The organism is Mycobacterium sp. 852002-51057_SCH5723018 (assembly GCF_001667035.1).
Lineage (GTDB): Bacteria > Actinomycetota > Actinomycetes > Mycobacteriales > Mycobacteriaceae > Mycobacterium.
Genome location: NZ_LZIR01000030.1, coordinates 1 through 54,542, shown reverse-complemented (window position 1 = coordinate 54,542; position 54,542 = coordinate 1). Strand labels below are relative to the sequence as shown.

Sequence of the window (54,542 nt, the reverse complement as noted above, 5' to 3'; positions counted from 1 at the left end):
GACACCGCCTAAGACGTGGCGGGATATGCTTCCCACCTGAAAGCCGCTCCGCAACGATGCGGGACGCGAAGGGGCCAAAAAGAGCAGCGGGGCAACGGGGCTGGAACGCCCGGTCAGCCTAGCTTGTCGAGGCGTAGTGGCATCGCGATATCAAGCCACTGGTTCTGCCCGCAGGCACCACTCGGGCCGACCGTCTTGTCCTTTCCGGCCAAGGTCGGCGCGCCGAGTGTAAATTCACCATTCTCGTTCACCGGATAGAAATAGAATGTCTGCTGCCCCGTGAACGCGGTACCGTCGGCGCACCGCTCCCAGTTCGGCACATCGCGCTTTACGTACCACATGATGCTGTCAAGCATATATAGCGGCGCGGTCCATCCCTGGTCGCTCGTCACCGTGCCGTGGCATTCCTGAAATGTGACGCATGACGAGCTGATGGTCCATGTTTGGGTGACCGTGGCCTCGCCGTTGAACTGATCGTTGGTCTTGGCGTAATCGCCGATGGACGTGGCGCGATATGTCCCGTTGATGGCCACATCTTCCTTGGTTTTAGCCTGGGCTGTGGATGCCGTGCCCAAACTGCCGAATACGGTGGCAGCCACCAGCGTTGCGATGTGGAGTGTTCCAACTGAACGCATCAGGTGCTCCTCGACGCGCGTAATCCGGCAATTCCTATAAGCAGCTTTGGGATCGTTTGCGGCGTTCTCGAGCGATGACGTTACACCGCTTCGGCCGACGAGGTAATGGTTCGAACCGAAGATTTACCGTGCTCATCCGACCGGATCGAATTTCTCGATCAACCAGGAACCGTTGACCTTCTTCAGCGTGACCAGGACGCTGCTGTCGGCCTTGACGGGTTCCGGCTTTTGTTTGCTTGCCGTGGTCTGGTCGACGAAGACCAGCACGACAGCCGAGTCGGGATGTAAATCCGAAACCGCGGCCCGAATCACCTTGGCGGTCACCGTCAGTTGCCCCTGCTGCGCCACCGGCCCGACGATTTGTTCGGTGAACTTGCTGTAGTAGGTCAAAAAGCCGCCGGTGAGATGTGATTTCGCCTTGGCGAAGTCACGGTCCAGAGCGGTGTAGGAATACGACAACACATCTACGGTGGCATCTGACGCCGCCTGGACCGCTCGGCGTGCCCTCGCATCGTCGATCTGCCGATCCGGACGGTACCAAATGAAGAACAAGCCGACGGCGAGTCCCACCGTGGCAACGACCAACACTGTCGCCACAATTGAACGCCACCTCGTCAAACACCGGCGGGTCCAGCGCCTAATCGGGGCTAGCCCGCCGACGCGTGCCCGTCCCTCGCGAGCGGGTGGTCCCGCATCCTCGCCGGCCGCCGCAGTCTCCGCGCCGTCAATCGCTGTTTCGGTGCTGTCCAGCGGCGAGCCATGCTCGACAGTCATTGCAAGAAATCAACTTTCGACATCTTGAGCTGACCACCGTCGCGGTCGAGATTGACGCTGAGCCGCCACAAGGCGGATGGTCGTTTCGTGTTATCAGGATTGGTCACATCGGATTTCGCCGCGACGAGCACGACTGCCGAATTGTCGGTCACCGACTCGACAGCGACGGCTTCCACCGTGACCTTGCTGACGACCTTTGAGTCCTCGGCGCTTTTAGCCATAACGCCTGAGGTCGCTTCGAGTTGGGTCTTGAGCTGGCCCGTGCAAGCGTCGATGAGGCGCTGGATGTCCTCTTTGGCATGCTGGGAGTCCATCGACATCAGCGCCGTAACCCCTTGCCGCGCAGCCGTAGCGAACTCGGCGGAGAGCTGCCGGTTGTGCACGATGGTGTAGTGCTGCCACACCATGTAGCCGCTGGCGCCGAGCGAGGCGCAGGCGAGCACGATCGCGGCACCAACAGCTACCGCTTTCCGTCCTGGGGCGCGGAGCCACCGTGGCCGCGATCGGGACGACTTCGTGGCGCGTTGGCCAACGGCGCGCGGGACGGTGCTGTCCTCGTCGTTCGCGTCCGCGGTTTCTGTTGTGTCACTGGGATCACCGGACCTGGTTCCGGCTGCCTGGCGCAGGCGCATGACACGCGCGCGAGCCGCCTCGGCGCGCGCTTCCGCCTGGGCCGCCTCGTCTTCTGCTTCCGCTACCGAAGTGGGCGTTTCGGCGCCAGAGCCGCCAGGCGAGAGTGGGTGGGGTCCGTCGGGATCCGTCATGTCCGCCCGGTCATCACGACCGTCGGCGTCAGACGCCTCCGGCGAACGCTGCCGCGACCCCATGGTTGCCTCTGGCCGCTCCGGATCATGCACGGAGAAGCAGCTTATCACTTCCGGACATGGGCTTACCGCTGTCGCCGGGCGTGTGCCTCTTGGGGAGATCCTCTCCAAATAAGAGAATTTTCATTTCGGTTTCTTTTTAGGTGTGGCAAAGTAATGGGGTGCGATCCATCGTGGCACTGGCTGCCGCGTTGCTCGGCGCCAGTGTGCTGGCGGCGCCGTCGGCCTCTGCCGGGCCGACTGTGTGCGACTACCCCGCCTGCACCCCCGGCATCATGCCGCATCAGGTTCTCGGCGCGCCGTGTGACAACACCACTTACTACGCCTTCGGGACGGCGGACAATTACGTTTCCTTCGCCTCACAGCCTGGACGGCTGATGTTCTGCGGGTCGCCGAGAAGGTACCAGCCGCGATGGTTCCGGTCGCCTCCGATGGCGGGTATCAAGGATGAGGGCTCCGACTGCACCCAGTATCAGAACTACGTGGCGCAGGCGCCCGACGGCCTGTTCCTGGTCTGCATAGCTGAGGCCGGCCATACGACCTGGGTCCGCGGCGACACCTAAACCCGTCGGCGACGCGGGGCCATTGTGGGGTTTGTGGGGCTCAAGGTCACCTACCAGCTCCGCAACGAGCAGAGCACTCCCTTGGCGCCGTCTTTGGATACGACGACCTGTCCGTCGACGGTGAGATCGCAGTGGAACGAGGGCGCGCCCGGTTCGGTACCGGTGCTGGCCGTGACCAGCGCCCACACCTCGGGGTTAGCCAGGTCCAGTTCGTAGCTCCACGGTTTACCCGGGGCGATATCGGCCTGGATGTTGGGGACGAATTGGTACGGGTTGTGGCTGTAGTCGGAGAACTTCGGGGGTTCCTGGTCGAGGTAATAAATATCGGCATAGATCGGATTGGCAGCCGAAACGGTGTATTTCACGTGGTGCATGACCGGGTCGTCCGCGCGCGTCGGCGGGGCCGCGGCCAGGCTCGTCGTCGCCGACAGCAACGCCAGCGCCGCGCCCAGCAGGGTCCTAGCAGTAACCATGCCCCGGTCTCCATCGCCCGATATTGGCATTCTCCCTAGCGGAGAATAGCACCGCCCAGGCCTTTTCTAGACCCTGAAGTGCGGCTCATTCTATAAGGCGGCGGACAAGATTCCCGTAAAACGACCACGCGGACGTGGAAGCCGGCCGGTGAAGCCGCCGAGGACTTCGGTCGGCGAAACCCTGTCAGTTGTGGGCCGTTTGATGTAGGCCGAGCAGGCGCCGGCTCAGGTCGGTAAGCCGGTCGAGCAGAGTGTCGTCGTCGACGTCGGCGATCAGGGGATGCATAACGGCGGCGCTGATCGCGCCTGAGAACATGGCGGCCTCGATCCGTCCGTCCAGGCCGGCGTCGCTCAGCAACACCCGATACAGACGGTCCATGAAGCGCTGCAGCGGCTTGTGTTCGGCCAGCAGCCGGACTACGACGGGATCGAACTGCAGCGTCCGCACCAGCCGGCGGTCTCGGACCGCCATCTCGACCATGCGCACCAGCAGCGCATCACGGGCCTCCGGTCCGTCGCCGTGCGCCTCGGCTTCTTCGAGCGCCGGAGCCAGCCGAAAGAGTTCACGCTCGGTGACCGCGAGCACGATCTGCTCCTTGGTGCGGAATTGGTGGTAAACAGCGGCTTTCGTGATTCCGACGGCGTCGGCGATCATCTGCAGCGAGGTACCGCTGACGCCGTGCCGGGCGAACAAGTCCAGCGCGGCGTCGAGCACGCGGGTGCGAGCGGCGCTGTGCTGGACGACCCGCAGCTCGCCGTCGTCGACCGGTTGTTGCGCTGGTACCACACAACGAGACTAGCCGAACGGCTATTGACCTCAGGCTAGCCGAGCGGCTAGTTTCGCGGGCAAGCCATGACTACGTAGGCGGTCGCGCGCGTGGGAGGGAGTATCGATGTCCGACGTCGGCGGGGGCGATGCGGCTGCGCGCCGCGGTGCGCTGCGGCATACCGATGGCGAGCTGATTCTGCTGTGGACGTTGCCCGTCTCGCTGATCCTCTGGATCGCCAGCTTTCTCCTCTTTCCGGGCTTCAATCCGCCGATGTCACCCTCGATGCCGGCGGAGCAGGTTGCCGCGTTCTACCGCGATCCGGCCCACCTCCCGCAGATCCGGTACAGCATGATCGCTTTCAACTGGTTCGGTGTGGGCCTCGTCCCGATCCTGGCTCTGATCGTGCTGCAGATCCGCCGAATGGCCCATCGGACGCCGATCTTCTCCTACGCCATGTTGGGTTGCGTTTCCGGCGGCCCGACGTTGTTCCTCGTCGCCAACGTCTGCTGGCTGCTCGCCGCCTTCCGTCCGGAACGGAGTCCGGAGCTGACTCAGCTCCTCAACGATTTCGCCTGGATGACCTTCACCATCCTAGTCCCGTTTCTGATCGGGCAGAGCGTGATCCTCGCCCTGGCAATCTATTTCGACGATCAGCCGCGCCCAGTATTCAAACGTTGGGTGGCGCACTTCAACCTTCTCGTGGCCGCGGCCCTGGTGCCCGCAGCCTTTGTCGGAGTGTCATTGACCGGCCCGCTGGCGTGGGACGGCTTCCTGTCGTTCTGGGTGAAAAACGTTGCCATCGCCGTTTGGATCATCGTGATGGGCGTTGCATTGGGGCATGCCGTTTATCGCGAGCGCGCCGAAGACCGGGGGCGCGGAGAAGAACTGGTGAATGCATGAGCGCGGTGATGACACCGCCGACGTCGCCGGCCACACCCCCCTCCGGCCCGCTGCATCACCGGATCGCCTGGCATCTGCGGCACAACCCCAAACGCGAGCTCTGGTTGGCGTGGTGGGCGCTCGTCGTCTTTTACAACGTGTTCTTCCCGGTGTTCTTCATCGTGGCGCAAGTCCAGCCCCCGCCGCAGCCGACCTGGGACCTCGCAACGCAGGTGCACTGGTTCCACGAACGCCACCTCGGCATACCTGTTGGCTTTGGCATCATTTTCGCCATTGGCGGCATGATCGCGACCAACAACGCCCTCATCGCGTATTCGATGCGACGCATGTCGGTCAGCCGCGCGTTCGCGTATTCGTATCTGCTTATCTACTCGTTCAGTGCGGTTCCCGGAATGCTGCTGCTCAACATCGCACTGATCGTCGGGACACTGCGACCAGAGCGTGACCCCGAAGCGATGGCTTGGCTCTACGACTTCGCTTTCTTGTCTTTCGACGGGACCATGGGAGTCTTCCTGATCGGCTCGCTGATCTGGATGGTCGCGATTCTGCTCGACAAGAATCGGGTGTTCCCCAAGTGGTTCGGCTATCTCAACCTGTGCAACGCGCTCACCGAGGTCGTAGTGGCGCCCTGTTGGATCTTTCGGCGTGGTGTGCTGGCGTGGAATGGCGAGATCGCCTGGTGGCTGGACATGGTCGTGTTCGGCATCTACCAGGTCACTTTCGTTGTCATGCTGTATCTGATGATCCGGCGCGAGGACTTCGGCACCGGGCCGCTGCCGGACCTCGCGCGGAAATCGAAAGCCAACCGATCCGACAAGGCGGCGGCCTGATGACGGAAGTTGCCGAAGCGGGCAAACGCGCCAGGTTCGTGCCGGGCCAGCCGGACATGTGGGCATTCGTGCTTTTCGAGACATTAGTTTTCACAGCGTATTTCGGCTTCTACCTGTTCTATCGCGCCCGAAGTCCCGAACTTTTCCTACACTCCCAGGCTCAGCTCGACCTGCGGATCGGGGTTTTCAACACCCTCGTCCTGCTGCTGAGCTCGTGGTCGGTGGCGCGCTGCGTCCAGTCGGCCCGCGCCCGCGCCTACCGAGCGGCGCTCAGAGATGTCTTCATCACGGCCGCATTCGCCGCAGTGTTCCTTTTTTTCAAGGTGTTTGAGTGGGTCCGGTTGGTCCGCATGGGAAATGGCTTCGACAGCAACGACTTCTTCACCTACTACTTCTTTCTTACCGGAATCCACTTTGTGCACCTGCTGATCGGCTTCGTCGTCCTTGGCGTCATCGTCTACCGACTTCGCGGCCCGGCAAGAGGATCCCAGGGGGCTCAGGAGGTCGTCGAAACGTGCGCAACCTATTGGCACACCGTCGATTTCTTGTGGGTGCTCATCTTTGCGTTGCTCTACGTGGTGAGGTGAGGAGTGAAATTCAACAAGAGGCTGCTGGTGGTATGGGTGATCTTGGCTTCACTCACGTTGGGCTACCTGGCGATAGACCACTCGGTGGACCGAACCCTAAGACCCAGTGCGGTGGTCACGTCGAGCGTCATCGTGATCGCACTCATCAAGGTGCGCATCATTTTTCGTGAGTTCATGGAAGTCAGGCAGGCTCCCGCCCTGCTGTGCCGCCTGACCGACGCCTGGGTTGGGCTTATGGCCGTCGCTCTGCTCGGCAGCTATTTCATCGGAACGACGCTCGCGTAGCCCCGGGCATGCGATGCTCCCGGCGCTGATCAACCGGGGATCGATGTCAATACGCTGGACGCGAGAGCGGACAGTGTCATATAGATATACGCCCTGCATAACGGTTCGATAACGGTTATTTCGCGGTGTCTTTGGTGTTTTACCCGCGCTCAATAGCATCTGCCAGATCTCCCGATGCGCGGGACATGAAAAGCAGGTAGCGCCATGACGTTTCTGATTGCAACACCGGCGATGCTGGCCTCGGCGGCCTCGGATCTGGCCGGTATCGGTTCGGCGCTCAGCGCGGCCAATGCGGCGGCGATGTTCCCGACCACCGCGCTAATGCCCGCAGCCGGTGACGAGGTGTCGACTGCGATCGCATCGCTGTTTTCCGGCTACGCCCGGGCCTATCAGACGCTCAACGCGCAAGCGGCGAGCTTCCACCGGCAATTCCTGCGGGCGTTGAACGGCGCGGGGAATTCGTATGTGGCCGCGGAGGCGGCCAACACCTTGCCGTTGCAGACCCTGGAACAGGACGCCCTGAGCCTGATCAACGCGCCCACCGACGCGATGCTGGGCCGCCCGCTGATCGGTAACGGAACCGACGGCGTGCCGGGCACCAGTCAAAACGGCGGGCCCGGCGGCCTTTTGGTCGGCAACGGCGGCAATGGCGCTTCCGGCGGTCCCGGCCAGGGCGGCGGCAAAGGTGGTGACGCCGGGTTGTTCGGCAACGGCGGCCGGGGCGGCGGTGGCGGGGCCGGCGGCCTCGGCGGCGCCGGCGGCCGCGGCGGGCTGTTGTTCGGCCAGCCGGGCGCCAACGGGATCAACGGCGGCGCTACCGGCGGCACCGGAACAGGTGGCACCGGCACGGGCGGCACCGGCGGAACAGGTTCCGATTCGGGGGAGTACTCACCCTACGTCGACATCACGCTCTGGCCCGGGCCCAGCGGGTACGATTTCGCTTCCGCCGCCCAGGCGGGAGTCAAGAACGCCACGCTCGCCTTCATCACCGCCGACCCAACCGGTCATGCGGCCTGGGGCGGCTATTCGGCGTACGACGTCGCCGGTGGCTCCCAAAGCTCGTACATCAACAACCAGATCGCCAACATGCACACGGCCGGCATCAACGGGACCATCTCATTCGGCGGCGCGGCGGGTACAGACCTCTCTGCCGTCAGCGGTCAGACGCCGACCGCGCTGGCGCAGGACTACTCGTCGGTCGTAAACACCTACAAGATCTACAATCTCGACTTCGACGTCGAAGGTGCGTTGCAGTCCAACACTCCAGCGCTGACGACGCAGGCGCAGGCGGTCGCCATGCTGCAGCAGCAGGAGGCGGCTAACGGCACGCCCGTGAGGGTCTCGTACACCCTCCCGGTGCTGCCGACCGGTCTGGTCACCGGGCAGGGCGGCGGGCTGAACGTTCTCCATATCGCCGCGGCCAACGGCGTGGACGTATCCCGCGTGAACGTCATGGCCATGGACTACGGCAATGGGTTCGATCAGACCGGAAACCCGGGCATGGGCGTGTACGCGATCGATGCCGCGACGGCCACCCATGGCCAGCTGATGACGCTCTACCCGTCGATGTCCAGCCAGCAGGCATGGCACATGCTGGGGGTGACGCCGCTGATCGGGATCAACGACGACCCGAGCGAGATCTTCAGCCTCGCCAACGCCCAACAGCTGACCGCCTTCGCCCAGCAGAACAACATCGGCGAACTGTCCATGTGGGAGCTGCCCCGCGACGTCACAGGCACGTTGGGCGCCGTCGATGCCGTCGACGGCAGCGGAATAGCGCAAACCCCGTTCGAGTTCTCCGGCATTTTCGAGCGGATCGAGAGCGGGTCCCTAGCCTGACGTGCGCCGTGGTCCGATTATGTTGGTGCGCTTAACCGTTCGGGGTGAACGTGAGGTGGAGTTCGCTGAGCCCGCGTAGGATGTACGTCGGCTCGTAGGTGTATCGGCGATCGTGGGCCGGCCCGTGTTTGACTTCGTCGATCTTGATGTCGTCCATCCGGTCCAGGATGCGCTCGATGGAGACCCGGCCCTCCACCCGCGCCAGCGGCCCACCCGGGCACGAGTGCACGCCCCGGGCGAACGCCATGTGCTCGCGGACATTCTTTCTGTCGATGCGGAACTCGTGTGGGTCGTCAAACCGGCGTGGGTCGCGGTTCGCCGCGCCCGGCAGCACCATCACCACGGTCCCGGGCGCGATGTCCACGCCACCCACCGTGGTGGCCTTGCGGGCCAGCCGTGAGTCGCACTTGACGGGGCTCTCCATGCGCAGCGCTTCCTCGATGAACCCGGGGATCAGGCTGCGGTCGTCACGCAACCGTCGCTGGATGTCGGGCCGCTCGGCCATCACGTGCAGCGCGGCGCTGAGCAGCTTGGCCGTGGTCTCCTGCCCGGCGGCGAAAAGGAACGTGGCCGAACGAACCACCTCGATGACCTCGGGTGTGGATCCATCCGGATACTTCGCGGTGGCCAGCGAGGTCAGGACGTCGTTGCGGGGTTCGCGGCGCCGGTCCTCGATGTAGGTGCAGAACTTGTCGTCGAGCCACTCCAGCGGGTTGATGCCGACCGACTCGTGGTCCAAGGCGCCCACTCGACCGGGCTTGTCGGCGCCCAACACGACGCGGAACTCTTTGTGGTCCTCCTCGGGGACGCCGAGCAGGTCGGCGATGACCAACGTGGCGAATGGCTTTGAGTATTCGCCGATGAACTCGCACTCGCCGTTGGTGAGAAACTCGTCGAGCTGGCGGTCGGCGAGGCGCCACATGAACTCCTCGTTCTGCTTCAGCCTGCTGGGCGTCAGCAGCCGGCTCAGCACCGATCGGGCACGGGTGTGGTCCGGGGGATCCATGGTCACCATGTGCTCATACATCGGGAAGTAACTGCGGTGCTGGTCGATCTGGGGGCTGATGTCGTCGCCCTCGGGCTCGAAGGGCAGCGGCGGGAAGGGGCCGCCGAGCGCGACGATGTTCGAGAAGGTGTCGGTGTCCTTGTAGACCTCGCTGGCCTCTTCGTAACCGGTGACGGCGACGACGCCGTGATGCGGTAGCGGCAGCACCGGGTTTTGGCTGCGCAGGTAGTCGAAGTAGGGATGCGGATCGGGCACCAGAGACGAATCGGTGAAGAAGTCGATCGTGGCGAAGTTGCTCATGTCTACGTGCCTCCCGATGCCGGCTTCGGCCGAATGGTGGTTTAGCGACGAGACTTTGCGCCGCCCCAAGTCAGATATCCATGCAGTGCTGAGCATCTGCTTAGCATGGCGGTAATGTCAGGGTCAAGGTCGCAACGCGACGACCTGACTACGATCGGGCATGGTCGACACGGGATGTCGCGAGTACGTCGAGAGTATGGAGCACAAGGCATGGCGTCTGTTTCCGTGGCCCGCCGAATCGGGGCGCCGGACGCGAAGAACCGCGGCCTGCTGCTCGATGCGGCCGAGCAGCTGATGCTCGAAGAGGGCTACGCGGCGGTGACGTCGCGCCGACTGGCTAACAAGGCAGGGTTGAAACCCCAGCTGGTGCACTACTACTTCCGGACCATGGACGAGCTCTTCCTCGAGGTCTTCCGCCGCCGCGCCGAAGAAGGCCTCGCGGTGCAGGCGCAGGCGCTGCAATCGCCTCAGCCGTTGTGGGCGCTGTGGCGATTCGGCACCGATCCCGGATTCACGCGGATTTCGATGGAGTTCATGGCGCTGGCCAACCACCGCAAGGAGATGGGGGCCGAAATCGCCTACTACGCCGAACGTTTCCGCGAGGAACAACGCCGAGCGGTGACCGCGGCGCTGCAGCGCTACGGCTTGAATACTCAGGAAGACGGCGGGGATGTGCCGCCGGTGGTGTGGACGGTCTTGATGACCAGCTTGTCGCGGATGCTGGTGCTCGAGCAGGCGATCGGCATGTCCGGCGGGCATGCCGAAACATTGGAGCTGGTCGAAAGTTACCTGCGTCGTCTGGAAGGCGAGCCGCGGCCGGTTGCGGACATACCGCCGGCCTGGGTGGTTCACCAGGTCCGCCGCGAAGAGAGCACACCTATCGGACCGTCCTTGGAAACGACGACGGTTCCGTCCGCCGACAGGGCGCAGTGAAACTACCTATAGCTCACTCACCGACTCCACGCCCAATGATTGGGTGGTCAGGTCGCTCCTCCGGCCGCCGGGCGCGAGTTCGCGGTGCGGTTCATTACCCGCTCTGCGGCCCGCCAGTGAGCGTCGGCAACCCACAGCCGGGCAAATGATGCTGTCGCCTCGTCGGGCGACACTCCGCTGATTACGCGCTTTATCTCGGCCGCGGGGTGGCGGGCCAGCGACCTCGCAACTGAACGCCATCCTTCGTCGAACGAGGCGCGCGGCAGCACCAGATCGACCAGGCCGATCCGCTCGGCTTCGGTCGCGCTGAGGGCGGTTCCGCTGCCGGCCAGCAGAAGCGCCCTGCCCTTGCCGACGAGCGCGGCCAGTCGCTCGGCGCCGCCCCAGGCCGGCATGATTTCCAACTGCACCTGATTGAAGGCGATCTTGATGTCGTCGGCGGCCACCCGAATGTCCGCGGCCACGGCGACCTCCGCGCCGCCGCCGAAGGCGTGGCCGTTCAGTGCGGCAATCACCGGAGCCGGGAAGCCGGCGAGCTGATCGCAGATCGACCGCATCCGCTTGGCCATCGCCGAGGCATCCTCCTCGGTCCGCAGCGCGCTCAACTCCTTGAGATCACCGCCCGACACGAACGCGCGATCGCCCGCGCCCTTGATGACGAGGGCTCGCGCGCCCGTCGCCGCATCGAGCGCCTTCTCCAGCTGTTCCATGGTGTCCAGCGAGATGGCATTGCGCGCGTGGGGGCGATCGATGGTGAGCACCGCCAGTCCGTCATCGAACTCCAGGTCCACCATGCGTAGTTTGCTCCTTGCGGGAGAACGACCGATATTGGCATTCTCTTTCGGCGAGAATAACATCATCGCAGCAGGCCAGAAGTTTCGTCGCTCGGGATCGAGGGGGACTAGTGCGGAACCGGATCGCGGCGGCTGCCGTTGCGGGGTTGGCCATTGCGATGCTCGCGTCGTGCACGTCGCGTCCGCAAACCCAGCTCTCCAGCACGGCGTCGGTGACCGTCAACGGAAACGGCACGGATTTCCATGTCGTCAAGTGCAGTCAGGTGGAGTGGATCCGGACGATCGAGATCGGCAGCGATTTCGCTGGGGCAAAGGTGGTGATCGACCAGCGCGGGGAGCCGGCCGCCGCTGAGTCCGTACATATACAGAACCTGGGCGGCTTCAGCGGCATGTACTCGCGGGGCGACGGGGGCGACGCCAAGATGAGCATGAACGCCGAGAAATACACGATCACCGGTACCGCCAACGGCTACAAGACCGACAAACCGAGCGAACCGGCCACCGCCACCTTCAAAATCACCGCTGCCTGCTGACCGCGTCGCGGTCGGGGTGCACGTTGCGGTCGGCCGCCTTTAGAGAATAGTATTCTCACAAATCAAGAAGGAGGATTCCATGGGCCAGTTGTCGCACCGGGAGGACGTCCCGTTCCCGATCTTTGACGCGGACAATCATCTCTATGAGCCGCCGGAGGCGCTGACCAAGTTCCTGCCCAAGCAGTACAAGGACTTCGTCCAGTACGTGCAGATCAATGGGCGCACCAAGATCGCGATTCGCGGCCAGATCAGCAACTACATTCCCAACCCGACGTTCGAGGTCGTCGCCCGGCCGGGTGCCTGGGAGGAGTACTTCAAGTACGGCAACCCGGACGGCAAGAGCAAGCGCGAGCTGTTCGGCGAGCCGATGCGTGCGATCCCGGCGTTCTTCGAGCCCGGCCCGCGCCTGGAGAAGATGAACGAGCTGGGCCTGGACCGCACGCTGATGTTCCCGACGCTGGCCAGCCTGCTCGAGGAGCGGCTGCGCGACGACCCGGTCGCCGTCCACGTCCTGATCCATGCGCTGAATGAGTGGCTCGACGAGGTCTGGGGCTTCAACTACCAGAACCGGATCTTCACCACCCCGGTCATCACCCTGCCGATCGTCGAGAAGGCGATCGAGGAGCTGGAGTGGGCGGTCAAGCGTGGTGCCCGCTGCATCTTGGTCCGTCCGGCTCCCGTCCCCGGCTTCCGTGGCCCCCGGTCGTTCGCGGTGCCCGAGTTCGACCCGTTCTGGGAGCGGGTCGTCGAGCACGACGTGCTGGTCGGCATGCACTCCAGCGACAGCGGCTACTCCCGGTACACCTCCGAATGGGACGGCGCCGAACAGGAGATGCTGCCGTTCCAAACCAACGCAATGGGGATCCTCAACGAGTGGCGGCCGATCCAGGACGCGGTGGGGTCGTGGGTGATTCACGGCGCGCTCTACCGCCATCCCAAGCTGAAGGTCGCGATCGTCGAGGCCGGTTCGAAGTGGATGACCCCGCTGCTGGACGGCCTGGCCGAGGTCTACCGGAAGGCCCCGGAGGTTTTCCCGAGTGACCCAGTCGAGATGGTCAAGAACCGCATCCACGTCAGCCCGTTCTTCGAGGACGGCATCGACGATCTGGTCAACCTCGTTGGTGTGGATCGGGTGCTGTACGGCTCCGACTGGCCGCACCCGGAAGGGCTGGCGGAGCCGACGTTCTACGTCAACGCGCTGTCACACCTGCCCACTGAGTCGCAGGCAAAGATCATGGGCGGCAACCTGGCTCGTCTCGTCTCGGTGTGACGGACGGCCACTGATCGGGTCGACGACGATGCAGAGCGCGAAGCGCGATGAGGAGGAGCCGGCCAATCGGGTGTGGCAGACCATTCCCGAGATGGTCTTGAGTGCGGCGGACCGCTTCGGCGACGCGGAAGCCCTGGTCGACGGTCCGCTGCGCCTCACATTCGTCGAACTCGTCGAGCGAATACGGTGTGCCGCAGGCGCATTCGCCGAGCTCGGCGTCGCCAAGGGCGAACGGGTCGCCATCTGGGCGCCCAACTCCGCGGAGTGGATCATCGCAGCGTTCGGGCTGCTCACCGCGGGTGGGGTGCTGGTTCCCGTCAATACCCGGTTCCGGTCCGAAGAAGCGGCCGACATCATCGTCCGCAGCGGAGCCAAGGCCGTCCTGGTTCAGAAGGGATTTCTCGGCCAGGACTACGCGGTGCCCGCGGGGATACCGGTGATCGACCTGAAATCCGACTTCCTCTCGGGCGGCTCCCCGTTCGAGCGGGCGGTGAGCGGCGCCGAGATCTCCGACATCATCTTCACCTCGGGCACGACCGGCCGCCCGAAGGGCGCGATGATGAATCACCGTCAAACGCTGCGGATGTACGAGGAATGGGCGACCCTCGCCGACCTGCGCGAGGGTGACCGCTACCTGATGATCAACCCGTACTTCCACACGTTCGGGCTGAAGGCGGGACTCATCGCGTCCTTCCTCCGAGGCGCGACCATGCTGCCGGTTGCGGTGTTCGACGTCGACGCCGTGGTGGATCTCATTGAGCGCGAACGCATCACGATGCTCCCCGGCCCGCCGACGCTGTACCACTCGCTGCTGACGGTACCCGACAAGTCCAAGCTGTCGAGTTTGCGCGCAGGCGTGACCGGCGCCGCCGACATCCCCGTCGAACTGGTCCGCCGCATCCACGGCGAACTGCCGTTCCAGACGCTGATGACCGGTTACGGGCTCACCGAGGCCGGCAACGTCACCCTGTCCCGGCCGGGTGATTCCTTCGAGGATGTCGCCACCACCGCGGGCCTGCCCTGCGACGGGGTCGAGGTGCGCATCGGCGACGACGGCGAGATCCTGGTCCGCGGCTACAACGTCATGGAGGGCTATCTCGACGATCCCGCCGCAACCGGCGAGGCGATCGACGCCGACGGCTGGCTGCACACCGGAGACCTGGGTAACTTCGATGACGCCGGCCGCCTGCGGGTCGTCGGGCGCAAGAAGGACATGTTCATCGTGGGAGGTTTCAACGCCTACCCCGCCGAGATCGAGGGGTTCCTGCTCGAGCACCCGGCGGTGGCGCAAGCCGCGGTGATCGGAGTTCCCGACGAGCGCCTCGGCCAGGTGTGCAAGGCCTTCGTGGTGACGAAAAGTAAGGTGTCCGATGACGAGCTGCTGACCTGGTGCCGAGGGCGGATGGCGGGGTTCAAAGTGCCGAGAAGCATCGAGTTCCGCGAGGGGCTGCCGCTCAACGCGACTGGGAAGGTGATGAAGGACCAACTCCGTTGAATAACGGCGACATTCATTCGATGGTGATCGCATCGGACTATCGCGTCCCGGATCCGACCCGGGTATGGCCGCTGCTCGAGCGCAACAAGGCCGCACTGGCCGACATTGGGGCACACCACGTGCTGGTCTACACCTCCTCCCACGACTACGGGCGGGTGCTGGTGATGATCGGGGTGCACAGCCGTGAGCCCATTGTGGAACTGCTGCGCTCACGGGTCTTCTTCGACTGGTTCGACGCCGCCGGCGTCGACGACATACCCGCGGTCTTTGCCGGCGAGATCATCGACAGGTTCGTTCCCGCGCCGCCGCCGGCACCGGCGGCGCCTGGCGTCGTGGTCGCCGGGATCGCCTGCGTCGACGACGTGTCGACCTTGACCGCGGGCGTCCGCTCGGCGATGGACAGATTCACCGCGGCCGGCATCCGAAAGACCTGGGTATTCCAGGCTTTCGACGACGAGCACGAGGTTCTGATCCTGCAAGAGTTTCCCGACGAGGAGGGCGCCCGGCACTGGATCGACCATCCTGACGCGGCGGCGCAATGGATGTCGGGCGCCGGGGTTGGCGCCTACCCGCCGCTGTTCGTCGGACGGTTCTTCGACATGATGCGCATCGAGGCGGACTGAGCCAGCCCGATGTTCGTATGCCTGTGCAACGGCGTGACCAGCCAGACGGTGGCCGATGCCGCCGCCGCCGGGGCGTCGACGACCAACGACGTCGCCCGGGCCTGCGGAGCGGGCGCCGATTGCGGGCGATGCCGGCGCACCGTCCAGGCGATCTTGCGATCGTCAACCACCGACAAAACGCCGCACCCGACCTAGGCCCCGTCAGTCGCGCGCGCTGCCTTCCGGGGACATGGGTCCCACGAGTTGGCCGAGCAGGGGCGGGATATCGAGCCGCGGCAAGACCACTTCGACGAACGCCATGCGGTCCCGTTGCTCGGCGGCCGCGATGAGTGCGTCGTCGAGCTCGCCGTAGGTCTGCGCCCGGAACGTCAGGTGGTTGGCCACCCCGAGCGTGTGAGGGATATCGGTCCACTTCCAGCTGACGATGTCGTTGTAGGGGGCCGCCTCGCCGTGAATTGCGCGTTCGACGGTGTAGCCGTCGTTGTTGACCACCACGATGACCGGCGACAGGCCTTCGCGGGAGAAGGTGCCCAGCTCCTGGACGGTCAATTGCGCGGCACCGTCGCCGATCAGCAACACCGTCCTGCGGTCGGGGTGTGCCACTGCGGCCCCGACGGCGGCGGGCAGCGTGTAACCGATTGAGCCCCAAAGTGGTTGACCGATGAAGGTGACCCCGTTCGGCAACCGGTGATCCGCCATGCCGTAGAACGACGTTCCCTGATCGGCCAGCACCACGTTGCCCGGCGTGAGCGCGACGCAAAGCCGGTCCCAGAGCATCTGCTGGGTGAGCGGTTGATCGCGTGGTGGCGGTGGCGGCAGAGGTTCGGCGGGCGGCGGGACCACGGGTGGTGAAGTGATGCCGCGCCGGACCAGGATGGTCGCCAGCGCCTCGAGGGCCGCGCCCATTTCCAGCGGCGCGAAGACCTCGCCCGCGACACTGCTCTGGTACTGGCCGACATCGATGGTGCGGGCCGGGTCGATGTGCTGGCTGAAGAAGCCGCTGACCATGTCGGTGAACACCACGCCGGCCGTCACCAGCACCGGCGCATCTTCGATCGCCGTGCGCACCCATTCGGCACTGGCCGAACCCGCATAGATTCCCAGGAAGTTGGGCGAGCTCTCGTCGAGCAGGCTCTTTCCCCACATCAACGTGGCGTGCGGCACCACGTCCGCGGCCAGCAACGCCTCCAGTTCCTTGACGGCCTGCAGGCGGTGGACCAACAAGTCGGCCAGCACGGTCAACTGGTACTCGCCGATGAGTTCGGTGGCCGCCTCGACGAACAGCGCCAGCGCGCGCGGACTCGTGCCGCCGGCGTAGCGGGGCAACGGATCGGTGGGCGGCTCGGTGGGGAAGCGTGCCACGTCGGTCGACAGCAGGAGGTACCCGGGCCGCTTCTGCTCGCGCACCTCGGACAGCACCCTGTCGATTTCCCTGCACGCCGTCGCGGGCATGAGATTGGCCTGCGCACAGGTGATTTCGCGGCTGATCCGGAAGAAGTGCTCGAAGTCCCCGTCGCCGAACGAATGGTGCAGCGCGCGCCTGGCGCCCTGCGCGTCCTTGGAGGGGCCGCCGACGATGTGCACGACGGGCACGTGCTCGGCGTAACTGCCCGCGATCGCGTTGGTCGCCGAGAGTTCGCCAACGCCGAATGTCGTTACCACGGCGGACATTCCGCGCAGCCGTCCATACCCGTCGGCGGCGTAACCGGCGTTGAGCTCGTTAGCGCTGCCCACCCACCGGATGGTGGGATGGGCGACGATGTGGTCCAAAAACGCCAGGTTGTAGTCGCCGGGAACGCCGAAGATCTCTGAGACGCCGAGTTCGGCGAGGCGGTCCAACAGGTAGTCACCGACGGTGTAAACGGGATCGGCCGGGGCAAGGAGGGGATCTGTCACAGGCACGACGCTACCCTCGGGCGAAACGGTTACCGCTGACATGCCGTTTCGGCTATACCATGCGGGCCATGGCAATCAAAGAATCCCGCGACATCGTCATCGAAGCCAGCCCCGAGGAGATTCTGGACGTCATCGCCGATTTCGAAGCGATGCCCGAATGGTCCGCCCCCCATCAAAGCGCGGAGGTCCTCGAGACCGGAGACGACGGGAGGCCCAGCAAGGTGAAGATGAAAGTCAGGACGGCGGGCATCACCGACGAACAGGTGGTCGCCTACACCTGGAGCGGCAATGGCGTGAGCTGGACGCTGGTCAGCTCGGGCCAGCAAAAGTCGCAGGACGGCAAATACACACTGGTGCCGCAGGGCGAGGCGACCCTGGTCAAGATGGACATCAGCGTCGACCCGAACGTTCCACTGCCCGGTTTCGTGCTCAAGCGCGCTGTCAAGGGGACGATCGATTCCGCGACCAAGGCGCTGCGTGAGCGGGTGCTGCAGGTCAAGAAGGGCCAGTAACTGCGGTGACCGGCGCGGGGCCGTTGGCCGGGGTGAAGGTGATCGAGCTCGGCGGCATCGGGCCGGGGCCACACGCGGGAATGATCCTCGCCGACCTGGGCGCCGACGTGGTGCGGGTGCGACGTCCCGGCGTGGCGATCGCAAGCGCGGCGAAGCCGGGCGAAGCGGGTCGCCACCAAGCGGGCGGGCTGACGATGCCGCCCGAGGACCGCGACCTGCTGCACCGGGGGAAGCGGATCGTCGACCTGGACGTCAAGACGCAACGCGGGGCGTTGCTGGAACTGGCCGGCAAGGCCGACGTGCTGCTGGACTGCTTCCGGCCGGGCACCTGCGAGCGACTCGGCATCGGGCCCGGCGACTGCGCCGCGGTCAATCCGCGGCTGATCTTCGCGCGGATCACCGGCTGGGGACAGGACGGGCCGCTGGCGCCCACCGCGGGCCACGACATCAACTATCTGTCGCAGACCGGTGCGCTTTCGGCGCTGGGATATCGGGACCGGCCGCCGATGCCGCCGCTGAACCTGGTCGCCGACTTCGGCGGCGGCTCGATGCTGGTGCTGCTGGGCATCGTGGCCGCCCTGTACGAGCGGGAGCGGTCCGGCCAGGGACAGGTGATCGACGCCGCGATGGTCGACGGCGTCAGCCTGCTCGCTCAGATGATGTGGACCATGAAGTCGACCGGCGCGCTGCGCGATCAGCGCGAATCGTTCCTGCTCGACGGCGGCGCCCCGTTCTACCGCTGTTATGAGACCTCCGACGGCAAGTACGTGGCCGTCGGCGCCATCGAGCCGCAGTTTTTCGCGGCGCTGGTGAACGGCCTCGCCCTGGCGCCCGAGGAGGTGCCCAACCAGCTCGACATCGGTTCCTACCCGCGGATGTACGACCTCTTCGCCGAACGTTTCGCGAGCAGAACCCGCGATGAGTGGACCGAGGTCTTCGCCGGCAGCGATGCCTGTGTCACCCCGGTGTTGACGTGGACCGAAGCCGCGACCAATGCCCACTTGAAGGCGCGCTCGACGGTGATCACCGCCCACGGCGTCGACCAGGCGGCGCCGGCGCCGCGTTTTTCCCGGACGCCGGCCGGGCCGGTGGGGCCACCGCCGCTGACAACCACAGCGCTCGACGAAATAGGCTGGTAGTCAAGTATTTTCGGCGAACATTGACCGCGAAGCGGGCGTCGTTGCTAATTTGTTATCAGTGGCCGTAAAAGCATCACGGGAATTTGTCGTCGGCGCGCCGCCAGAGCAGGTCATGGAGGCGCTGACAGATGTCGCCTTGCTGTCATCTTGGTCGCCGCTGCACCGACAGATCGAAGTGATCGACCGGTATCCCGACGGCCGGCCCCACCACGTCAAGGCCACCATCAAGATTTTCGGGCTCGTCGACAAAGAGGTCCTCGAATATCACTGGGGTCCCGACTGGGTGGTGTGGGATGCCACAGGCACGGCGCAGCAGCATGGCCAGCATGTCGAGTACAACCTCAAACCGGAGGGTCTCGACAAAACGCGCGTGCGCTTTGACATCACCGTCGAACCGGCGGGGCCCATTCCCGGCTTCGTCGTCAAGCGGCAAACGGCGAACGTTCTCGACGCCGCGGTGAAGGGGCTGAGCGATCTTTTCGGGCGCGGCGGGGATACTTAATCACCGTTATCGGGTCCTGATGGGGTTAATTTTGTAGCAGTGGCCGTTCAAGCGTCGTCGGAAATTGTCATTGACGCGCCCCCGGAATCGATCATGGAGGCGCTAGCCGACATGGACACCGTGCCGTCCTGGTCCGCGGTGCACAAGAAGGTCGAAGTCATCGACACCTATCCCGACGGGCTGCCGCGCCACGTGAAGGTAACGATCCGAGTGATGGGCATCATCGACACGCAGTTGCTCGAGTATCACTGGGGACCGGACTGGATGGTGTGGGACGCCAACAAGACCATCCACCAACACGGCCAGCACGGCGAGTACAACCTGATTCGCGAGGGCGACAACAGGACCCGCGTGCGATTCGGCATCACCGTCGAACCCTCCGCGCCACTGCCGGAGTTCTTGATCAACCGGGCCCGCAAGAAAATCCTGCACGCCGCGCTCGAGGGACTGCGGAAGCGGGTCATGGGTTCAGCCGGCTAGCGACTCAGCCGCGCAGCGCCGTCAGCCGCCTGATCGCCTCGTCGAGGGTGTCGTCGCGTTTGCAGAAAGTGAAGCGCACCAGGTGATTCCACACGTCAGCGTGCGGTGCCGCAGGATCGCAGAACGCCGACATCGGGATGGCAGCCACCCCGACCTTCTCCGGGAGCGTCGCGCAGAGCGCGGTGCCGTCGTCGTAGCCGAGCGGGCGCGGGTCGGCGCACAGAAAGTAGGTGCCGTCGCTGTCGTGCACGGCAAAGCCGATCTCCGTCAGCCCCGCGGCCAGTCGATCGCGCCTGGCCTGCAACGAGCGGCGAAGCTCGGCCACCCAGGCGTCCTCGGTGTCCAGCGCAAGGGCGACCGCGGGTTGGAAGGGCGCGCCCCCGACGTAGCTCAAGTACTGTTTGGCCGCGCGCACCGCGGCGATGAGTTGCGCAGGGCCGCAAGCCCACCCGATCTTCCAGCCCGTGCAGTTGAACATCTTGGCGGCGCTGGAGATGGTGATCGTGCGCCCGGCCATACCGTCGAAGCCGGCCAGCGGCAGATGGCGAATGCCGTTGGGGGAGGGATACACCAGGTGTTCGTACACCTCGTCGGTGATCACCAGGAGGTCGGCCGCCACCGCGATCTCGGCGATGGCCGCGAGCTCCTCCGCGCTCAGCACCGTGCCCGTCGGGTTGTGCGGCGAGTTGACGATCAGCGCGCGGGTCCGCGGCGTCACCGCCCGCCGCAAGGCGTCGGCATCAAGGGCGAAGCCGCGCCCATCGGGAACCAGCGGCACGGCCACCCGGTGCGCACCGGCCATCGCGACCACCGGCGAGTAGGAGTCGTAGAAGGGCTCGATCAGCACGACCTCCGAGCCGGGCTCGATCAGCCCGATCACCGACGCCGCGATGGCCTCGGTGGCCCCGACCGTCACCAGCACTTCGGTGTCGGGGTCGTACTCGACACCGAAGTGCCGCCGCCGGTGCGCGGCGATGGCCCGGCGCAGTGGCTCGATGCCGGTCCCGGGCGGGTATTGGTTGGCGCCCTCGGCGATGGCGTCTTGCGCCGCCTTCAGCAAGGCCGCCGGCCCGTCCTCGTCGGGAAATCCCTGGCCGAGGTTGACCGCGCCGATCCGCGCGGCCAGCGCCGACATTTCGGCGAACACAGTGGTTGCGTACGGCCGCAGTCGCGACACCGTCATGGTGGATGAGCTTAGGCCGGGCGACCCCGGCCGCCGCGCGTCGCATGCCGCATCTGCCACATTGGCGCCCGGCCTGAGAGACACCTACGAGCGGCAGATCGCGACACCGGGGAGGGAGGCGGACGGACTATGCCCCGGTCGGCGCAGCAGCTGCAGAGACTGGAGTGGCCAACGTGGCCGATGCGACTGCGCTGCCGATGGCCCGCTTTGCATCGTTGACCAGCGCAATCCCTACCAACCAACAGGTTGGACGGGCGCCCTGTTAGGGTGGCCGGTACGGACCTAGTGTTTAGGACGGACCAACCCCCAATCTTCGAAGAGGAAGTCGACATGTCCGAAGAAGCCTTCATCTACGAGGCGATCCGCACGCCCCGCGGCAAGCAGAAGAACGGCTCGTTGAACGAGGTCAAACCGTTGAACCTGGTCGTCGGCCTGATCGAGGAGCTGCGCAAGCGCCATCCCGACCTGGACGAGAACTTGATCAGCGACGTCATCTTGGGGTGCGTTTCACCCGTGGGTGACCAGGGCGGCGACATCGCCCGCACCGCGGTGATCGCAGCCGGCATGCCCGACACCGTCGGCGGCGTGCAGCTCAACCGCTTCTGCGCCTCCGGGCTGGAGGCCGTCAACACCGCCGCGCAGAAGGTCCGCTCCGGCTGGGATGACCTGGTGCTCGCAGGTGGTGTGGAGTCGATGAGCCGCGTTCCGATGGGCTCCGATGGCGGCGCCATGATGGCCGACCCGGCCACCTCCTACGACGCCTACATCGTCCCGCAGGGCATCGGCGCGGACCTGATCGCCACCATCGAGGGCTTCTCCCGCGACGACGTCGACGCCTACGCGCTGCGCTCGCAGGAGTTGGCGGCCGCGGCATGGTCGGGCGGCTACTTCGCCAAGTCGGTGGTTCCGGTCCGCGACCAGAACGGGCTGCTGATCCTCGACCACGACGAGCACATGCGGCCCGACACCACGATGGAGGGCCTCGCCAAGCTGAAGCCCGCTTTCGAGGGCCTGGCCGCCATGGCCGGCTTCGACGACGTGGCGCTGCAGAAGTATCACTGGGTCGAGAAGATCAACCATGTCCACACTGGCGGCAACAGCTCGGGCATCGTCGACGGCTCCGCGCTGGTGCTCATCGGCAACGAGAAGGCCGGCACATCGCAGGGGCTGACCCCCCGCGCCCGCATCGTCGCCACCGCCACCACCGGCGCCGACCCGACCATCATGCTCACCGGCCCGACGCCGGCCACCCGCAAGGTGCTGGACCGGGCCGGACTGACCGTCGACGACATCGACCTGTTCGAGCTGAACGAGGCGTTCGCGTCGGTCGTCCTGAAGTTCCAGAAGGACCTCAACATCCCGGACGAGAAGCTCAACGTCAACGGTGGCGCCATCGCGATGGGCCACCCGCTGGGGGCCACCGGCGCCATGATCCTGGGCACCATGGTCGACGAGCTCGAGCGCCGCAACGCGCGCCGCGCGCTGATCACGCTGTGCATCGGCGGCGGCATGGGTGTCGCCACCATCATCGAGAGGGTTTAAGGCCGCAAAAATGACAGCAGAGAACACCATTCAGTGGGACAAGGACGCCGACGGCATCGTCACGCTGACGCTGGACGACCCGACCGGGTCGGCCAACGTAATGAACGAGCATTACAAGGAGTCCATGCACAAGGCCGTCGAGCGCCTTGTCGCGGAGAAGGATTCGGTCACCGGCGTGGTGATCACCAGCGCTAAGAAGACGTTCTTCGCCGGTGGGGACCTGAAGAGCATGATCACCGCCGGCCCGGAAAACGCCGGCGAAGTCTTCGCCGAGGTCGAGGACATCAAGCGCGACCTGCGCACGCTGGAGACCCTGGGCAAGCCGGTGGTCGCCGCCATCAACGGCGCCGCGCTGGGCGGCGGTCTGGAAATCGCTCTCGCCTGCCATCACCGCATCGTCGCCGACGTCAAGGGCGTCCAGATCGGGCTGCCCGAGGTCACGTTAGGTCTGTTACCCGGCGGCGGCGGCGTCACCCGCACCGTGCGGATGCTGGGCATCCAGAACGCCTTCGTCAACGTGCTGAGCCAGGGCACCCGCTTCAAGCCGGCCGCGGCCAAGGACAACGGCCTCGTCGACGAGATCGTCGCCAGCGTCGAGGAACTGGTTCCGGCCGCCAAGGCGTGGATCAAGGCCAACCCCGAGGCGCACACCCAGCCGTGGGACGTCAAAGGCTACAAGATACCCGGCGGGACCCCGAGCAGCCCCGCGCTGGCGGCGATCCTGCCGTCGTTTCCGTCACTGCTCCGCAAGCAGCTCAAGGGCGCGCCGATGCCGGCGCCGCGGGCCATCCTGGCCGCCGCGGTCGAGGGTGCGCAGGTGGATTTCGACACCGCCACCCGCATCGAGAGTCGCTACTTCACTTCTTTGGTCACCGGCCAGGTCGCCAAGAACATGATCCAGGCGTTCTTCTTCGACCTGCAGCACATCAACGGTGGCGGGTCGCGCCCGGAAGGCATCGGCAAGACGCCGATCAACAAGATCGGCGTGCTGGGTGCGGGCATGATGGGCGCCGGCATCGCCTACGTGTCGGCCAAGGCCGGGTTCGACGTGGTGCTCAAGGACGTCAACATCGAGGCAGCCGAGAAGGGCAAGGGCTACTCGGAGAAGCTCGAGGCCAAGGCGCTGCAACGCGGCAAGACCACCGAGGAGAAGAGCAAGGCGCTGCTGAATCGCATCACGCCGACGGCCGACCCGGCCGATTTCAAGGGCGTCGACTTCGTGATCGAGGCGGTGTTCGAGAACCAGGACCTCAAGCACAAGGTGTTCCAGGAGATCGAGGACATCGTCGAGCCCAACGCGCTGCTCGGGTCCAACACCTCGACGCTGCCGATCACCGGTCTCGCGACCGGCGTCAAGCGGCAGGAGGACTTCATCGGGATCCACTTCTTCTCGCCGGTCGACAAGATGCCGCTGGTCGAAATCATCAAGGGCGAGAAGACTTCTGACGAGGCGCTGGCCCGCGTGTTCGACTACACGCTCGCCATCGGCAAGACCCCGATCGTGGTCAACGACAGCCGCGGCTTCTTCACCAGCCGCGTGATCGGCACGTTCGTGAACGAGGCGCTGGCGATGCTCGGCGAGGGCGTGGAGCCGGCGAGCATCGAGCATGCCGGCTCGCAGGCCGGCTACCCGGCGCCGCCGCTGCAGCTGTCCGATGAGCTCAACCTGGAGCTGATGCACAAGATCGCCGCGGCCACCCGCAAGGGCGTCGAGGACGCGGGCGGCACCTACGAGCCGCACCCGGCGGAGGCGGTCGTCGACAAGATGATCGAGATCGGCCGGCCGTCGCGGTTGAAGGGTGCGGGCTTCTACGAGTACGTCGACGGCAAGCGCGCCGGCCTGTGGCCGGGGTTGCGCGAGACGTTCAACTCCGGCAGTTCGCAGCCGCCGCTGCAGGACATGATCGACCGGATGCTGTTCGCCGAGGCGCTGGAAACCCAGAAGTGCCTCGACGAGGGCGTGCTGACGTCGACGGCCGACGCCAACATCGGCTCAATCATGGGCATCGGCTTCCCGCCGTGGACGGGCGGTAGCGCGCAGTTCATCGTCGGCTACTCCGGCGCGGGCGGTACGGGCAAGGAGGCCTTCGTGGCCCGGGCGCGCGAGCTGGCGGCCAAGTACGGCGACCGCTTCCTGCCGCCGGAGTCTTTGACGTAGGCTCCGCGCCCAGCAGACGCAAAAGCCCCCAAAACCGCATGTTTTGGGGGTCTTTTGCGTCTGCTCGCGATCAGGCGCTGCGCTGGAAGAGGTAGTACCGCGTCGGGGTTTGGCCGTCGAGCTCCTGCTCGTCGGCGGCGGACAACAGCGTCCAGCCGGACGTGAAACGTCGTTCCATCTCGGATGGATCGACTCCCCGCACGCCGAACCTGCCGCCCGGGGCGAACGCGGCGATCAAGAGCCGCGCGTCGGGCGCGGCCACGGCGCCGACCTCGCGGACGTATGCGTCGCGATCGCCGTCGCTCATGTTGTGCAGGCAGCCGTTGTCGACGATCAACTGAAAGCCCGCACCGATGCCGGCTCGACTCAACTGCGTGACGTCGGCTTGCACGAAGTTGACCGATGCGCCGGCCGCGCCGGCCTTGGCGCGGGCCCGGTCGAGTGCCTTGGGGACGAAATCAACGGCGGTGACCTTCCAGCCGTGCTGGGCGAGGTAGATCGAGCAGTCTCCGGTGCCGCATCCGACCTCGAGGGCGGATCCCGCGGCCAGCGCGGGCGCGTCGCCGGTTCCCTCGACGAGATTTCGAAGGCTTCGCCCGAGGGGGTGACCCTCCCACGGCGTAAAGCCAACCCGGTAGAAGATCCGAAACAGGGTGTGTTTGGAAGCCATGGCCCCACCGTATGCCTGGACCGGCGCCGACTAAACCGCTGCGGCGGCGATTCGGCGCCACTGCTCTCGGGGGAAGGCCGATTGGTCGGCCCCCAGCACCTGGACGCAAACGTGGTCGGCGCCGGCCGCGCGATGCTCGGCGACCCTGCGCATGACGGCGCCTTCGTCACCCCAGGCGATGATGGCGTCGAAGAGCCGATCGCTCACGCGCGCCAGGTCATCCTCGGTGAATCCGCTGCGCAGCAGGTTGTTGGAGTAGTTAGGGAAGGCCAAATACGCACGAAGCCAGTCGGTTCCGATGCGGCGCGCCTCGTCGGCGCCGTCACACAGGATCACGGTCTGTTCGGGCAACAGCAAGGGGCCCTCGCCCAAAACCGAACGGGCAGAAGCGGTGTGCTCGGTGGTGACCAGATAGGGGTGGGCCCCGCGGGCGCGCGCGGCGGAAAGGGTCAGCATCTTCGGGCCCAGCGCGGCAAGGACCCGGCGCTCGGCGGGCACGGGTCGCGGCGCGGCGTCCAGCCCGTCCAGAAACGACGCCGTGGCCGCCAGCGGCTTGGTGTACCGCCCGGGCTGGGTGGCGTCGATCACCGGAGCATGGCTGACACCGATTCCCAGGAGGAAGCGGTTCCCGTGCTTATCGGTCAGAGCGGCATAGGAGTCGGCGACATCGTCGGCCGAATGCATCCAGAGGTTGAGGATCCCCGTGGCGACGACGGCCCGCGTCGTGGAGGTCAATAGGCGATCCACCGCGTCGAACAACGGCCCGCCGACGTCCGGAATCCACAGCGCGGTAAAACCCAGTTCGTCCAATTCCGCTGCGGCGTCGGCAATTTCGGCCGGATCGCCGTAGCGCAGCTGATTGCTCCAGATCCCGACGCCAGTCAGTTCCATGGGCGCTCGTTCCCTTCGCGTCTATCCTCGCCGTAGTCGGGCACCGGCATCGAGTCATACAGTCGCACGCCTTTGGTGTTGAGCTTCGCCAACCCCCGCGAGAGCGACCCGGGCATCCGCGAGACCAGCTGCGCGCCGCGGGTCAAGGCCCACACCCCGGCCCGGGAGCCGGGGATGATGCTTTTGGCGGCACCGCGCGCAAAGGTCCGGCTGAGGTGCACCGGCCCACGCATCTGCAGCTCGTAGGCGGCGAACGCCCTCAGGTGATCACCGTCCGCCAGGGCCAGCTCGCCGGCCAGCACATAGGCGCCCAGCACGGCGAGGCTGGTGCTGCCGCCGACGGCGGGGCCCGGGCAATAGCCGGCGTCGCCGACGAGGGTGACCCGTCGGCGCGACCAGATGTCCAGCCGCAGTTGGCTGATCGCATCGAAATAGAACGCGGGCGTCCGGCCGATTTCCTCCAGCCAGCGCTCCACCTGGGGGTGCATGCCGGTGAACGCTTCGCGCAGTATCTCCTTTTGCCGCAGGGAATCTCGCTGCTCGTAGGCCAGTTCTTCCTTGCTGCGAAACAGGAACACCGCCCGCGCGTCGTCCAGATGCTCCGCGGTGTAGATGGCCGCCACCCGGCCGACGCCGACGTGTCCGACCATCTCCGCATCGTCGACCAGCGCCTTGGGCGCCGATACCACTCCCAGATAGCCCCCGATGAACCGGGTCAGGCCGGCTTCCTCTCCGAACACCAGGCGCCGAACGTTGGAGTGCAGGCCGTCGGCCCCGACGATGACGTCGAATCGGCGGGCCGGGGTGCGCTCGAAAGTCACCTCGCCGTCGGGATCGATCGACGTGATCGAGTCGCCGAACAGATACTCCGCGTCGTCGCGGCAAGCGTCGTAGTAGATCTCGCTGAGGTCGTCGCGCATTATCTCCACGTGCCGGTCCGATGCGGCGGCGTAGATCTTGGTGAGGTCGATCTCGGTGGGCTGCGGCCGACCTTCCCGATACATGGTCAGGCGGTTCGTTCCGGTGGCGAGTGCCTCGATGCGCGGCAAGACGCCCATCTTCGCCGAGATTTCCATTGCGGGACGGAACAAGTCGACGGCGTGGCCGCCGGTCTTGCGCAGCGTCGGGGCGCGTTCGACGACGGTGACTTCGAAGCCGTGGCGGGTCAGCCAGTACGCCAGCACCGGCCCGGCGATGCTGGCGCCGGAGATCAGAACCCGCATGGCGACCTCCCGCTCATTTAGCGTTCGGTAAGCCTAGCGACCGGTGCCGGTGGCCAGGCTTCGAGGATGCCCGCGTCAGGGGCTGCTCTGGTCCTGTGCGTTCTGCGTGAAGATGTCGCCCGACGTCTGGCCTTGGTCGTTGACGAAATTGGTGTCGTCGGTCGCCAACGCGGCAGTGGCCGACGGGCCTTCCGCGACGGGGGCTCCCGGATCGACGGGCTGCCAGGCGCTGAAGAGCGCGAGCGCCCCAACGGTCGCCGCCCCGGCGAGGATCAACTGGAGTGCACGAATTTCAGTCACTCGTCTTGCTTATGCCCGAGAGCCAGCACGGGGCTGGGCACAGGTTATCGATCTGCTGTGAGACCGGCGCGCGGACTGCGTTCTGGACAGCGTCGATGGCGGGCTAAAGTCCGGAGCTATGCGCTTCGGTCTCTTCATTCCGCAAGGCTGGCGAATGGATCTCGTCGGCATCGAACCGGAGAAGCACTGGGCGGTGATGCGCGACCTGGCGACCTACGCCGACAACGGCCCATGGGACTCGCTGTGGGTTTACGACCACTTCCACACCGTGCCGATGCCAACCGGCGAGGCCACCCATGAGGCGTGGTCGTTGATGTCGGCCTACGCGGCGAGCACGTCGCGGATCAAGCTGGGCCAGATGTGCACGGCGATGAGCTACCGCAACCCGGTGTATTTGGCCAAGGTGGCGGCGACCGCCGACATCATCTCCGGCGGCCGGATCCAGATGGGGATCGGCGGCGGTTGGTACGAACACGAGTGGCGCGCTTACGGTTACGGGTTCCCCTCGGCCAAGGTGCGCTTGGGACGGCTGGACGAAGGCGTGCAGATCATGCGCGATGCCTGGCGCGACGGCAAGGTCAGTTTCGACGGTGAGCACTACCAGGTCGACGGAGCTTTGGTTGCTCCGAAGCCATTGCAGGACAACGGGATACCGTTGTGGATCGCCGGCGGAGGGGAGAAGGTGACTCTGCGGATCGCCGCGAAGTACGCGCAGTACACCAACTTCACACCGGAGCCTGCCGGGTGGGTCCATAAATCCGAAGTGGTTGCCGCGCATTGCCGGGACGTGGGCACCGATTTCGACGCGATCGTGCGCTCCGCCAACGTCAACGCCGTCGTCGGTTCCTCGGAAGCCGATGTCCAAGACCGGCTGCAACGCATCCGCGACCGGATGATCGGCTACATTCCGGAATCCGCGGCCGATGCGATGATCGCCGGCACAACCGGGCCCGACTCGGCGACCGGAACTGCGGAGCAGGTGATCGAGCGCATGCAGCGGCTGCGCGACTTGGGCTGCGGGTACCTGATCTGTTATTTCCCAGAAGCCGCGTACGACCGTTCCTCCATCGAGCTGTTCGAACGCGAAGTGATTCCCGCGCTCAGCTAGATATCGGTGGTGATGTATCGCGTTTTGACGGGCGGCGCGGCCAGCAGCGGAGGCAGCTCGGTCAGCTTGCCTGCACCGGCCCGGAAGCTGCGGTAGGCCTCGTCGTGTTCGACGGTGTCCCAGAGTTCGTAGATAAGCCAGTGCGCGTCGTCGTCATCGTCGACGAGGACATCGGTGCCCAGATTTCCGTCGAACGCCCGCGTGTCTTTGAGCGCCCGGCCCATGACCTCGCGCGCCGCGGGCACCGCCTCGGGCTTCAGCCTCAGTTCAAGTGTCACCGTGACCGGCATAGTGGTCTCCTTGGTTGCGACGGCAATCTCAAGATAGCTGCCGGCTGACGAGGTCGTCGGCGAGCCCTGGACCTCGTAGGTCAGGTGGGCACCGCGGGGTCCACCGCATGGTCTGTGAAAAGCGATATCGCCGGTGATAGCGCTTTCGAAAGTCGCCTATTGGTCGGCACTTCGTATCCGGCCAGCGACCGGCCGCCGTCATGGAGAACGTGATTTCCGGTTTTATTGAATGCTGTTGTACCTTTCTGTAAGCGCATTATTGTTGCGGACGGAGGATCTCGATGCAGAAGGCACTCGCCCCCGAAATTTCCACCTGGCCGGACGACAACCCGCAGCTCATCGGCAGTCGATGCGGCAATTGCGGTGCCACGACGTTTCCGGTGCAGCAGTGGTGTCCGCGGTGCAGCGGCGGCGAGATGACCGACCTGCTGTTGCCGCGGCGCGGAACGCTCATCGCGTGGACGACGCAGGGTTTCCCGCCCGGAGCCCCGTACGCCGGTCCCGCCGGCAAGGATTTCGTGCCGTTCGGCGTCGGCCTGGTCCAACTGGGTGACGTGATTCGCGTGGAGGGGCGGCTGACCGAGAACGACCCCGCCAAGATCGAGTTCGGCCAGGAGGTTGAGCTGACCATGATGCCGTTCACCACCGACGGCGAGGGCAACGAGATCGTCACGTTCGCCTTCCAGCCGGTCGGGGGAGGAGCCTGAGATGACCAACGATGTCGCGATCATCGGCGTGGGGCTGCACCCCTTCGGCCGGTTCGACAAGACCGCGATGCAGATGGGCGCCGAGGCCATCCAGTCCGCGCTCAAAGACGCCGGAGTCGACTGGAAGGACATTCAATTCGGCTTTGGCGGTAGCCACGAGGTGTCCAACCCGGACGCGGTGACCCGCCTGGTCGGGCTGACCGGGATCACCTTCACCAATGTGTTCAACGCCTGCGCCACCGCGGCCAGCGCGATTCAGCAGACCGCCGACACCATCCGGCTGGGCAAGTACGACATCGGCATCGCCATCGGCCTGGACAAGCACCCACGCGGCGCATTCACCGACGACCCCGCCAAACTGGCGCTGCCGCAGTGGTACGCCCAAAACGGGCAGTTCGTCACGACCAAGTTCTTCGGCATGAAGGCCAACAAGTACCTCCACGACCACAACATTTCCCAGGCCACGCTGGCCAAGGTCGCCGCCAAAAACTTCCGCAACGGCGCGATGAATCCAAACGCGTTCCGCCGCAAGCCACTCCCGGAAGAAGAGATCATCAACTCGACGGTACTGAACTACCCGCTGACCCAGTACATGTTCTGCGCGCCCGACGAGGGCGCCGCCGCGGTGATCATGTGCCGCGGCGACCTCGCGCACCAGTTCACCGATAAGCCGGTGTACGTGAAGGCCTGCGAGATCCGGACCCGGCGCTACGGCACCTATGAAGTGCACGCGACCTCGGCCCCGCTGGACGAGGACGTTTCGCCGACGGTGTACGCCGCCCGGGCGGCCTATGAGGCCGCGGGCATCGGACCCGAGGATGTCGACGTCGCGCAGCTGCAAGACACCGACGCCGGCGCCGAGGTGATCCACATGGCCGAGACGGGCCTGTGCGCCGACGGCGAGCAGGAGAAGCTCGTCGCCGATGGCGCCACCGAGATCCACGGCTCGATGCCGGTCAACACCGATGGCGGGCTGATCGCCAACGGCGAGCCGATCGGCGCGTCGGGGCTGCGGCAGATGCACGAGCTGGTGCGCCAGCTGCGCGGCGAGGCGGGCGATCGTCAAGTGCCCGGCAACCCGCGGGTCGGCCTGGCGCAGGTGTACGGCGCACCGGGCACCGCGTCGGCGACCATCGTGGCGCTGTAGCGCTTTGCGTCTGCTCGGACTAAATGGCCGGCCCCAGGAGGTCGTCGGCGTCACGGATGATGTAGCCGTAACCCTGCTCGGCCAGGAAGCGCTGGCGGTGCGCGGCGTACTCGGCGTCCAGGCTGTCGCGGGCCACCACCGAATAGAAGATGGCGCCGCCGCCATCAGCCTTGGGCCGCAGTAGCCGGCCCAGCCGCTGAGCCTCCTCCTGGCGCGAACCGAAGGTTCCCGAAACCTGCACTGCCACCGAGGCTTCCGGCAAGTCGATGGAGAAGTTGGCGACCTTGGATACCACCAGCGTGGGGATCTCACCGCGGCGAAAGGCGTCGAAGAGTTCCTCCCGCTCCCTGGTTCGGGTCGACCCCTGGATCACCGGGGCGTTCAGCTCGGCGCCGAGCTCGTCGAGCTGATTCAGGTATGCGCCGATCACCAGGGTTTGCTCGCCGGGGTGGCGGCTCAACACCGACTTGACCACGGCGATCTTCGAGCGCGCCGTGGAGCAAAGCCGGTAGCGCTCTTCGGGTTCGGCCGTGGCATAGAGCATCCGCTCGTTGTCGGTCATCGTGACCCGCACCTCGACACACTCCGCCGGCGCGATCCAGCCTTGGGCCTCGATGTCCTTCCACGGCGCGTCGTAGCGTTTGGGGCCGATCAGAGAGAACACGTCGCCCTCGCGACCGTCTTCGCGGATCAACGTCGCCGTCAGCCCCAGCCGCCGCTTGGACTGCAGGTCGGCCGTCATCCGGAAGACCGGCGCCGGCAGCAGGTGCACCTCGTCGTAGATGATCAGGCCCCAGTCGCGGCTGTCGAAGAGTTCCAGATGCCGGTACTCGCCCTTGGTGCGCCGGGTGACCATCTGGTACGTCGAGATGGTGACGGGCCGGATCTCCTTGCGTTCTCCGGAGTATTCGCCGATCTCGTCCTCGGTCAGCGAGGTGCGCGCAACCAGCTCGCGTTTCCATTGCCGGGCGGCCACGATGTTGGTGACCAGAATCAGCGTCGTCGCACCGGCTTTCGCCATCGCGGCCGCCCCGACCAGCGTTTTGCCGGCGCCGCACGGTAGCACCACCACCCCCGAGCCGCCTGCCCAGAACGACTCCGCGGCCAGCTGCTGGTAGTCGCGCAGATGCCAGTCGTCCTGCTGCAGGCTGATCGGGTGCGCCTCGCCGTCGACATATCCGGCGAGATCCTCGGCGGGCCAGCTGATCTTGAGCAGCATCTGCTTGACCCTGCCGCGCTCGCTGGGGTGGACGACGACGGTGTCGTCGTCGATGCGCGCGCCGAGCATCGGGGCGATCTTCTTGTTGCGCAGCACCTCCTCGAGCACGGCGCGATCCAGGCTTACCAGTGTCAGGCCGTGCGCCGGGTGTTTGACGAGCTGTAGCCGGCCGTAGCGGGCCATGGTGTCGACGATGTCGACCAGCAGCGGCTGGGGGACCGCGTAGCGCGAGAAACTGACCAGCGCGTCGACGACCTGTTCGGCGTCGTGGCCGGCGGCGCGCGCGTTCCACAGCGCCAGCGGGGTGATGCGGTAAGTGTGCACGTGCTCGGGTGCGCGTTCCAGCTCGGCGAACGGCGCGATGGCGGCGCGCGCCGCGCCGGCCAGCTCGTGGTCCACTTCGAGCAGCACCGTCTTGTCGGACTGCACGATCAATGGTCCGTCACTGCTCAATGGCGCCACTCCTTCTCATCGCTGCGTCCTGCATCTTCGCCGGCGCGCATAGAGTCCATTATCCGGTGTCGGCCGACACCACCGACGTGATGCGATGGATGGCGAAGTCGCGCAGCCGCCCGGAGGCCGAGTCGTAAGCCACCAGCTGCCCGCCGCGGATGGTGATCGGAGACACCACCCGCTGAGTGGCTACCCCGGCCGCGTCGAGGTAGCCGATCACCAGCGTGTCCTGGTTCCTGGCTGCGCGCTGCAGCATCGACATGGTGACCGCCGGGTCGACGCGGATGTTGCCGAACGGTGCGGCCGTGACCTTCCGCAGCACCGAGACGACGGCGTTGAGCGTCTCGGTGCTCGGGCGCGGCAGGGGGCGGTACTGCCGGTGCTGTTGCGGTGTGGCCACTCTGGCTCCGCGAGGCCGGACATCGACGATGGACCCGGTGGAATCCTCGGCGGCCGGGGCAAAGCCTGCGGCACGCAACGCGACGAGCACCTCGGCGATCGGCGCCGGCGACACGGCCACCGTCGGCGCCAGGGCGCGCAGCTGCAGCTCTTCGCCGGCCGCCACGGCCTGGGCTAGCAGCGCCGGGTCCTCGCACCGCACGAACGACGCGGCCATCCCGATGCGCAGCTGTCCGTGGCGGCGGGCCACGTCGTCGATGAGGTATGTCAGCCCTTGCGGCACAGGAGTCTTCGAATGCTTGGTGAAGAGCTCGTGCATCCAGTCCCGGGTCTTGCCGATGTCGAGGGCATGGCGGATCGACTGCTCGCTGATGCGATACACCATGGCCGTGCCCGCCGATTCGACGGTGGCGACGGTGGCCAGCTCGTCGGCGAGATCGCGTTGCAGTGGCCCGGGCACCACGACGGTGAGGTCGGCCTGCACCAGAAAGTGGTCGATCGGTGCGGGCATCGCCCGGTTCATCGCCTGGATCGCGACGTCCGGGTCGCCGGCTTCCTCGAGCAGCGCGCGACCGGGCGAGCTGATCGCCCCGCGGCCCACCAGGCCCAGCGCGTGGCCCTCGGCCAGTAGGTCGGCCACGGGTTTGGGCTGCAGCCGCCTGGCCCAGCGCGGGCGGCGCCAGATCAGCGCCGCCGAGGCCGTGGGCGCGTCGACCCCGGCGCCGGGTGGCAACTCGCACAGCATGCCCAACAGCAGCCGGCGATCCAGCGGCGCGGCCGTTGAGTACAGCGAATCGTTCAGGGCGCCATAGGGCTTGGCGTCGGGACCGCGGCTGCCGATCAACGCGGGCCGGCCCGGCAGGTCAAGCCAGATGCCGGCCAGTAGGTGCCAACGCTCGGCGGCCGACATCGCGGTGAACCGTTCGGTGGCCATCGTCGGCGCCCAATACGGGCCATCGCCGGCTGCCGGCTCGGGGTCGGGCATGCCGCTGGCGATCAATCCGGCCGCGGCCGCGACCTCGAGGATCAGACCCAGGCGCGGCTCCTCGATGCCGGTCGTCTTGGCCAGCCGCTTGACGTCGCGAATCCCGAGCCCGCCGCTGCGCAGCTCGGAAACCGGTGCAGCGCCGAGGGTTTGGAGCAGCACGTCGAGCTCTCGCAGCAGGTCGATGACGGCCCCGGCGGCCACGGCATCGACGTCGGCGGCGGTGGTCGTCGACACCACCGGGTCGGGCGCGGTCAGCTGCATCGGACCGGGTTCCTCGCCGCGCAGCACCTGCCCCACGTGGCGGGGCAGGATCACCGTTTCGGCATCGATGCGGCGCAGCAGGCCCATCGCCAGCAGTTGCGGCACCGGGCGGTTGGTCGGGGCCCCGGGCGCGGCGTCGCGGGTGCGGCCCATCGGGGAGCCTTCGAGCAGCTTGTCCAGCACGTCGAGCTGCGCCTCGTCAAGGCCGTCGATGAGACCCGCGATGTCGTCACCGGTGCGTGAGGCGTCCTCGAGCGTGGCCTGCCCGGGATGCCAGGGCAGCGCCGTGCCGGTGTCGGCGGCCACGCGCAGTGCGGCTTCCCCCCACACCAGGGCGCGTTGCCTGAGGTCGTCCAGCGCGGCCACGACGTCGGCCTCGGGAGCGCGGTCACCGATGAGCGCTATCAGTTTCGCGGTAGGGACCGGGGTCGCATCGGCCTGCAGCACCAGCAGGGCATCCAGGACCGCCAGCCGCAAAAAGTCGAGATCGTCCGTGGCGGCCTTGACCGACTGACGGGCCTGCGCACGCGCGGCCAGCGCGGCGATGCTGCCGGGCGGCGGCTGGGCGAGGTCTGGCCGTAATTGCAGCAGTCGGATCAGCCGCTCGTCGGGCAAGTCGGCCAGCCAGGACCCCAGCGGGATATCCGGGGTGTTGTCGGTCATTGCTGACCAGCGTAAAGCAGCCGGCGGACGCAAAGCCGACGGTCAAACGCGGTGCAGTGGCCTTGCGGCACGTGTGCCCGCGCGACCTGTCAGAATGAACCTCGTGGCTGAGACTGCTGAGGGCAAGGATCGCAAGGCAAGGTACGTCGACAACGGCTGGCCGACGACAGACCCGGACGACCACGCGGTGAGCGAACTGGTGAGCGATCGCACCGGTGCGTTGTCACCCTTCGGTGAACTGGTGTTCCCGCTGCCCACGGCCGACCTGCCCTACCTGCACCCGGTTACCGTCGTCAACCGATAGGTCGCCGGGATGGCTAGGGCCTCTGAGGCCTCGAAGGCCTCGGCGACACGGGAGTCGCAGGACTCCCGTTCGGCCACGCTGTCGCACCTGGATGAACGAGGGGCGGCGCACATGGTCGATGTCAGCGAAAAGGGAGCCACCAAGCGCACCGCCGTGGCAGCGGGTGCCTTGCGCACCTCGCCGGAGGTGGTGGCGCTCATCTCAACGGGAGGCCTGCCCAAGGGCGACGCGCTGGCCACCGCACGGGTCGCGGGCATCCTGGCCGCGAAGCGCACCAGCGATCTGATCCCGCTGTGCCACCAGCTCGCGCTCACCGGGGTCGACGTGGATTTCACCGTCGGCCAATCGGATATCCAGATCACCGCGACCGTACGCAGCACCGACCGGACAGGGGTGGAGATGGAGGCGTTGACCGCCGTCAGTGTGGCTGGGCTGACGCTCTACGACATGATCAAGGCGGTTGACCCGGCCGCTCGTATCGACGACATTCGCGTGCTCCGCAAAGAGGGCGGCAAGAGCGGAAACTGGGTGCGGCCGTGAGCGCCCGATCCGCGCGCGTCATCATCGCCTCGACCCGGGCGTCGGCCGGTGTTTACGACGATCGAAGCGGGCCTATCATCGCGGAATGGCTTGAGCAGCATGGATTTTCGTCTGTGGAGCCCGAAGTGGTCGCCGATGGGGAGGCGGTCGGTGCGGCGCTGCGCAGCGCGCTCGACGCCGGAGTCGACCTGATAATCACCTCGGGCGGCACCGGCATCTCACCCACCGACAGCACACCGGACCAGACCGTGGCGGTGCTGGACTACATGATCCCCGGGCTGGCCGACGCCATCCGGCGCTCCGGGCTGCCGAAGGTGCCCACGTCGGTGCTGTCACGCGGTGTATGCGGCGTGGCCGGGCGCACGCTGATCGTCAACTTGCCTGGTTCACCCGGCGGGGTAGGCGACGGTCTTGGGGTGCTCGCCGACGTGCTCGACCACGCGCTCGACCAGCTCGCCGGCGGAGATCACCAGCGATGACGCGCGTCTTGCGTGCCGCCATGACCGAACAGCCGATCTTTCTCGCCGAGCATGAGGAATTGGTAGGCCACCAGTCGGCCGGAGCGGTCGTCGGGTTCGTCGGCATGATTCGCGACCACGACGGGGGCCGGCGGGTGGTGCGGTTGGAGTATTCGGCGCACCCGTCGGCGGAGCAGGTCATTGGTGAGGTGGTCGCCGAGGTCGCTGAGCGGTCCAATGGGGTCCGAGCCGTGGCGGCCAGCCACCGGATCGGGGCGCTGCACATCGGTGAGGCGGCACTGGTGGCCGCGGTCGCCGCCGACCATCGCCAGGCGGCCTTCGACACCTGCGCCCGCCTGGTCGACACCATCAAGGCGCGGCTACCCGTGTGGAAGCACCAGTTCTTTGATGACGGCACCGAAGAATGGGTCGGGTCCGCTTAAGGCCGGCTTGCCGGCACTCTCCCGCAACCAGCGGGCTCGCGGGAGAGTGCCGAGCGTCTGACTAGGTGCGGCGTCAGCCGGCGGGCGCTGGCTGCGCCAGCGTGTCCAGCTCGTCGTTTCCGTGAATATCCGCGCCGCGGATGGCTTCCCACAGCTGCCTGGTGTAGCCGACGTTCGAAGCCTGCGGTGCGGCCGATGCCGCGTTGAGGTCGGCCGGCGGTGCGGGTGGCACGTCAGCGGGCGGGGCGGGCGGCACGTCAGCCGGCGCGGGTGGCACGTCAGCCAGCGGTGCGGGTGGCACGGCGTCGGCGGGCGGTGCGGGTGGCACGGCGTCGGCGGGCGGCGCCGGGGGTGCCAGATCTGCCGGAGGCGCCGGCGGCACGTCGGCCGGGGGAGGCGCCGTCTGGTCGAAGGAGGCCAACTGCACCGGCGGGGCCGGGTCAGCCGGCGGGGGAGGCGGCGGCAGAGGAGCGTCCGGCGGCGGCGCGTCGGCCGGCGGTGGTGCCAGCGGCGCGGGCAAGCCGTTGAGCCCGGGGGCGTCCAGCGGCGCGTCCATCCCCGCCGGTATGGGCGCAGGAACTTGGCGGGGACTGGGGCCGGACAACGGACCGCCGCACACGGGCCACGCGCCGCGGCCCTGCGTCGCCAGCACGCGCTCAGCGACCGCGATCTGCTGTTCCTTGGTGGCCAGTTCGGCCGACGGGGCGTACTGGCCGCCGCCGTGCGAAGCCCACGTGCTGGCGCTGAACTGCACGCCGCCGTGGTAGCCGTTGCCGGTGTTGATGCCCCAGTTGCCGCCTGACTCGCAACGGGCTACCTGATCCCACTCGCCGTCGGTGGCCGCGGCGGCCTGACCGGCGAGGGCGATGCTGCCGCCACCAAGAACCGCCCCGGTGAAGGCGATCTTGGCGACGCTGATGCTGGAAGTGGTGGGCTTACGGTGACGTCCACTCATACGCGCCGAAATATTCCTCTCTCGTAAGGCGCCTGCGAGGTCAGCTGTCGGGTTCGGGTTGGAGAGGCCACCCGGCCGGCGTCTTCCGCATGGGAGCGACGTCGGCTTCACCCCAAGGGGCCGCAAGCGGCCCCGGTCCGATCACGGTGGACCGGTGGGTCCCCCGTCTCCATCCACTTCGGTGTCCCCTGCCTACTGGATGGAGCTCGGCGCGATAGGAGGGGATGAACGCCATCGGTAACTTTGGCGAACCGTCGGAGACGCTAGCGGTTTCTGTTGGTCCCGTCACGTCTTGGAAAAGCCGGCGTTTCCCGCACGGCCGTCTGCGAAAAGCCCAGGAACACTGGCGATTTGCGCAGGTCACCGCGACCGAGATCGGAGCGTGTCCGCGCCGTTATCTTTCCGTTACGTGAGATATTTCACAGTTTTAGCCGCCGGCGAAGGGCGGTAGAACGTCGATCGTGTCACCGGCGCGTAACAATGCGGTGTCGTCGCGGACGGCGATTCCGTCGCACAGATAGGAGCACCGGCTCAACACGGTGGCAAGGCGGGTGCCGCGGACGGCGAGCCGCTCGACCAGTTGGGCCACGGTCGTGCCCGGACGCACCACAAGCATCTCCGATTCGGCGCCCGCCGCCGCGCGCGCGGCGGCAAAGTAGCGGACCGTCACCGGCATTCCGTCCGCTTCGACCGGGGTGTGACCCATCGGGCTAGCCACCGATCGCGCTCATCGGGCGGTCGGGCTGGATGAAGTTGGGGTCGTTGATGCCGTGGCCGGCGGGCTTGGCCCACATCGCGGCGCGCCACGCCGCCTCGATCGCGTCGTCGTGCGCGCCGCCGCGCAGCAGGCCTCTAAGGTCGGTCTCCTCGGCCGAGAACAGGCAGCTGCGGATTTGGCCGTCGGCCGTGAGCCGGGTGCGGTCGCAGGTCGAGCAGAAGGCGTGCGACACCGACGCGATAACACCGAACTTTCCGCTCGGTGTGTCCGGGCCGGTATCGACGAGCCAGAGCTCGGCGGGCGCGGAACCGCGCGGTGCCGGGTCGGGCCGCAGCCGGAAGTGCGGCCGCAGCTCTGCCAGCACGGCGTCGGCGGTCAGCGCGGCGCCCCGGCGCCACCGATGCCCGGCGTCCAGCGGCATCTGCTCGATGACCCGCAGCTGATAGCCGTGTTCGAGGCAGAACCGCAACAGGCCCACGACGTCCTCGCGTCCGGTCGTGGGATCGAGCACGGCGTTCACCTTGACGGGTGTCAGGCCTGCCTCCTTGGCGGCCGCCAGGCCGGCCAGCACGTCATCGAGCCGGTCCCGACGGGTGATGGCCGCGAAGTGGTCGCCGTCGACACTGTCCATCGAGACGTTGACCCGATCCAGGCCCGCCTCGGCGAGGGCGGCGGCGCGGCGCGCCAGCCCCACGCCGTTGGTGGTCAGCGAGATCTCGGGGCGGGGCCGCAAACCGGCCGCCGCGGCGACCACCTCTTCGAGGTGCCGGGACAGCAGGGGCTCGCCGCCGGTGAACCGCACGCTGGTGATGCCGAGCCGGGTGACGGCGATATGTAGCAGCCGGGCCAGCTCGTCGGGCCGCAGCAGTTGCTCTCCGGGTAGCCAGTCCAGGCCGTCGGCCGGCATGCAATAGGTGCACCGCAGATTGCACCGATCGGTCAACGAGACGCGAAGATCGGTGGCGGCCCGCCCGTAGGTGTCCAGCAGTGGGCCGCCCGCGGGAACGTCGCGAGCGACGGCGCCGGCCGTGCGGCTCGGCACCGTGGGCACACCCAGCGCGGTCAGGGTCATGCGGGCACCGGCGTGGAACGGGTCGGTGAGTCGACGGGAACGATCTCCTTGCCCAGCGGCATCAGCGACACCGGGATCAGTTTGAGGTTGGCCAGCGCCAGTGGAATGCCGATGAGCGTGGCCGCCATCGCCACCGCGCTCACCAGGTGACCGATAGCCAGCCATATCCCGAACAGCAGCACCCAGACGACATTGCCGATCAGGGCGCCGGCGCCGGCAGTCGGCTTGTCGACGATCGTCCGGCCGAACGGCCACAGCGCGTAGGAGGCGATGCGCAGCGATGCGAAGCCGAAGGGGATGGTGATGATGAGCAGGAAGCTGATGAGCGCCGCCACCACGTATCCGGCGGCCATCCACAGGCCGCCGAACACGAGCCAGATGATGTTCAGGGTCAGGCGCATATTCTCCTCCAGCGGTGCTGCCAGCCTACCGAGTTACGAGTGACGGGGGTGCTCGTGAGGCACGCAGCCGAGTAGGATCAGAATTCAAAACGCGTCCTGCGCAGGCGGGACGCGTCTTGTGTGTTGTCCATCCTAGTTCTCGTCAGACAAGCAGGTGAGACCAGTGCCGACCGGCAAGGTTAAGTGGTACGACTCCGATAAGGGGTTTGGCTTCCTGTCGCAGGAGGACGGCGAGGATGTCTACGTTCGCTCGTCGGCGTTGCCCGCCGGAGTGGAGGCGCTCAAAGCGGGACAGCGGGTGGAATTCGGCGTGGCGTCTGGCCGGCGGGGGCCGCAGGCGTTGAGCCTCAAGCTGATCGACCCGCCGCCCAGCCTGGCCAAGACGCGTCGCGAGGCGCCGGTCGAGCACAAGCACAGCCCCGACGAGTTGCACGGCATGGTCGAGGACATGATCACGTTGCTGGAGGGCGCCGTGCAGCCCGAGCTGCGCAAGGGTCGCTACCCCGACCGCAAGACCGCCCGCCGGGTCTCCGAGGTGGTCAAGGCGGTGGCGCGGGAGCTCGACTCCTAGCTGGGCGGCCGCCTCCGTTCATTTTTGGACGGCGACTACTGGTCATTTTCGTCACGATTCGCCGTACTATTCGGCTATACAGCAGGTAATCAAGCCTCGATGTGAGTCGTTAGCGAGGAGGCGGCGATGGCACAGCAAGCGCAGGTCACCGAGGAGCAAGCGAGGGCACTCGCCGAGGAATCCCGCGAAAGCGGTTGGGATAAGCCATCTTTCGCCAAAGAGCTTTTCCTGGGTCGTTTCCCCTTGGAGCTCATCCATCCGTTCCCCAAACCGTCCGACGACCAGGAGGTGCGCATCCGCGCGTTCCTGGACAGGCTGCGGTCGTTCCTCGACACCATCGACGGCAGCGTCATCGAGCGCGACGCCCAGATACCCGATGAATACGTGAAGGGCCTGGCGGAACTGGGTTGTTTCGGCATGAAGATACCGACCGAATATGAGGGCCTAGGCATGTCGCAGGTTGCCTATAACCGGGCCCTGGTGATGGTCGCGTCGGTTCATCCCAGCCTGGGTGCGCTGCTGTCGGCCCATCAGTCGATCGGGGTGCCCGAGCCGCTCAAGCTTGCCGGCACACCCGAACAGAAGCGGAAGTTCTTGCCGCGCTGCGCCGCTGGGGCCATCTCGGCGTTCCTGCTCACCGAGCCGGACGTGGGCTCCGACCCGGCCCGCCTGGCGTCGACGGCGACGCCGGTCGACGACGGCTCGGCCTACGAGCTGGAGGGCGTGAAGCTGTGGACCACCAACGGAGTGGTCTCCGAATTGCTGGTGGTCATGGCCCGGGTGCCCAAGAGTGAGGGGCACCGCGGTGGCATCAGCGCGTTCGTCGTCGAGGCCGATTCGCCGGGGATCACGGTCGAGCGGCGCAACAAATTCATGGGGTTGCGCGGCATCGAGAACGGCGTCACGCGGCTGCACCGGGTGCGGGTGCCCGCCGAAAACCTGATTGGTCGGGAAGGCGACGGGCTGAAGATCGCGCTGACCACCCTGAACGCCGGACGGCTGTCGGTGCCCGCGAGTGCGACGGGGTCGGCCAAGTGGGCGCTGAAGATCGCCCGCGAATGGTCAGGCGAGCGCGTGCAATGGGGCAAGCCGCTCGCCAAACACGAAGCGGTGGCAAGCAAAATCTCGTTCATCGCCGCCACCACCTACGCGCTGGATGCGGTGCTCGAGCTGTCCGCTCAGATGGCCGACGAAGACCGCAACGACATCAGGATCGAGGCGGCGCTGGCCAAATTGTGGTCCAGCGAGATGGCCTGCCTGATCGCCGACGAACTCCTGCAAATCCGCGGTGGGCGGGGCTATGAGACCGCGGAATCGCTTGCCGCGCGGGGGGAACGCGCGGTGCCGGTGGAGCAGGCGCTGCGCGACCTGCGCATCAACCGGATCTTCGAAGGATCCAGCGAGATCATGAGGCTGCTGATCGCGCGGGAGGCCGTCGACGCCCACCTGGCCGCGGCCGGTGACCTGGCCAAGCCCGGCGCCGACCTGCGCCAGAAGGCGGCCGCGGCCGTGGGTGCGAGCGGGTTCTATGCAAAATGGTTGCCGCAGTTGGTTTTCGGCGAGGGGCAGCGGCCGACGGCATACAACGAGTTCGGTCCGCTGGCATCGCACCTTCGTTTTATCGAGCGCTCCACCCGCAAGCTGGCCCGCAACACCTTTTACGGGATGGCGCGCTGGCAGGCCAAGCTCGAGCAACGGCAGGGCTTCCTCGGCCGCATCGTCGACATCGGTGCCGAGCTGTTCGCGATGTCCGCGGTGTGCGTGCGCGCCGAGGGCCAGCGCACCGCGGATCCGGCCGTCGGACGGCAGGCATACGAGCTGGCCGACGCGTTCTGCCAGCAGGCCACCGTGCGGGTCGAGGCCCTCTTCCACGCGTTGTGGTCCAACACCGACAGCACCGACGTCCGCTTGACCCACGACGTGCTGGAAGGCCACTACACCTGGGTGGAGGACGGGATCCTCGATCAGTCCGAGGGCACCGGACCGTGGATCGCGCATTGGGAACCGGGGGAGTCGACCGAGGCGAACCTGGCTCGGCGTTTCCTGACCTGATCGCGGTTGGGCAGAATTGTCGTCATGGCCACCTATGTTGCCGGCGCCGGCGAATTCACCCGCGACACCAACTACATCACCACCCGCATCACCGCCGACGGACGCGACGGCTATCCGGTAGAGCCCGGCCGGTATCGGCTCATCGTTGCCCGCGCGTGTCCGTGGGCGAACCGCGCGATCATCGTCCGCCGGCTGCTGGGTTTGGAAGACGTTCTCTCCATTGGTTTTTGCGGGCCGACCCACGACGAGCGGAGTTGGACGTTCGATCTGGACCCGGGCGGTGTCGACCCCGTGCTGAAGATTCCGCGGCTGCAGGACGCCTACTTCAAACGCTTCCACGACTATCCCAAGGGCATCACCGTCCCGGCGATCGTGGATGTGCCGACCGGAGCCGTGGTCACCAACGATTTCGCGCAGATGACACTGGATTTCTCCACGGAGTGGACCGCCTTCCACCGCGATGGCGCACCCCAGCTCTACCCCGAGCCGCTGCGCGCCGAGATCGACGAGGTGAACAAGAGGGTCTACACCGAGATCAACAACGGTGTCTACCGCTGCGGCTTCGCCGGCTCACAGCAGGCCTACGAGGCGGCGTACGACCGGCTGTTCGCGGCGTTGGATTGGGTGAGTGAGCGACTGGCCAACCAGCGATACCTGGTGGGCGACACCGTCACCGAGGCGGACGTGCGGCTCTTCACGACCCTGGCCCGGTTCGACCCCGTCTACCATGGCCACTTCAAATGCAACCGGAGCAAACTGTCCGAAATGCCGGTGCTGTGGGCCTACGCGCGCGACCTGTTCCAGACCCCGGGCTTCGGCGACACCATCGATTTCGTCCAGATCAAGCAGCACTACTACGTCGTGCACGCCGACATCAACCCCACCCGCATCGTGCCCAAGGGCCCGGACCTGGCGGGCTGGCTGACCCCGCATGGACGGGAAGCGTTGGGCGGCAGACCGTTTGGTGACGGAACCCCGCCCGGCCCGCCCCTGGACAGTGAGCGAGTGCCGGAGGGCCACGGCGCGTAGGGCTTCCGTCGACGTTGGGCACTCGATGATCAAGAGGTCAGTCGCACCGACCATTCCGCGTGCGGCATGGCGCGGACCGAGGTGTCGTTCGGCTGGCTGTTGTCGACCACCAGAGTCAACAACTGCACCACGATGCCGGTCAGCCGGCCGCGCTGCGGGTCGACCGACGGGATGGTGACCGCGAGCTGGGTGCCGGGCCGAAACATCGTGGCCGTGGTGTTGGTGGGGTCCTCATACACCTGCAGTAGCCGCCAGGGCGCCCGCGAAATGGCGTCGGGAACCGACAGTTGCACCGGATAGTGCTCGTTGAACGGCAGCTCGCCCTGGGCATGCGGCGTCTGGCAGTCGTTGAGGTTGAGCGCGTTGCAGTACAGGTACGGCCCCACCCGGGTCAGGTGGCCGTGCGAGAACGCGCTGATCTCGGGTCGCTGCGGACCGGGCGGGCGCATCAGCAGCCACGTTGCGACACCGGCCCCCACGCACAGCACGAACACCAACGCCGCGACCAGCGCGGCCCTGCCGCGTTTCACTCGGGCACCGCCGCCGGCCTGGCGGCGCCTTGGCGCCCTTCCTGCTCGACCATGACGGGACGATTACCGCCGAGGCCGGGGATCAACGAGTCGCCGCGGAAGCTGACGAGCGTTTGCGCCAGGCCAGGGATGAGCAGGGCCGTAACCGCGGTGAAGCCGACCCACAATTCGGTGTAGACCAACACACCCAGAGCCCCGCCGAGCACCCACGCCAGCTGCAGGGTCGACTCCGAGCGCCCGAATCCAGACGCCCGTGATTCCTCGGGCAGGTCGTGCTGTAAGGAAGCGTCCAGCGAGGCCTTCGCGATCGCGCTAGCCCCCGAGGTCACCAGCGTGGCGATCGCGGCCACCAACAGATTGCCCGCCACCGAGGCAGCCAGGGCGACCGCGCACACCGCCACCGTGCAGCGCACCACCAGGACGGCCGGCCTGCCGAGCTTCAGGCGTGCGCTGGTGAAGTTGCCGGCGAAATTGCCGATCCCGGCCGCGGCGCCGATCAGGCCCAGCATGCCCAGCTGGACCCAGCCGTTGGCTTGGTGCGCCTTGGCGACGAACGCTGGATACAAGAATAGGAAGCCGACCATCACCTTGATGGTGCAATTACCCCACAGTGAGGTAATGATGTTGCGTCCCAACGGTTGTCGAAGGGTTCCGCCGACCTTCTTGACTTCTTCGGGCCACCTACGCCGCGGCTGACCGCCGTCGCGACGGTAGCTCAGGGTGGCCGGGACCTCACCCGCGGTCACCTCGACCCAGCGCGGAATCCGCATCGACAGCATGGCGCCGGCCACCGTGATCGCGACGACGACGAACAACGCGCCCGGCAGCTTGAACAAGTGCGCGCAGGCGAACTCGGCGCCGGCCGCGATCGCACCGCCGGCGATGGTGCCCCCAAGCAGGCCGAACACGGTCAGCCGGGAATTGACCCGCACCAGGTCGATGCTCGGCGGCATTACCCGCGGTGTCACCGCGCTGCGCAGCACGCTAAATGACTTGGAGAACACCATCATCGCCAACGCACAGGGATAGAGCACCCACGACGGGAAGCTGCCGGTGGCGCCGTCGTAGTTCATGATCAGCACCACCGCCAGTGCCGTGCGCAACGCGAACGACAGGGCCAACGCGACGCGTCGGCCGTGCTGCAACCGGTCCAGCGCCGGACCGATGAGCGGCGCGATCACCGCGAACGGCGCGATCGTAATCAGCAGGTACAGCGCAACCTTGGACTTGCTCTCACCGCTGGCCGCGGCGAAGAACAACGTGTTGGCCAGTGCAACGGCCATCGCGGAGTCGACGGCGAAGTTGGCCACCACGGGCCAGGTCAGCGCGGTAAGACCGGACTTGTCGGCGCCGTCGGCGGTGGCGGCCCGCTGAACCATCCAGTACATGCGAGAACCCATTTCGCGGCTTCGCATGGCCGCGGCGCGGGTGACAGTGATCCGTTCGCCCGGTGACGATCCGCGGTGCGGCGCGCCGCCGTCGCGGTCCGGCTCGGGCTCCTGGCCCAGCGGCGGTAGATACCGGTTGGCACTTGGCATCGGTGGCGAGCGGCGCGACTGCCGACGGTCGGAGTCGTCGGCCGGGTAGTTGGCCATGCCCGGATGCTGGTTGGCCGACCCCTTGATGTCCGGACGGGTCCGGCGGCCCGGGTTGGAGGCCACACGGCCCGGATCCTCACGCCGCCGTCCAGACACGAACCAATTCTCTCCTATCGCGCCTCCCTGCGTCGGCAGGTCACGGGGTGTGGCTCGCCAACCTAGTATGGAGACGCAATGCAGAGAGGGGACAGCGTGACCGGACCCACCGAGGAACCCGCCGCGACGAGCGTGGCCGAGTGGCCCGACGAGTTGGCGGCGATGCTCAGGGGTGCGGCCGACCAGGCCAGGGCATCCGTCGAGGAGTTCGCCGGCCCAGAAGCGGTCGGGGATTACCTCGGCGTCAGCTACGAGGATCCCAACGCCGCCACCCACCGGTTCCTGGCGCATCTGCCCGGCTACCAGGGCTGGCAGTGGGCGGCGGTCGTCGCCGCATATCCCGGCGCGGACCGCGCCACGATCAGCGAAGTGGTGCTGATCCCCGGGCCGACGGCGTTGCTGGCGCCCGAGTGGGTGCCCTGGGACCAGCGGGTGCGACCGGGGGATTTGAGCCCCGGAGACCTACTGGCGCCCGCGGCCAACGACCCGCGGTTGGTGCCCGGCTACACCGCCAGCGGTGACCCACAGGTCGACGAGGTCGCCGCCGAAGTCGGATTGGGCCGGCGCTGGGTGATGGGCCCCTTAGGCCGGTTGGAGGCCGCCGAGCGATGGCGCACCGGGGATTACGGTCCCGACTCGGCGATGGCGCGATCCACCAAACGCATGTGCCGCGATTGCGGTTTCTTCCTCCCGATTGCCGGATCGCTGGGTGCGATGTTCGGGGTGTGCGGAAACGAGCTGTCGGCCGACGGGCATGTGGTGGACAAGCAGTACGGCTGTGGCGCCCATTCGGACACGCCGGCTCCGGCCGGCAGCGGCTCGCCGGCGTATGAGCCATACGACGACGGCGTCCTCGACGTCGCCCAGGTGCCGCCGCCCGCGCCTGAGGTGCCCGAGCCCACAGAGTCTGCGCCCGAGGCGCCCGAGCCTTCGTCCGAGGCACCCGAGTCTTCGTCTGAGGCACCCGAGTCTTCGTCCGAGGCTGCGGAGCCGCAGGACTAGCCTTCCTCGGCCGCGGCTTTGATCTTTGCCAGCGAGGTATTCATGCCCTCGACCAGCTCGCGTTCGAAGTTGGCGGTCCCCCCGAAGAGCGCATTCACCGACAGGTTCGAGAACGCGGTCACGCCGTTTTCGGCATGGCGGCTTTCGGTCAACCGGGTCCCCTGTCCGCTGAGCTCGAGCTCGTAGCTCCAGATCGTCCGGTTGGTATTGACGCGGAACGCCAGCTTCTTTTCCGGGATCACCTCGACGACGGTGGATGTGGTGGGCCAGAACATTCGGTTCCGTCGATTGAGGTTCAGGGTCCGGGTCCCCGGGCGCAGCGGTCCGAACGGTTTCATCCAGCGACACTGCGGGCTCCATTGCGGCATGCGCCGGAAATCGGATACCAACGCCCAGACCTTCGAGGCCGGTGCGTCGATGTCGACGTGCGCTTGTAAGAGCGGGGCTACCATCGCACCTCCCGGGGTTCGGTTTCGAAAACTAGTGGTCCAGGTAGGTTTCGAGCCCGGACTGTGCGCCGCGGGCGCCGCGTCGCGCCGCGGCAAGCTGCGAGACGAAGAGGGCGGTACCGACCAGCCCGACGCCCAGTCCGCCCAGCGTGACAGGGCGCCAACTCTGCAGGGCGGGTAGAGCAAACGCCAGGGCCGCGGAGATCAGCCAGCCGCAGAAGCCGACCACGACAACCGGCCACACCTTGAGCAGCGAGGGCGGCAGCGACGGCGCCTCGCGGCTGGTGGGAGGTTGCTCAGGCATCGCGATTAACATAGCGCCGCGACGATGCGGGCCGTTGTGCGGCCTGAGGAGGAGCGGGGCAATCCAGGTGGGCGCCGCGACGATGCGGCCCGTTGTGCGGCCTGAGGAGGAGCGGGGCAATCCAGGTGGGCGCCGCGACGATGCGGCCCGTTGTGCGGCCTGATTCGCCAAAATCCACCGTTCGCCGTTTGGTCTCCCGAGTTTCGCGGGTTCCGTGTAACCTCGCGCCATGCCTGACAGCGATGCCCGGCTGGCCAGCGACTTGTCGCTGGCCGTCATGCGGCTGGCCCGCCAACTGCGGTTTCGCAACCCGTCCTCGCCGGTGTCGCTGTCACAGCTTTCGGCGCTGGCCACGCTGGCCAACGAGGGCGCGATGACTCCCGGTGCGCTGGCGATCCGCGAGCGGGTCCGGCCCCCGTCGATGACTCGGGTGATCGCGTCGCTGGCCGACATGGGTCTGGTCGACCGTAAGCCGCACCCCGTCGACGGGCGACAGGTCCTGGTCACGGTGTCGGAGTCCGGCGCGGAACTGGTCAAGGAGACCCGTCGGGCCCGCCAGGAGTGGCTGGGCAAGCGGCTGGCGACAATGGACGCCGACAAACGCGACATCCTGCGCAGCGCGGCTGATTTGATGTTGGCCCTGGTCGACGAAAGCCCGTGACCGACGCCCTGGATGTTCAGGACGTCAACGATCCCGACGATCCGCGACTCGACGATTTCCGCGACCTGAACAGCGTCGATCGTCGCCCCGACCTGCCGAGGGGCAAAGGGTTGGTGATCGCCGAGGGAGTGCTGGTCGTGCAGCGCATGCTCGCGTCCCGGTTCACCCCGCACGCCCTGCTGGGCACCGACCGCCGGCTGGCCGAGCTCAAGGAAGACTTGGCCGCCGCCGAAGCGCCGTTCTACCGGGCATCGGCCGATGTGATGGCGCGGGTGGTCGGCTTTCACCTCAATCGCGGTGTGCTGGCGGCCGCCAGGAGGGTCCCCGAACCCGGCGTCGGAGAAGTGGTCGACGGCGCGCGCACCGTGGCGGTGCTCGAGGGCGTCAATGACCACGAGAACCTGGGCTCGATCTTTCGCAACGCGGCGGGGCTGGGCGTGGACGCGGTGGTCTTCGGCGGCGGCTGTGCGGATCCGCTGTACCGCCGCGCGGTGCGGGTGTCGATGGGCCACGCGCTGCTGGTGCCCTATGCGCGGACATCCAACTGGCCCGCCGACCTGATCACGCTGAAGGACAAGGGGTTTCGGCTGTTGGCGATGACTCCGCACCGCGACGGGTGCACGCTGGCGGAGGCGATGGTGGCGGCGCGTGACGAACGGATCGCGGTGTTGGTGGGCGCCGAGGGTCCGGGGCTGGCGGCGGCGACCCTGCGGCTCAGCGACGCGCGGGTGCGCATCCCGATGTCGCGCGGCACCGACTCGCTCAATGTCGCGACGGCGGCGGCGTTGGCCTTCTACGAGCGGGGGCACTCGGTGACGATGCGGGTCGCGGCGCGGCCCGAGACGGCGGCACTCCCAGCCGCGGAGCGGCGAGGGGGCGAGGCGGGCGATTAAGGTTAGGCTCGCCCCGTGAACGACGAGTCCGTGCCCTGGGCAACGGGTTTGACCGTCTCCGGGTTTGTCGCCGCGGTGACAGGAGTCGGCATCGTGGTGCTCAGCCTCGGGCTGCTCAGGGTGCATCCGCTGCTGGCGGTCGGCCTCAACATCGTGGCCGCGGGTGGGCTGGCACCGACGCTGTGGGGCTGGCGGCGCACCCCGGTGCTGCGCTGGTTTGTACTGGGGGCGGGCATAGGTGTGGCCGGCGCGTGGCTGACGCTGCTGGCGATGACGGCCTAGCGGTGCCCGCCTGAGCGCACGCCGAGCAGGACGTCCTCCCACGCCGGGATGACCGGCTTGCCGCGCCGGGTGTGCACCGGCTGTTCGGGCGGTGCGGGGACCGTCGGCTCGGCGGTTTCTTCCTCGCTGGCCGGCGGTACCCCCGCCTCGAAGTCGATGCGCGATACCCGGGCGAGCGGTCGCAGCGGTCGCTCGAAGTCCGGGTCGATCAGTTCACTGGCCGCATCGTCGATCGCGGTGACCGTTCCGCCGTGCGCGCCGGGAGCGAAGCTGAAATGCGCGATGTTGTCGGAACGACCGACCTTCCAGGCAAGCTGCACCGTCCAGCGGCTGTCCTCGTTGCGCCAGGCATCCCAGCTCAGCCTGTCGGGTTCCAGGCCGCGCGCCACCAAGGCGGTGCTGACGCTTTCCAGCAGGGTCAGCACCGCGGGCCCGTCGGCCAGCATCGGGTGGGCGGCCGTTGCCAGCTCCGCCGCCCGGGCGCGTTCCAGCAAGACCGGATGGGCGAACCGGCGGATTCGGGAGATGTCGGAGCCCGACGCCGCGGCCACCTGCTCTACGGAGGCGCCGGCACGGATCTTGGCCTGAATTTCCTTGGGGCTCAACATGTTGGTCACCTGCATGTCGAGTGGGGGTTGTTCCGGCGGGATCGGGTCCCCGCGCAGGGCGGCCCGCAATCGGTCGTCGACCACGAGCTTGAATTGTTCGGCGGGTTCTGCGCCCTCGCAGATGACGCGTTTGCCGTCGTGATCGAGACCAACCACATTGAGTTCCCGCATGGCTTCTCCTCGCAGGCTCCGCGCCGGTCAGCGACGGACCCGTCAGGTCCGCACTCTAGTGCAGCCAACGCCGATAACCGGCTGTGACACGCTGGCGGGTTGCCGGCCGGTGACCGAAACGTTAAAGCCGCTCGACCACCCAGTCGATGCACTGGGTGAGCGCGCTGACGTCCTCGGGGTCAACCGCGGGGAACATCGCGACCCGCAACTGGTTGCGGCCCAGTTTGCGGTACGGCTCGGTGTCGACGATGCCGTTGGCCCGCAGGGTCTTCGCGACGGCCGCGGCGTCGACCTCGTCGACCAGGTCGATCGTGCCCACCACCTGCGACCGCAACGCTGGGTCGGCGACGAACGGCGTGGTGTAGGGCCGCTCCTGCGCCCAGGAGTACAACCGCTGCGACGAGTCCGCCGTGCGCTTGACCGCCCAGTCCAGCCCGCCGTTGCCCAGCAGCCAGTCGAGCTGTTCGGCCATCAGCGCCAGGGTGGCGATCGCCGGGGTGTTGTAGGTCTGGTTCTTCAGACTGTTCTCCACCGCGATCGGCAGCGACAGGAAGTCGGGAACCCAGCGACCGGACGCGGCGACGGACTCGACGCGGGCGAGCGCGGCCGGGCTCATGATGGCCAGCCACAGCCCGCCGTCGCTGGCGAAGTTCTTCTGCGGCGAGAAGTAGTAGGCATCGGTCTCGGTGATCTCGACGGGCAAGCCGCCGGCGCCGGAGGTCGCGTCGATGACGACCAGGGCATCGTTCGAGCCGGCGGGGCGGCGGATCGGCACCGCGACACCGGTCGACGTCTCGTTGTGCGCCCAGGCGATGACGTCGACCGACGGGTCGGCCTGCGGCTCGGGGGCGCTGCCGGGCTCGGACTTGACGACGATGGGATCGCCGACGAACGGGTTCTTGCTGACCGCCGAAGCGAACTTGGAGCTGAACTCGCCGTAGGACAGGTGCAGCGAGCGCTTGTCGATCAGCCCGAAGGCCGCGGCATCCCAGAACGCCGTCGCCCCGCCGTTGCCAAGGATGACCTCGTAGCCGTCGGGCACCGAGAACAGGTCGGTGACCCCCGATCGAACACGGCCCACCAGGTCCTTGACGGGCGCTTGCCGGTGCGAGGTGCCAAACAGGGGAGCCGCGGTAGTGGTCAACGCCTTCAATTGTTCGGGTCGGACCTTGGACGGACCGGAGCCGAAGCGGCCGTCGCGGGGTTTGATGTCAGCGGGAATCTCGAGCTGGTCAGCCATATCGATCAGCGTAGTGAGCGGTACCCGGGCGCCGATTTCGCGGGCGGATAACGCCTGGATGAGCGCCTCTGAGCATCCTCTGTTGTGAGCCAGGCCACATCCCCCGGGTGACCACTGGTCAGGCCACACCGCCTTGCGGGGCCCTAGAAATTACCCGGTACCTGCGGTACTGTCTGGACACAGCATGTCCAAATGTAAACCTCGTTGGGGAGGCTTTGAATGGCCAGGACGCGAATGGTCCGGCGTTGGCGCCGCAATATGGAGGTGCGCGACGACGCCGAGTACGTGAACATGCTCGCCACACTGTCCGAGGGGTCGGTGCGGCGAAACTTCAATCCCTACACCGACATCGACTGGGATTCACCGGAGTTTGCCGTCAAGGAGAACGATGCTCGGTGGATCCTGCCGTTGACCGACCCGTTGGGCCGTCATCCCTGGTATCAAGCGCAGTCCGAAGAGCGCAAGATCAAGATCGGCATGTGGCGGCAGGCCAACGTGGCCAAGGTCGGGCTGCACTTCGAGTCGATCCTGATCCGCGGCCTGATGAACTACACGTTCTGGGTGCCCAACGGCTCGCCGGAATACCGGTACTGCCTGCACGAATCGGTCGAAGAGTGCAACCACACCATGATGTTCCAGGAGATGGTCAACCGCGTCGGCGCCGACGTCCCGGGAATGCCGCGGATGCTGCGCTGGATCTCGCCGCTCATTCCACTGGTCGCCGGTCCGCTGCCGGTGGCGTTTTTCATCGGGGTGCTGGCCGGCGAGGAGCCGATTGACCACACGCAAAAAAACGTGCTGCGCGAAGGCAAGTCGCTGCATCCGATCATGGAGCGGGTGATGGCCATTCACGTGGCCGAGGAGGCCCGGCACATCTCGTTCGCTCACGAGTTCCTGCGAAAGCGGTTGCCGCAGTTGACAAAGCGACAGCGATTCTGGGCGTCGTTGTATTACCCGCTGACAATGCGGGTGTTGTGCCAGGCGATCACGGTGCCGCCGAAGGCGTTCTGGCAGGAGTTCGACATCCCGCGCGAGGTCAAGAAGGAACTGTTCTTCCGGTCACCGGAGTCGCGAAAGTGGTTGAGCGACATGTTCGCCGACGTGCGCATGCTCGCGAACGACACCGGCCTGATGGAAACGCGCTCCGCGCGGCTGATGTGGCGGATCTGCAAGATCAACGGCAAGCCGTCGCGCTACCGCAGCGAGCCGCAGCGCCAGCACCTGGCCGCCGCCCCGGCCGCGTAGGACTCCGCGGGTCCACTTATGCCGCATGTTATTACCCAGTCGTGCTGCAACGACGGGTCCTGTGTCTTCGCGTGCCCGGTGAATTGCATTCACCCGACACCCGACGAGGCGGGCTTTGCCACCTCCGAGATGCTCTACATCGATCCGGTGGCCTGCGTGGACTGCGGCGCGTGCGTCAGCGCCTGCCCGGTGGGCGCGATCGCGCCCGAAACCCGGCTCGAGCCCAAGCAGCTGCCGTTCGTGGAGATCAACGCTTCCTTCTATCCCGAGCGACCCGACGGCGTGAAGCTGCCGCCGACGTCGAAGCTGGCCCCGGTGATCCCGGCCGCCGAGGTGCGCGCCCGGCGCCAGCCGCTGACGGTGGCCATCGTGGGCTCGGGGCCGGCGGCCATGTATGCCGCCGACGAGCTGCTGACTCAACATGGGGTGCGGGTCAACGTCTTTGAGAAGCTGCCCACCCCTTACGGGCTCGTGCGCGCCGGGGTGGCGCCCGATCACCAGAACACCAAAAACGTCACCCGGCTCTTCGACCGGGTCTGCGGTCATCGCCGCTTCCGGTTTTATCTCAACGTCGAGATCGGCAGGGATCTGAGCCACGCCGACCTGTTGGCGCACCATCACGCCGTGCTGTACGCGGTCGGCGCGCCCGACGATCGTCGGCTGGACATCGACGGGATGGGCCTGGAGGGCACCGGAACCGCCACGGAGTTGGTCGCGTGGATCAACGGTCATCCCGATTTCGCCGATCTGGCAGTCGATCTCAGCCATGAACGGGTGGTGATAGTGGGCAACGGCAACGTCGCTCTCGACGTGGCCCGGGTGCTGACCGCAGATCCCGACGACCTGGCCCGCACCGACATCTCCGACCGGGCGCTGGAAGCGTTTCGTGGCTCGAAGGTGCGCGAGGTGGTGATCGCGGCCCGGCGCGGGCCCGCGCAGTCGGCGTTCACCTTGCCCGAACTGATCGGGCTGACCGGCGCATCCGAGGTCGTGCTCGACGCCCTCGACCATCGACGAGTGACACGCGACCTGGCGACCGTGTTGGACCCGCTGACCAAGAACAAGCTCGAGATCTTGACCAAGCTGGGTGACGGTTCGGCGCCTGCTTCGCGCCAACGGATCCGGCTGGCCTACCAACTCACGCCCAAGCGCGTGCTCGGTCAGCAGCGGGCGACCGGAGTGGAGTTCACCGTCACCGGTACCGACGAGGTGCATCAGCTTGAGGCGGGCCTGGTGCTGACCTCAATCGGCTACCGCGGCAAGCCGATTCGCGATCTGCCGTTCGACGAATCGGCGGCTATCGTCCCCAACGACGGCGGTCGTGTCGTCGACCCGTCCGGCCGGCCGGTGGCCGGCGCGTATGTCGCGGGATGGATCAAGCGCGGACCGACCGGGTTCATCGGGACGAACAAGTCCTGCTCTGTTCAGACCGTCCACTCCCTGGTGGCCGATTTCAACGCCGGCAACTTGGCCGACCCGATAACCAAGCCTGACGCGTTGGACAGGCTGGTGCTCGCGCGCCAACCCGACGCCGTCGACTCCGCGGGATGGCGTGCGATCGACGCCGCCGAGATCGAGCGCGGCAGCCACGACGGACGGCCGCGCAACAAGTTCACCGACATCGCCGACATGCTCGCTGCGGCGGCCACCGCCCAGCCCGCGCCCCCCCCCCCGCCCCCGCGGCTGGCCCGGGGGGGGGGGTTTTAGCCGCTCGCCTGCCCGGACATCGCCGCTTGGATCTCGTCCATGCTGTCA

60 protein-coding genes, 1 pseudogene and 1 riboswitch (1 of these 62 running past the window's edge) are annotated in these 54,542 nt (G+C 66.8%); of the genes and pseudogenes, 35 read left to right on the top strand and 26 right to left on the bottom strand.

What is annotated here, in order from left to right; genetic code table 11:
* Positions 1-40 (top strand): annotated as a pseudogene (locus A5764_RS29260) (mammalian cell entry protein) (its annotated part extends 199 nt beyond the left edge of the window); the annotation flags it as partial.
* 73 nt (positions 41-113) lie between these two features.
* Here the strand turns inward: A5764_RS29260 and A5764_RS08175 are convergent.
* The 3 genes from A5764_RS08175 to A5764_RS08165 all read right to left on the bottom strand — a co-directional run bounded on the left by A5764_RS08175 (position 114) and on the right by A5764_RS08165 (position 2,173).
* Positions 114-635, bottom strand: a complete 522-nt coding sequence (locus A5764_RS08175) for a hypothetical protein (RefSeq protein WP_067111370.1) — start codon at positions 633-635, stop codon at positions 114-116.
* Positions 636-767: 132 nt separating this feature from the next.
* Entirely contained in the window at positions 768-1,409 is a 642-nt protein-coding gene (locus tag A5764_RS08170; RefSeq protein WP_067111366.1) for a hypothetical protein, read from the bottom strand.
* A complete protein-coding gene (locus A5764_RS08165) occupies positions 1,406-2,173 on the bottom strand; it encodes a hypothetical protein (RefSeq protein ID WP_067111363.1) in 768 nt (255 codons plus the stop codon). Before A5764_RS08165 ends, A5764_RS08170 begins: the two co-directional genes overlap by 4 nt.
* Positions 2,174-2,394: 221 nt before the next feature.
* Between A5764_RS08165 and A5764_RS08160 the strand changes: the two genes are divergently transcribed.
* Positions 2,395-2,796: a hypothetical protein gene (locus A5764_RS08160; RefSeq protein ID WP_231989649.1), complete on the top strand. Its 402-nt coding sequence runs from the start codon at positions 2,395-2,397 to the stop codon at positions 2,794-2,796.
* 50 nt (positions 2,797-2,846) lie between these two features.
* On the opposite strand, the gene A5764_RS08155 is transcribed toward A5764_RS08160, so the two are convergent.
* Positions 2,847-3,170 (bottom strand): hypothetical protein, encoded by a 324-nt coding sequence (locus A5764_RS08155; protein ID WP_082951577.1) that lies wholly within the window; start codon positions 3,168-3,170, stop codon positions 2,847-2,849.
* Between the two features lie 283 nt (positions 3,171-3,453).
* Complete coding sequence (locus A5764_RS08150; RefSeq protein WP_067111357.1) at positions 3,454-4,056, bottom strand: TetR/AcrR family transcriptional regulator; 603 nt, start codon at positions 4,054-4,056, stop codon at positions 3,454-3,456.
* A gap of 106 nt (positions 4,057-4,162) precedes the next feature.
* Here A5764_RS08150 and A5764_RS08145 point away from each other — a divergent pair, with 106 nt between their 5' ends.
* The 5 genes from A5764_RS08145 to A5764_RS08125 all read left to right on the top strand — a co-directional run bounded on the left by A5764_RS08145 (position 4,163) and on the right by A5764_RS08125 (position 8,480).
* Positions 4,163-4,939, top strand: coding sequence for a hypothetical protein (locus A5764_RS08145; protein ID WP_067111354.1), 777 nt, complete (start codon positions 4,163-4,165; stop codon positions 4,937-4,939).
* The gene (locus A5764_RS08140; protein ID WP_067111351.1) at positions 4,936-5,769 is read left to right on the top strand and encodes a hypothetical protein; all 834 of its coding nucleotides are present in this window, start codon (positions 4,936-4,938) and stop codon (positions 5,767-5,769) included. Before A5764_RS08145 ends, A5764_RS08140 begins: the two co-directional genes overlap by 4 nt.
* Entirely contained in the window at positions 5,769-6,356 is a 588-nt protein-coding gene (locus A5764_RS08135; RefSeq protein ID WP_067111349.1) for a cytochrome c oxidase subunit 3, read from the top strand. Before A5764_RS08140 ends, A5764_RS08135 begins: the two co-directional genes overlap by 1 nt.
* Before the next feature lie 3 nt (positions 6,357-6,359).
* On the top strand, positions 6,360-6,641 hold the full coding sequence (locus A5764_RS08130) for a cytochrome C oxidase subunit IV family protein (protein WP_067111346.1): 282 nt from the start codon (positions 6,360-6,362) through the stop codon (positions 6,639-6,641).
* 204 nt (positions 6,642-6,845) lie between these two features.
* Complete coding sequence (locus A5764_RS08125; protein WP_067111343.1) at positions 6,846-8,480, top strand: PE domain-containing protein; 1,635 nt, start codon at positions 6,846-6,848, stop codon at positions 8,478-8,480.
* Positions 8,481-8,511: 31 nt separating this feature from the next.
* On the opposite strand, the gene A5764_RS08120 is transcribed toward A5764_RS08125, so the two are convergent.
* Positions 8,512-9,786 carry a cytochrome P450 gene (locus tag A5764_RS08120; RefSeq protein WP_067111340.1) on the bottom strand — a complete coding sequence of 425 codons (1,275 nt, stop codon included), beginning with the start codon at positions 9,784-9,786 and terminating at the stop codon, positions 8,512-8,514.
* Positions 9,787-9,996: 210 nt separating this feature from the next.
* Here A5764_RS08120 and A5764_RS08115 point away from each other — a divergent pair, with 210 nt between their 5' ends.
* Positions 9,997-10,719, top strand: a complete 723-nt coding sequence (locus tag A5764_RS08115; RefSeq protein WP_067111337.1) for a TetR/AcrR family transcriptional regulator — start codon at positions 9,997-9,999, stop codon at positions 10,717-10,719.
* Between the two features lie 47 nt (positions 10,720-10,766).
* Here the strand turns inward: A5764_RS08115 and A5764_RS08110 are convergent, their stop codons facing one another.
* Entirely contained in the window at positions 10,767-11,513 is a 747-nt protein-coding gene (locus tag A5764_RS08110; protein ID WP_067111334.1) for an enoyl-CoA hydratase/isomerase family protein, read from the bottom strand.
* A gap of 110 nt (positions 11,514-11,623) precedes the next feature.
* On the opposite strand from A5764_RS08110, the gene A5764_RS08105 reads away from it, so the two are divergent.
* The 5 genes from A5764_RS08105 to A5764_RS08085 all read left to right on the top strand — a co-directional run bounded on the left by A5764_RS08105 (position 11,624) and on the right by A5764_RS08085 (position 15,629).
* Complete coding sequence (locus A5764_RS08105; RefSeq protein WP_067111332.1) at positions 11,624-12,046, top strand: lipoprotein LpqH; 423 nt, start codon at positions 11,624-11,626, stop codon at positions 12,044-12,046.
* A gap of 79 nt (positions 12,047-12,125) precedes the next feature.
* A complete protein-coding gene (locus tag A5764_RS08100; RefSeq protein WP_067111329.1) occupies positions 12,126-13,316 on the top strand; it encodes an amidohydrolase family protein in 1,191 nt (396 codons plus the stop codon).
* A gap of 28 nt (positions 13,317-13,344) precedes the next feature.
* Positions 13,345-14,811 (top strand): FadD3 family acyl-CoA ligase, encoded by a 1,467-nt coding sequence (locus tag A5764_RS08095; protein ID WP_082951576.1) that lies wholly within the window; start codon positions 13,345-13,347, stop codon positions 14,809-14,811.
* Positions 14,808-15,434 (top strand): fatty-acid--CoA ligase, encoded by a 627-nt coding sequence (locus A5764_RS08090; RefSeq protein ID WP_067111327.1) that lies wholly within the window; start codon positions 14,808-14,810, stop codon positions 15,432-15,434. Before A5764_RS08095 ends, A5764_RS08090 begins: the two co-directional genes overlap by 4 nt.
* Before the next feature lie 9 nt (positions 15,435-15,443).
* On the top strand, positions 15,444-15,629 hold the full coding sequence (locus A5764_RS08085) for a bacterioferritin-associated ferredoxin (RefSeq protein WP_067111324.1): 186 nt from the start codon (positions 15,444-15,446) through the stop codon (positions 15,627-15,629).
* A gap of 6 nt (positions 15,630-15,635) precedes the next feature.
* Here A5764_RS08085 and A5764_RS08080 read toward each other — a convergent pair whose 3' ends face one another.
* Positions 15,636-17,372 (bottom strand): alpha-keto acid decarboxylase family protein, encoded by a 1,737-nt coding sequence (locus tag A5764_RS08080; RefSeq protein ID WP_082951575.1) that lies wholly within the window; start codon positions 17,370-17,372, stop codon positions 15,636-15,638.
* A 26-nt stretch (positions 17,373-17,398) separates the two neighbouring features.
* On the opposite strand from A5764_RS08080, the gene A5764_RS08075 reads away from it, so the two are divergent.
* From A5764_RS08075 to A5764_RS08060, 4 genes are read left to right on the top strand one after another with little or no spacing between them, the layout of a single operon-like run.
* Positions 17,399-17,842, top strand: a complete 444-nt coding sequence (locus tag A5764_RS08075) for an SRPBCC family protein (protein WP_067111374.1) — start codon at positions 17,399-17,401, stop codon at positions 17,840-17,842.
* Between the two features lie 5 nt (positions 17,843-17,847).
* A complete protein-coding gene (locus A5764_RS08070) occupies positions 17,848-18,981 on the top strand; it encodes a CaiB/BaiF CoA-transferase family protein (protein ID WP_067111318.1) in 1,134 nt (377 codons plus the stop codon).
* Positions 18,982-19,039: 58 nt separating this feature from the next.
* Positions 19,040-19,483, top strand: coding sequence for an SRPBCC family protein (locus A5764_RS08065; RefSeq protein ID WP_082951574.1), 444 nt, complete (start codon positions 19,040-19,042; stop codon positions 19,481-19,483).
* A gap of 39 nt (positions 19,484-19,522) precedes the next feature.
* A complete protein-coding gene (locus A5764_RS08060; protein ID WP_067111312.1) occupies positions 19,523-19,963 on the top strand; it encodes an SRPBCC family protein in 441 nt (146 codons plus the stop codon).
* Positions 19,964-19,967: 4 nt separating this feature from the next.
* Here the strand turns inward: A5764_RS08060 and A5764_RS08055 are convergent, their stop codons facing one another.
* A complete protein-coding gene (locus A5764_RS08055; RefSeq protein WP_067111302.1) occupies positions 19,968-21,146 on the bottom strand; it encodes a pyridoxal phosphate-dependent aminotransferase in 1,179 nt (392 codons plus the stop codon).
* A gap of 330 nt (positions 21,147-21,476) precedes the next feature.
* Between A5764_RS08055 and A5764_RS08050 the strand changes: the two genes are divergently transcribed.
* Both A5764_RS08050 and A5764_RS08045 read left to right on the top strand, forming a co-directional pair.
* Complete coding sequence (locus tag A5764_RS08050) at positions 21,477-22,688, top strand: acetyl-CoA C-acetyltransferase (protein WP_067111300.1); 1,212 nt, start codon at positions 21,477-21,479, stop codon at positions 22,686-22,688.
* 10 nt (positions 22,689-22,698) lie between these two features.
* Positions 22,699-24,846, top strand: coding sequence for a 3-hydroxyacyl-CoA dehydrogenase NAD-binding domain-containing protein (locus A5764_RS08045; RefSeq protein WP_067111297.1), 2,148 nt, complete (start codon positions 22,699-22,701; stop codon positions 24,844-24,846).
* A 70-nt stretch (positions 24,847-24,916) separates the two neighbouring features.
* Here the strand turns inward: A5764_RS08045 and A5764_RS08040 are convergent, their stop codons facing one another.
* From A5764_RS08040 to A5764_RS08025, 4 genes are all read right to left on the bottom strand, one after another.
* Complete coding sequence (locus A5764_RS08040) at positions 24,917-25,516, bottom strand: bifunctional 2-polyprenyl-6-hydroxyphenol methylase/3-demethylubiquinol 3-O-methyltransferase UbiG (protein ID WP_067111294.1); 600 nt, start codon at positions 25,514-25,516, stop codon at positions 24,917-24,919.
* A 30-nt stretch (positions 25,517-25,546) separates the two neighbouring features.
* Positions 25,547-26,407, bottom strand: a complete 861-nt coding sequence (locus A5764_RS08035; protein WP_067111291.1) for an LLM class F420-dependent oxidoreductase — start codon at positions 26,405-26,407, stop codon at positions 25,547-25,549.
* On the bottom strand, positions 26,398-27,630 hold the full coding sequence (locus A5764_RS08030; protein WP_067111288.1) for an FAD-dependent monooxygenase: 1,233 nt from the start codon (positions 27,628-27,630) through the stop codon (positions 26,398-26,400). The genes A5764_RS08035 and A5764_RS08030 overlap by 10 nt, the downstream gene beginning before the upstream one ends.
* A 75-nt stretch (positions 27,631-27,705) precedes the next feature.
* Positions 27,706-27,930, bottom strand: a complete 225-nt coding sequence (locus A5764_RS08025; RefSeq protein WP_156664567.1) for a hypothetical protein — start codon at positions 27,928-27,930, stop codon at positions 27,706-27,708.
* A 118-nt stretch (positions 27,931-28,048) separates the two neighbouring features.
* On the opposite strand from A5764_RS08025, the gene A5764_RS08020 reads away from it, so the two are divergent.
* Positions 28,049-29,038 carry an LLM class F420-dependent oxidoreductase gene (locus tag A5764_RS08020; protein ID WP_067111282.1) on the top strand — a complete coding sequence of 330 codons (990 nt, stop codon included), beginning with the start codon at positions 28,049-28,051 and terminating at the stop codon, positions 29,036-29,038.
* Here the strand turns inward: A5764_RS08020 and A5764_RS08015 are convergent.
* Positions 29,035-29,328: a putative quinol monooxygenase gene (locus A5764_RS08015; protein WP_067111279.1), complete on the bottom strand. Its 294-nt coding sequence runs from the start codon at positions 29,326-29,328 to the stop codon at positions 29,035-29,037. The genes A5764_RS08020 and A5764_RS08015 overlap by 4 nt on opposite strands.
* Positions 29,329-29,609: 281 nt before the next feature.
* On the opposite strand from A5764_RS08015, the gene A5764_RS08010 reads away from it, so the two are divergent.
* A complete protein-coding gene (locus A5764_RS08010) occupies positions 29,610-30,035 on the top strand; it encodes a Zn-ribbon domain-containing OB-fold protein (protein WP_067111275.1) in 426 nt (141 codons plus the stop codon).
* Between the two features lies 1 nt (position 30,036).
* Positions 30,037-31,182: a thiolase family protein gene (locus A5764_RS08005; RefSeq protein ID WP_067111272.1), complete on the top strand. Its 1,146-nt coding sequence runs from the start codon at positions 30,037-30,039 to the stop codon at positions 31,180-31,182.
* 19 nt (positions 31,183-31,201) lie between these two features.
* Here the strand turns inward: A5764_RS08005 and A5764_RS08000 are convergent, their stop codons facing one another.
* Both A5764_RS08000 and A5764_RS07995 read right to left on the bottom strand, forming a co-directional pair.
* Positions 31,202-32,854, bottom strand: coding sequence for a DNA repair helicase XPB (locus tag A5764_RS08000; protein ID WP_197501237.1), 1,653 nt, complete (start codon positions 32,852-32,854; stop codon positions 31,202-31,204).
* Positions 32,855-32,912: 58 nt separating this feature from the next.
* Positions 32,913-35,165 carry a helicase-associated domain-containing protein gene (locus tag A5764_RS07995; protein WP_067111267.1) on the bottom strand — a complete coding sequence of 751 codons (2,253 nt, stop codon included), beginning with the start codon at positions 35,163-35,165 and terminating at the stop codon, positions 32,913-32,915.
* Positions 35,166-35,268: 103 nt separating this feature from the next.
* Between A5764_RS07995 and A5764_RS07990 the strand changes: the two genes are divergently transcribed.
* Genes A5764_RS07990 through A5764_RS07975 form a run of 4 tightly spaced genes read left to right on the top strand, consistent with a single transcriptional unit; the run spans position 35,269 to position 36,910 of the window.
* A complete protein-coding gene (locus A5764_RS07990) occupies positions 35,269-35,469 on the top strand; it encodes a hypothetical protein (protein ID WP_197501236.1) in 201 nt (66 codons plus the stop codon).
* Positions 35,470-35,478: 9 nt separating this feature from the next.
* Complete coding sequence (moaC, locus tag A5764_RS07985; RefSeq protein ID WP_082951573.1) at positions 35,479-36,009, top strand: cyclic pyranopterin monophosphate synthase MoaC; 531 nt, start codon at positions 35,479-35,481, stop codon at positions 36,007-36,009.
* Positions 36,006-36,488 (top strand): molybdenum cofactor biosynthesis protein B, encoded by a 483-nt coding sequence (locus A5764_RS07980; protein ID WP_067111258.1) that lies wholly within the window; start codon positions 36,006-36,008, stop codon positions 36,486-36,488. Before moaC ends, A5764_RS07980 begins: the two co-directional genes overlap by 4 nt.
* On the top strand, positions 36,485-36,910 hold the full coding sequence (locus A5764_RS07975; protein ID WP_067111255.1) for a molybdenum cofactor biosynthesis protein MoaE: 426 nt from the start codon (positions 36,485-36,487) through the stop codon (positions 36,908-36,910). Before A5764_RS07980 ends, A5764_RS07975 begins: the two co-directional genes overlap by 4 nt.
* Before the next feature lie 73 nt (positions 36,911-36,983).
* On the opposite strand, the gene A5764_RS07970 is transcribed toward A5764_RS07975, so the two are convergent.
* The 4 genes from A5764_RS07970 to A5764_RS07955 all read right to left on the bottom strand — a co-directional run bounded on the left by A5764_RS07970 (position 36,984) and on the right by A5764_RS07955 (position 40,056).
* Entirely contained in the window at positions 36,984-37,865 is an 882-nt protein-coding gene (locus A5764_RS07970) for a transglycosylase family protein (RefSeq protein WP_067111252.1), read from the bottom strand.
* A 13-nt stretch (positions 37,866-37,878) separates the two neighbouring features.
* Positions 37,879-38,087: riboswitch (cyclic di-AMP (ydaO/yuaA leader) on the bottom strand.
* Positions 38,088-38,292: 205 nt separating this feature from the next.
* Positions 38,293-38,571 (bottom strand): MoaD/ThiS family protein, encoded by a 279-nt coding sequence (locus A5764_RS07965; protein WP_067111249.1) that lies wholly within the window; start codon positions 38,569-38,571, stop codon positions 38,293-38,295.
* Between the two features lie 4 nt (positions 38,572-38,575).
* Entirely contained in the window at positions 38,576-39,655 is a 1,080-nt protein-coding gene (gene moaA, locus A5764_RS07960) for a GTP 3',8-cyclase MoaA (protein ID WP_067111245.1), read from the bottom strand.
* Positions 39,652-40,056: a YccF domain-containing protein gene (locus A5764_RS07955; RefSeq protein ID WP_067111242.1), complete on the bottom strand. Its 405-nt coding sequence runs from the start codon at positions 40,054-40,056 to the stop codon at positions 39,652-39,654. Before A5764_RS07955 ends, moaA begins: the two co-directional genes overlap by 4 nt.
* A 163-nt stretch (positions 40,057-40,219) precedes the next feature.
* Here A5764_RS07955 and A5764_RS07950 point away from each other — a divergent pair, with 163 nt between their 5' ends.
* The 3 genes from A5764_RS07950 to A5764_RS07940 all read left to right on the top strand — a co-directional run bounded on the left by A5764_RS07950 (position 40,220) and on the right by A5764_RS07940 (position 43,708).
* Positions 40,220-40,627 carry a cold-shock protein gene (locus tag A5764_RS07950; protein ID WP_067111239.1) on the top strand — a complete coding sequence of 136 codons (408 nt, stop codon included), beginning with the start codon at positions 40,220-40,222 and terminating at the stop codon, positions 40,625-40,627.
* A 126-nt stretch (positions 40,628-40,753) separates the two neighbouring features.
* Entirely contained in the window at positions 40,754-42,679 is a 1,926-nt protein-coding gene (locus A5764_RS07945) for an acyl-CoA dehydrogenase family protein (RefSeq protein ID WP_067111235.1), read from the top strand.
* Between the two features lie 24 nt (positions 42,680-42,703).
* Positions 42,704-43,708 (top strand): glutathione S-transferase family protein, encoded by a 1,005-nt coding sequence (locus A5764_RS07940; protein WP_067111232.1) that lies wholly within the window; start codon positions 42,704-42,706, stop codon positions 43,706-43,708.
* Positions 43,709-43,737: 29 nt separating this feature from the next.
* On the opposite strand, the gene A5764_RS07935 is transcribed toward A5764_RS07940, so the two are convergent.
* Both A5764_RS07935 and A5764_RS07930 read right to left on the bottom strand, forming a co-directional pair.
* Positions 43,738-44,238: a DUF2771 domain-containing protein gene (locus tag A5764_RS07935; RefSeq protein WP_067111229.1), complete on the bottom strand. Its 501-nt coding sequence runs from the start codon at positions 44,236-44,238 to the stop codon at positions 43,738-43,740.
* Complete coding sequence (locus tag A5764_RS07930; protein ID WP_067111226.1) at positions 44,235-45,899, bottom strand: MFS transporter; 1,665 nt, start codon at positions 45,897-45,899, stop codon at positions 44,235-44,237. The genes A5764_RS07935 and A5764_RS07930 overlap by 4 nt, the downstream gene beginning before the upstream one ends.
* A 129-nt stretch (positions 45,900-46,028) precedes the next feature.
* Here A5764_RS07930 and A5764_RS07925 point away from each other — a divergent pair, with 129 nt between their 5' ends.
* A complete protein-coding gene (locus tag A5764_RS07925; RefSeq protein ID WP_156664568.1) occupies positions 46,029-46,934 on the top strand; it encodes a DUF3027 domain-containing protein in 906 nt (301 codons plus the stop codon).
* On the opposite strand, the gene A5764_RS07920 is transcribed toward A5764_RS07925, so the two are convergent.
* Together A5764_RS07920 and A5764_RS07915 are read right to left on the bottom strand one after the other, a co-directional pair.
* Complete coding sequence (locus tag A5764_RS07920; RefSeq protein ID WP_067111220.1) at positions 46,931-47,386, bottom strand: SRPBCC family protein; 456 nt, start codon at positions 47,384-47,386, stop codon at positions 46,931-46,933. The genes A5764_RS07925 and A5764_RS07920 overlap by 4 nt on opposite strands.
* Positions 47,387-47,414: 28 nt before the next feature.
* Positions 47,415-47,687, bottom strand: coding sequence for a DUF2530 domain-containing protein (locus A5764_RS07915; protein ID WP_067111372.1), 273 nt, complete (start codon positions 47,685-47,687; stop codon positions 47,415-47,417).
* A 229-nt stretch (positions 47,688-47,916) separates the two neighbouring features.
* Between A5764_RS07915 and A5764_RS07910 the strand changes: the two genes are divergently transcribed.
* Genes A5764_RS07910 through A5764_RS07900 form a run of 3 tightly spaced genes read left to right on the top strand, consistent with a single transcriptional unit; the run spans position 47,917 to position 49,523 of the window.
* Positions 47,917-48,348, top strand: a complete 432-nt coding sequence (locus A5764_RS07910) for a MarR family transcriptional regulator (RefSeq protein WP_067111218.1) — start codon at positions 47,917-47,919, stop codon at positions 48,346-48,348.
* Positions 48,345-49,241, top strand: a complete 897-nt coding sequence (locus A5764_RS07905) for an RNA methyltransferase (RefSeq protein ID WP_082951571.1) — start codon at positions 48,345-48,347, stop codon at positions 49,239-49,241. Before A5764_RS07910 ends, A5764_RS07905 begins: the two co-directional genes overlap by 4 nt.
* A gap of 15 nt (positions 49,242-49,256) precedes the next feature.
* The gene (locus A5764_RS07900; RefSeq protein WP_067111215.1) at positions 49,257-49,523 is read left to right on the top strand and encodes a DUF2537 domain-containing protein; all 267 of its coding nucleotides are present in this window, start codon (positions 49,257-49,259) and stop codon (positions 49,521-49,523) included.
* Here the strand turns inward: A5764_RS07900 and sepH are convergent.
* Together sepH and serC are read right to left on the bottom strand one after the other, a co-directional pair.
* Positions 49,520-50,302, bottom strand: a complete 783-nt coding sequence (gene sepH / locus A5764_RS07895) for a septation protein SepH (RefSeq protein WP_067111212.1) — start codon at positions 50,300-50,302, stop codon at positions 49,520-49,522. The two genes, A5764_RS07900 and sepH, sit on opposite strands and share 4 nt — an antisense overlap.
* 121 nt (positions 50,303-50,423) lie before the next feature.
* Positions 50,424-51,542: a phosphoserine transaminase gene (gene serC / locus A5764_RS07890; RefSeq protein WP_067111210.1), complete on the bottom strand. Its 1,119-nt coding sequence runs from the start codon at positions 51,540-51,542 to the stop codon at positions 50,424-50,426.
* A 219-nt stretch (positions 51,543-51,761) separates the two neighbouring features.
* Here serC and A5764_RS07885 point away from each other — a divergent pair, with 219 nt between their 5' ends.
* Both A5764_RS07885 and A5764_RS07880 read left to right on the top strand, forming a co-directional pair.
* Positions 51,762-52,787: a diiron oxygenase gene (locus A5764_RS07885; RefSeq protein ID WP_067111207.1), complete on the top strand. Its 1,026-nt coding sequence runs from the start codon at positions 51,762-51,764 to the stop codon at positions 52,785-52,787.
* A gap of 18 nt (positions 52,788-52,805) precedes the next feature.
* Positions 52,806-54,494 (top strand): FAD-dependent oxidoreductase, encoded by a 1,689-nt coding sequence (locus A5764_RS07880; RefSeq protein ID WP_067111204.1) that lies wholly within the window; start codon positions 52,806-52,808, stop codon positions 54,492-54,494.
* Positions 54,495-54,542: the final 48 nt, after the last annotated feature.

What these genes read in the sequence shown, in the direction of transcription:
- A5764_RS08175 (WP_067111370.1), bottom strand. Translation starts at nt 635, where the DNA reads ATGCGTTCAGTTGGAACACTCCACATCGCAACGCTGGTGGCTGCCACC.
- A5764_RS08170 (WP_067111366.1), bottom strand. Translation starts at nt 1,409, where the DNA reads ATGACTGTCGAGCATGGCTCGCCGCTGGACAGCACCGAAACAGCGATT.
- A5764_RS08165 (WP_067111363.1), bottom strand. Translation starts at nt 2,173, where the DNA reads ATGACGGATCCCGACGGACCCCACCCACTCTCGCCTGGCGGCTCTGGC.
- A5764_RS08155 (WP_082951577.1), bottom strand. Translation starts at nt 3,170, where the DNA reads ATGCACCACGTGAAATACACCGTTTCGGCTGCCAATCCGATCTATGCC.
- A5764_RS08145 (WP_067111354.1), top strand. Translation starts at nt 4,163, where the DNA reads ATGTCCGACGTCGGCGGGGGCGATGCGGCTGCGCGCCGCGGTGCGCTG.
- A5764_RS08140 (WP_067111351.1), top strand. Translation starts at nt 4,936, where the DNA reads ATGAGCGCGGTGATGACACCGCCGACGTCGCCGGCCACACCCCCCTCC.
- A5764_RS08135 (WP_067111349.1), top strand. Translation starts at nt 5,769, where the DNA reads ATGACGGAAGTTGCCGAAGCGGGCAAACGCGCCAGGTTCGTGCCGGGC.
- A5764_RS08125 (WP_067111343.1), top strand. Translation starts at nt 6,846, where the DNA reads ATGACGTTTCTGATTGCAACACCGGCGATGCTGGCCTCGGCGGCCTCG.
- A5764_RS08120 (WP_067111340.1), bottom strand. Translation starts at nt 9,786, where the DNA reads ATGAGCAACTTCGCCACGATCGACTTCTTCACCGATTCGTCTCTGGTG.
- A5764_RS08115 (WP_067111337.1), top strand. Translation starts at nt 9,997, where the DNA reads ATGGCGTCTGTTTCCGTGGCCCGCCGAATCGGGGCGCCGGACGCGAAG.
- A5764_RS08110 (WP_067111334.1), bottom strand. Translation starts at nt 11,513, where the DNA reads ATGGTGGACCTGGAGTTCGATGACGGACTGGCGGTGCTCACCATCGAT.
- A5764_RS08100 (WP_067111329.1), top strand. Translation starts at nt 12,126, where the DNA reads ATGGGCCAGTTGTCGCACCGGGAGGACGTCCCGTTCCCGATCTTTGAC.
- A5764_RS08095 (WP_082951576.1), top strand. Translation starts at nt 13,345, where the DNA reads ATGCAGAGCGCGAAGCGCGATGAGGAGGAGCCGGCCAATCGGGTGTGG.
- A5764_RS08085 (WP_067111324.1), top strand. Translation starts at nt 15,444, where the DNA reads ATGTTCGTATGCCTGTGCAACGGCGTGACCAGCCAGACGGTGGCCGAT.
- A5764_RS08080 (WP_082951575.1), bottom strand. Translation starts at nt 17,372, where the DNA reads ATGTCAGCGGTAACCGTTTCGCCCGAGGGTAGCGTCGTGCCTGTGACA.
- A5764_RS08075 (WP_067111374.1), top strand. Translation starts at nt 17,399, where the DNA reads ATGGCAATCAAAGAATCCCGCGACATCGTCATCGAAGCCAGCCCCGAG.
- A5764_RS08055 (WP_067111302.1), bottom strand. Translation starts at nt 21,146, where the DNA reads ATGACGGTGTCGCGACTGCGGCCGTACGCAACCACTGTGTTCGCCGAA.
- A5764_RS08050 (WP_067111300.1), top strand. Translation starts at nt 21,477, where the DNA reads ATGTCCGAAGAAGCCTTCATCTACGAGGCGATCCGCACGCCCCGCGGC.
- A5764_RS08045 (WP_067111297.1), top strand. Translation starts at nt 22,699, where the DNA reads ATGACAGCAGAGAACACCATTCAGTGGGACAAGGACGCCGACGGCATC.
- A5764_RS08040 (WP_067111294.1), bottom strand. Translation starts at nt 25,516, where the DNA reads ATGGCTTCCAAACACACCCTGTTTCGGATCTTCTACCGGGTTGGCTTT.
- A5764_RS08035 (WP_067111291.1), bottom strand. Translation starts at nt 26,407, where the DNA reads ATGGAACTGACTGGCGTCGGGATCTGGAGCAATCAGCTGCGCTACGGC.
- A5764_RS08030 (WP_067111288.1), bottom strand. Translation starts at nt 27,630, where the DNA reads ATGCGGGTTCTGATCTCCGGCGCCAGCATCGCCGGGCCGGTGCTGGCG.
- A5764_RS08020 (WP_067111282.1), top strand. Translation starts at nt 28,049, where the DNA reads ATGCGCTTCGGTCTCTTCATTCCGCAAGGCTGGCGAATGGATCTCGTC.
- A5764_RS08015 (WP_067111279.1), bottom strand. Translation starts at nt 29,328, where the DNA reads ATGCCGGTCACGGTGACACTTGAACTGAGGCTGAAGCCCGAGGCGGTG.
- A5764_RS08010 (WP_067111275.1), top strand. Translation starts at nt 29,610, where the DNA reads ATGCAGAAGGCACTCGCCCCCGAAATTTCCACCTGGCCGGACGACAAC.
- A5764_RS08005 (WP_067111272.1), top strand. Translation starts at nt 30,037, where the DNA reads ATGACCAACGATGTCGCGATCATCGGCGTGGGGCTGCACCCCTTCGGC.
- A5764_RS07995 (WP_067111267.1), bottom strand. Translation starts at nt 35,165, where the DNA reads ATGACCGACAACACCCCGGATATCCCGCTGGGGTCCTGGCTGGCCGAC.
- moaC (WP_082951573.1), top strand. Translation starts at nt 35,479, where the DNA reads ATGGCTAGGGCCTCTGAGGCCTCGAAGGCCTCGGCGACACGGGAGTCG.
- A5764_RS07975 (WP_067111255.1), top strand. Translation starts at nt 36,485, where the DNA reads ATGACGCGCGTCTTGCGTGCCGCCATGACCGAACAGCCGATCTTTCTC.
- A5764_RS07970 (WP_067111252.1), bottom strand. Translation starts at nt 37,865, where the DNA reads ATGAGTGGACGTCACCGTAAGCCCACCACTTCCAGCATCAGCGTCGCC.
- A5764_RS07965 (WP_067111249.1), bottom strand. Translation starts at nt 38,571, where the DNA reads ATGGGTCACACCCCGGTCGAAGCGGACGGAATGCCGGTGACGGTCCGC.
- moaA (WP_067111245.1), bottom strand. Translation starts at nt 39,655, where the DNA reads ATGACCCTGACCGCGCTGGGTGTGCCCACGGTGCCGAGCCGCACGGCC.
- A5764_RS07955 (WP_067111242.1), bottom strand. Translation starts at nt 40,056, where the DNA reads ATGCGCCTGACCCTGAACATCATCTGGCTCGTGTTCGGCGGCCTGTGG.
- A5764_RS07945 (WP_067111235.1), top strand. Translation starts at nt 40,754, where the DNA reads ATGGCACAGCAAGCGCAGGTCACCGAGGAGCAAGCGAGGGCACTCGCC.
- A5764_RS07940 (WP_067111232.1), top strand. Translation starts at nt 42,704, where the DNA reads ATGGCCACCTATGTTGCCGGCGCCGGCGAATTCACCCGCGACACCAAC.
- A5764_RS07920 (WP_067111220.1), bottom strand. Translation starts at nt 47,386, where the DNA reads ATGGTAGCCCCGCTCTTACAAGCGCACGTCGACATCGACGCACCGGCC.
- A5764_RS07915 (WP_067111372.1), bottom strand. Translation starts at nt 47,687, where the DNA reads ATGCCTGAGCAACCTCCCACCAGCCGCGAGGCGCCGTCGCTGCCGCCC.
- A5764_RS07910 (WP_067111218.1), top strand. Translation starts at nt 47,917, where the DNA reads ATGCCTGACAGCGATGCCCGGCTGGCCAGCGACTTGTCGCTGGCCGTC.
- sepH (WP_067111212.1), bottom strand. Translation starts at nt 50,302, where the DNA reads ATGCGGGAACTCAATGTGGTTGGTCTCGATCACGACGGCAAACGCGTC.
- serC (WP_067111210.1), bottom strand. Translation starts at nt 51,542, where the DNA reads ATGGCTGACCAGCTCGAGATTCCCGCTGACATCAAACCCCGCGACGGC.
- A5764_RS07885 (WP_067111207.1), top strand. Translation starts at nt 51,762, where the DNA reads ATGGCCAGGACGCGAATGGTCCGGCGTTGGCGCCGCAATATGGAGGTG.
- A5764_RS07880 (WP_067111204.1), top strand. Translation starts at nt 52,806, where the DNA reads ATGCCGCATGTTATTACCCAGTCGTGCTGCAACGACGGGTCCTGTGTC.